Source organism: Nocardia sp. NPDC102475, assembly GCF_055584605.1.
On sequence record NZ_JBVJLS010000006.1, the window covers coordinates 1 to 55021 of the forward strand.

A 55021-nucleotide genomic window follows, 5' to 3' on the forward strand; every position below is an offset into this window, starting at 1 on the left:
CGCGGCGGATGTCTGAAAGCCACACCCGACACCCCTGGGCACCAGGACCCTACGACTGGCCCGAGTCACCCGAGAAAGAAGGTAGGGATGTCTGATGCGGCCCACGGGGTGAAATGCGCAACCGACCATCCACGAGCCGAAATCCCGGTCTCGGACGGGATATCTCGCAGCGCTTCGGTGATCATGTTCAGCATCGAGGTCTTGCCGCTTCCCCAGGGGCCTGCGAGACCGAACACCGCGCTCGGTCCGGTGCCTGCTCGCGCGATACGTTGCGCGATCCGGACCGCGAACACAGCCCGCGACAAGTGATCCTCGCTCATGGTTTCGATCGCCGCGTCGTTGCCGTTGTCAGGCCCTCTTCGCTCGTTGCTCATAGGCCGAAGATCGTACTGATCCAGGTCGAGTGGACGGCGCATGGTTGCCCGCGCGGCAGGCGCGGTCCGGCAACTTTGCCATTCGTCGGCAGGATAAAGAGTCGATCATTCGAGAATTGAACGAACACTGAAGGATTCGTGCGGCAGTCAGCGCTCGCGATGCGTCGGCCACTGTTGAGGCAGCTACCTGTCGGTCAGGAATCGATAATCTATTTCAGGCCAACGTATCTCGCAGTGCCGGTGTTCGTGCCGATGACGGTGATGGTCCGTCTACCGAGTCTCGGATCGCTCACGGACTCAGCATCGATGTCGATACGCCGCTCGTTCAAGACGTTCGTCCGCGTGACCCTCGTGAATCAATACGATTGTCGCGCAGCAGATTTCGTTGTCAACAGCACGTCAATCCTGGATTGACGTGCCGCCGACAATCCTGGTGCGCGAGCTATCCGCGCAATTACAGCACATCAATTCACTGTCTTACTCTCCACGACCGGCGTCCCAGACGATCTGCTGGAACTGATACGGCGACAACGGTTGTCGTACAGCTATGCCGGTTGCGGGTGTGCGTGGCCAGAAGCACACGCCCGGGTTCACCGGCTGAGAGAACATCAACATCACGGGAGGAATGCTCATGGATAACCATATCGACCGGCGGCCTGAGGGAGCGTCAGTACGGTTTCGTCCCGGCGACCGGGTGCGTGTCACGGCACCGGACCTGTACGGGACGGTTGTAGAGCTTGAGGCCGAACAGGTCGTCGTTAACATGGATAACGATTCGTTCGACCTCGGTTACCGGCCCGAGGAGCTTGAGATCAGCGAGTCCGCCCCTGGGGAGTTCACCGCCACGGTGACCGAGAACATGCGCGCGGCCATCGCCGCCGATGGGCGCCCGGTCCCGGAGATCGCCGCCGCAGCCGGGGTATCGGTGGACGGACTCACGTCTGTGCTAGCGGGCCGAACCGCGCCGTTCGTCCACGACGTGATCCTGCTGGCGATCACGCTCGGTGTCGCCGCGTCGGACTGGTTCCGCCGCGCTGAGGCGATCGTCGTCACGCACGACGAGATTGCGGACTACATGAAGTCGCTGCCTACCGATCCAGCCGGACTTCGTGATTGATGATTCTCCTGGTAAGAGCGCTGATAGTGGCCACCGGACGCGATGCAGTAGACGAACGTCCACCCATAGCTGGGCGAATGTCCCGAGTTGACGCTTGGGTGTGCGCGTTGGTCTCCGACGCGGTATCGGAGACCACCGGCCACAGATCGGTTGAAATCAGCCGGTCAAGCCGTGGTTTCAACCCGCCGAATGCCTACCGGCTTGATCCGAATATCTGGTCCATCGACCGTCGGAGTGTTCGGGTTGTGGAGCGTTAGGCTTGAATAGGGAAGGCGCAGGTCATCGGCCTGCACCTTCCCTATTGTGTGGCATTGCCCGAACACATTGCGGTGGTTGAGTGAGTGCTGTTCGTAGCCGGGCTGTCCGGGGGCTTCATGGCCCGGCGCTCCGGGCAGGTGGGAGGCAAACGCTCGCTCGTAGTCGCCGATTACAGCGCGTCGGAAGGGACGCAAGGAAGATCGGCCGGGCACGTCGCTAGTCCAGCCGAACGACGCAATCGTTCCGCTGATATTTGCCATGTCGACGGCACGCGGATCAGGTTCCGTCGACATGCCGGTCGCGGTGGTACCGGTGGTTCTCCCGCCGAGCCGATGCGAGGCGGCACGAACGACAAGTATTCGTCTGAACCGGTTCCGGTGGGCCGGGCCGCGTGGCGCTGCTGCGGCACGGCCGACTACGGGTGCCACGGTCTGCCACCCCGTTGTAGCAGTGCTTGGACTCTGGACCGAACGATCGGTTGCTGTCGTATCCCTCGAATGTCGACCGTCACGTAATTGTGCACGCTGTTGGTGTCGGCGAGGGCTTCCCAGGATCAAGCTTCTCCGCCAAGGTCTTGCGGGCCCGCAACAGTGTTCGTTTGCTTGGGCGGAATACGACGGTGCCGATCGCCATGATGACCCCGATCGCGATCGAGGCGACTCCGTATGAGGTTCGGTTTCCATGGGCGAGGATGAAGCCGAAGGCCAACGCGGTAAGTCCCAGGTACAGCGCGACCTGCGGCCAACTCGGGACAGCCGACCGCGCGTCCGATTGGGGAGTGATGATTGTGTCCGTCATGAGCAGTCCTTTCTGGATTGGGCTCATCGCGGACGTTCTACGCCAGCCGCCTCGCAAAGATCCCCGTTGCTGTCGTGAGCGAGAAATTTGTTGCGTGCGGGGATTGACGGGCCGATCGGCGCATATCACCTGAACGTGAGCAACGCACACATCCTGGACCGCAAACAGGCCGCTCGGAGGCCGCCTCGATGACCAACTCGGATCCGCGGCCCCGACCGACGCTGCGGCGAATCACTCCGATCCGTAGCTACCTTCCCCCGACTCCGATACATAGGGAAAGCACCGACTCGTCGTCCGGAACCGGCTACACGGTACCGCCGAAGCCAGGCTCCGAAGCCGAGGCGACCGACGCGCTGGAAGCTTATGAAGTGCGGGTACCTGACCCGGCAGACGCGCTACCGGACGGTGCTGACGTGCGTGAAGGCACGGTCTTGACCATGCGGCCCGCGGCCACCGATGTCGTGATCTATGAGTTGCTGCGTGAGGCTGGTTTCACCGGCGACATGTGGCAGGACTTCGCCGAAGGCTTGGCGGGCCGGGCCTTGCCGATCATCCGAGCCTGGATCGGCAACGGGGCCATCTTTTACCACACCGCCATGCTCGGAATACTTGTGCGCCCCAGCATTCAGCAGTTGCTGCTGCTCAAGGACCCCGGGTTGCGTGAAGAACTGGCCCGAATGACTGTGGCTACGGCGTTGAGCCGGCTTCAGGGCGGATGGCTGAAGGGCCAGGGATGGCGACCCAACCAGGGCACCCTAATGGCCACCTGGTTCATAGACGGCTGCAAGTACGCCTTCGTAAGCGAATTCAAGGAGTTCTGCCAGGATCATCGTTCTGCGCCAGGCACCGTGAGCCTCGACGACCCTGCTGTCGCGGAGGTGGTGCAGATGGCCGTCGCTGATGACCAGGCCAGCGAGAAGCGTCGCGACGAGCAGGCGGTGACGGAAGCACTTTCTCTCCTGGGCCTGGATTCGACCAGTCACGCGATCGTGCGCGGCAAGATCGCCGCCGAATCCGATAAGGAGATCGCTGTTCGGGTTGGGCTCACCCCGAAAGCGGTCGGGCAGCGCTGGTCCCGATTGATGGACGCGCACCCGCTACTCGATGTCTTGCGGCGAGGAAGGAGGTAGGTATGGACACCGACGAGACCCGCCGCGCCCTGATGCGGAAACTACTGGCCACCAGCAGCTTCGGTGAACTCGCCAATGAGACCACCGCCGCCCACACTTGCCCCGACCCGGTCGCTGACACACTTGCGCGCGCGCGCCGCGCCCTGGTGCGGGAGCTACTTGCCACCAGCAGCTTCAACGAGGCCACCGCCGCGCACACCCACCCCGAAACGGTACTACGGCACCCTGCAACGACTAAGGGGGTCTTCCGGTCCGATCCGGACTTGGTCCGTGCGTACGTCCGTACCGGCGGGCGTGCCAGTAGCACCCGGGAGCTGGATCTGGTCACCCTGGTCGTGGCCGCGGCGGAACTCACAGCGGCCGCCACGCCCGACGCCCGCCGTGTCACGTCCTTGTGCAGCAAAGAGGTCTCGATGTCGATCGCCGAGATCGCGGCCCTGCTGAACATGCCGCCCTCAGTGGCGAAGATCGTCGTGTCCGACCTGCTCGACAGCGGGCATCTGTCCATCCCGAAACCAGCTGAGGGGGTGCCAGTGGTCGCTCTGTCCGAAGAGGTACACAACGAAGCCCGCCACACTTTTGGAGCCTGACCACGTCATCGTCCGCACCGACGGGCACGTACTGGCCGCCGACGGCCTGGTCGTGGCCGCCGACGGCATCGACTCACCCGCCCGCATGAACCTGCCACCAGAGTCGCGAACACCACCCCACACGAAGAACGAAACACGACCGAACCCACAGCCGCACAACACGATCCGCACTCCCTACCGGATGGTCGAACCACCCCGAGTGTAGGACTCCAGCTCACTGCCCGCTCCGGCGCTCTTTCCAGTAACCACGAACCTGACTGCCTCGTTCACGTCATGTCGCAAGGCCGCAAATGCCGCTGCGACACGGCCCGGCCCGCTCTTCCGCATCGACGACAGTCGATGAGACCGAGCCGCGCGCGTTACTCGGCTGCCCAAGCAATATGCCGCGTACCGAGCGAACAACCCAGCTGACGCTTGGGGATCCGCGCGGTGGTCTCCGAAGCACCAGCGGAGCGGCACGCCGACAAATCGGCGGATTTCAGCAGGTCACGCCCTGGCTTCTACCTGCCGAACGCCTACCGGCGTGATCCGAATCTCTGGGCCATCGACCGTCAGTATGTTCGGGTTGTGGAGCGTTAGGCCCACTCACTGAAGAAGCCGCAGGTCGTCGACCTGCGGCTTCTTTGTTGTGTGGCATTGCACGAACACACCGCGGCGGTCGAGCGTTGGGTGCGGCCGAATTCTGTGCGGCTGTTCTGCCAATGCGAGGGTGTCGCCCGCCGCGTCGGCTTCGCGGGCGGGGCCCTGCGGTTGGTCTGCGTCGGATCTGTTCAGTCCCTTGGGGTCAGCAGGACCAGCGGAATTTCGCGAGTGGTGCGCCGCTGATAGGCGGCGTAGCCGTCATATCTCGCGGTCACTTTCGGCCATAGCTCGGCCCGTTCCTCCACGGTCGCGATCCGGGCGGTCATGCGTTGACGGGGGCTGCTGCGGAACGACACGTCGACCTCGGGCCGGTCTCGCAGATTCAGATACCACGCCGGATGGACCGGATCACCACCGCGGGACGCCACGACGACGATCGTGTCGCCGTCGATCAGCGGGGCGGTGAGCATCACCGTGTGCGGTCGTCCCGACTTCCGTCCGACCGTGGTCAGTTCCAGCGACGGCATACCACTGAAGGAGTTGCCCAACTTCCCGCCGCTGGCCCGGAGCAGGCTGCGGTGCGCGATGTTCATTACCTTCAGGGCCAGGTTGGGTGGCAAGAGGTCTCCTATGTCGAGGGTCGGCCGGTCGGCGAGTATGAATCGAGTACGTGCAGGCGGTGGCCGAACACAAGGTTCAAGGCAACCAGGCTGGTCGAGTCGCAGTATTGGATAAAAGCGACTGCCGGGACTCGGACGCTTCATCCCCGGTCGGGCGGAGCGAAGCATAGTCTATCGGCGAACACACTCCAATACCGCTGAACGAGCGGGCTACCCGCTGAGATCAACTGCGGCGCAGAACATCCGGAAGAGCCGCGTGCCGAGCGACAAACCAGCCGACGCTTGGGGAGCGCACGGTGGTCTCCGGCGTGCCAGCAGAGCGGCACGCCGACGAATTGGCGGATCACGCCATGGTTTTTGCCTGCCGAACGCCTACCGGCCGGCCTCAAAGAACGGCGCGGCGGCGGATGCGGCCGACGAGGCTGCTGCACGATCGGGTGGGCGCGGGCTAGATCGATGTAGTGGTGTCCGGTGCGGGTCGCGGGACGGAGGCAGGCGCTGAGTCGTTGCCCGCCTCAGCGCCTCGGCCTCATTCCGGCAAAAAGGGCTTCGAGCACGCGGTCGACGTGGTCGTGCGTCACCGGTTGTTGGGTGATCAGAAGCCGGAAGTACAGGGGGCCCGACAGGATCGCCATGGCCAGGTCCAGATCGAAGTCGGGTGCCAGCTGCCCTTGGTCACGGGCGGCCTTCAGCCGTGAGACGGTCTTGTCCGCCTGGGGGGTGATGAATCGGTCATTGAGTGCGGCGGCGACTGCGGGGTCGTGCTGGGCCTCACCTATCAGGGCTCGGTACAGCGGGCCCAACGGTGGCCGGCTCAGCAGATCGACGGCAGCGTGGATCTGTTCACGCAGGTCAGCAACGATATCGCCGGTGTCGGGGTAGTCGAGCACGGGCTCGTTTACCGACAGCACCGCGTCGAGGAACAGGGCGCCCTTGGACGGCCAGCGACGGTAGATCGTGTGCTTGCCGACGCCGGCGCGGGCTGCGACTGCCTCGATGCTGAGCTTGACGTAACCGATCTCCTGGGCCATGTCCAGCGTGGTCCGCATGATGGTCTCGGTCCGGTCGGCGGCTCCGGTGTTCCGGTTAGCAGTCATACCGTCACATTAGTAGAACGGCACGTGCCGTTTTGACAGAAGTCGCACCGTCCCACCAAACTGACCGCGCCATCCCTTTCGGCACGACACGTGCCGTTCCTGCCGATGGCGACCATGCACGCGCGCGGCCTGGACCGTTTCCGGTATCACGACCCGCAACCCGCGAAGGAGCCGACGTTGTCACCTGATCCGACCACCGTTCACCCACTGCCTGCGCACGACCGCGTGGTGTTCCTGAAACCGCTGATCACCTCATCGAAGATCATCGTGGGCGAGTACACCTACTACGACGACCCGGACGGCGCGACGAGCTTCGAGGACCGCAACGTGCTCTACGCCTACGGGCCGGAGCGTTTGACCATCGGCAGGTATTGCGCAATCGCCTCGGGAACCAGGTTCCTGATGGCCGGCGCCGCGCATCCGACGATGGGAGTGTCCACATTCCCGTTCACCATGTTCGGCGGCCGGTGGGCCGAGCAGACCCTGGACATCGTCACCGCCATGCCCAGCCGCGGTGACACGGTCGTCGGCAACGACGTCTGGTTCGGCTACCAGGCGATCGTCATGCCCGGTGTGCGGATCGGCGACGGCGCCATCATCGCGGCCGGCGCGATGGTCACCACCGACGTCCCGCCCTACACGATCGTCGGCGGCAACCCGGCCGAACCGATCCGGCGACGCTTCCACGAGGCCGACATCGAACGGCTCCGCCGCGCCGCCTGGTGGGACTGGCCCGCCGATCTGGTCACCGAACACGCCCGCACCATCATGGCGGGAACCCCCGCTGACATCGCATGCATCGCCGCCGATCATGGACTGGAGCAGACCGCATGACGCAAGTATCGATCGAGGAGTACGCGGTGGCCGACGGCGGCCCGTACGCGATCACTAAAGGCCCGGACGGCGCGCTGTGGTTCACCATGGTCCGCAGTGCCGGCTGGTGCCGGGCGGGGAACTGAGCTATCACCAGCTCGAGCCGGGCTGCGGGCCGACGATCATCGTGCCCGGGCCGGACGATGCGCTCTGGTTCACCGAGTACCGGTCCCACCGGATCGGCCGGATCACCACATGTGGTTCACCATGAACCAGGCCAACGCGATCGGGCGGATCGGCACCGACGGCACGGTCACCGTCCACCCGCTACCCACCCCGGCAGCCGCGCCGGTCGGGATCACCACAGGTCCCGACGGCGCCATCTGGTTCGCCGCAATCGCCGCCGGCCAGACCGGACGGATCACATCGGACGGCGCGATCACCGAGTTTCCGCTGCCCGACAGCGCCGGCCGACCGCACGCCATCACCCCCGGCGGCGACGGCGCCCTGTGGTTCACCGAATGGGCCGGCAACCGCATCGGCTCGATCACCCTGGACGGCGTCATCGACATCCACGATCTACCCACCCCCGGCGCGGAGCCACACGGCATCACGCTCGGCCCCGACGGCGCACTGTGGACAGCACTGGAAACCGGCGCACTCGCCCGCATCGCCGCCTGACCATCCCACCCGCCAGCACCACGGAGGAGAAACACATGACCGATCAGCAGATAAGCCGCACGATAGACGCGTCTTTCGAGATCATCGAATGGGACGAGATCGCCTACGAGGAACCGGACGAGGGGCCCAAGCTGACCAGAGTCAGGATCCGTAAGCGCTACCACGGCGCGATCGAAGGCTCGGGCGTGGTCGAGGTACTCACAGCCCAGGGAGATGCCGGGGCCGGTTATGTGGCCTCCGAGCGGATCGAGGGCACGCTCGACGGGCGTGCGGGCACCTTCGTCATCCAGCACGGCGGTCTGGCCGAAGGAGCCCAGCAGAGCAGCTTCGGGTCCATTGTCCCGAGTTCCGGCACGGGCGGGCTCGCGGGGATCTCGGGCCACGCGAAAGAAGCCCAGCAGGAGGTCCTCACGCTGGTCTACACGCTGTAAGAGACAACGTGTCATTTCCCACAGCCTGACGGCCGGCCGCGCTCAGCGTATGGCCATGCGTGGAGTCATGGAGTCGGAGAAGCTCGACCGGCCGGCCGGCAATACGAGGGGCGGCATGATGCCGGGAGCTACACGGACCGCATCCTGTGTCCGTCTGCCTACGACCGCAAACGCAACGGGCATCGATGCGCGGTGGCGTGGTCCAAGAATGCTCTTCGCGCGATTCCGGCCGCCTCGCGCGTCTGCGTGAGCTGGACGTGCCGCAGCCGGGTACCTCCGACTACGTCGATGATGACGGGGCAGCGACTTGATGGCTATGTGATATTCGGTGCCGACACTGTGTGTCCGAGCTCGAAAGGTGCTGACGCGGGCCAGGTGAGCCTGTGATGGAGATGTGGCCAAGATGCTGGAACCGACGGACAAGTTAGACGCCGAGTATCCGGTGAACGGACCAGAGACAAGCGTGTTCGACTGTGCCACTGCGGGATTGGCGGCATCGTGAGAATGCGCGTGCATCCAGCCACGCCGACGAACTCATCCTCGCCCACCACGCCACCGAAATCGACGACCGCGTCCGCTCCGTCGAACTCACCGCCGCGGCCATGCTCGAGCCGGCGAGGCACTAGCCTCTCACCGGAGCAGGTATCTGGCCGACGCGGTGGTCGTGCGTTTGCAGCTCTGGGTCAGGCCAGCCGTACACCCCGAAATGCTCACCGCGCTGGAGTAATTCGACTCCGGCGCGGGTGCTGAGGATGGTGTCGCCCGGCAGGTCCTCCAGGGGGAACCAGTCCAGCTCCGAGCAGAGGTCGGGTTCCCGGTTGTAGGGTTGGCCGGTCCAGCTGTCCGCGCTGAAGATGAACAGCACCCGGTACTGCCCCTTCGGTGCCTGGATGTGTATCGACGAGGTCATCCGAACCTCGTTGTGCCGGAGATGAACGCCGATCTCCTCCCTGGCTTCCCGGAGCACCGCCGAGACGACGTCCTCGCCTTCTTCGAGCTTGCCCCCAGGTGCGTTCCACTTCGAGTCCGCGAAACCGGTATTGCGTCGCCGAGCCAACAGCACGGCTCCGTCACGAATCAACAGGATCTGAACGCCGACAATGGTCCGGTAGGTCATCCGCTGCCTTCCGTATCCATGGTGGGAAGTCTGCATGTTGGGAATCCGTGGTCGGCCCGCGCCGGTGGCCCGAATTTGCCGCAAGGTTACCCCGACTTGTCGGCAATCGAGGCTCGGAATTCGAGGAATGTTCGATGGACCGAGCAGGCAAGGACTTTGCGGGACGGTTGAACAAGCTGTTCGAAACCGTGTATCCGCCGGGGGTAAGCCGCACACCAACGCCGAGGTCGCGGCAGCGCTGACAGCCGCGGGCATCCGATGTCGAAACCGTATATCCGGCAACTGCGTTCGGGAGACCTAACCGAACCCTTCCCGGAGACGGTGGCCGCGCCCGGCAAAGTTCTTCAAGGTCGAGCCGGACTACTTCTTCAACGACGAATACGCCGCCGAGATCGACCGCAAACTGGCGGTGCTGTCCCAGTTGCCGGGCTATACGCTGCGACGGCTGTCGAGTAGGTAGGTCGCAGCGCCGGCGCCATGTTCTCGCAGCGGTGCGATGGTGGCCACGATGACGATCCACCGACAACTCAGGCTCAGGATGACCTATAACTACGAAAACGAGTGGTGGTGCACGCGGATGCGCCGCACCTAGGAGAAGTAAGTTCGGGCGGACCTGCTGAGCTGCTTGCCGGCCGTAGGGCGAGCACGATGGGGCCCGGTCGCTCAGGTGGTCGGCGGTAAGGATCCTGCTACGGCGGTCGTCACCCGGATCAGCTCGTCGCACAGCTCGGTTTGGGATCGGTCCTCGGTCAACGAGGCCTCGAAGGTGAGCGTTTGGCCGCCGGCATCAGGAAGATTCGCTTCCAGGGGTACCTCGAAAGCCAAGACGCACCAGTTGTCGGAATTGTCCCAGTGCACCTGGACCGCGTGGCGATCGCCGATGGTCACTGGCTTCGGGCGCACGTAGGTGGAGCTCTCATAGACCGACCATTCGAACGGTGCATCCTGGTAGACCACCCGGAGTCGATACCATCCGCCGCGCCACATGCACATCGCACTGCCGGTCTGCTTGTCGCCGCGGAATTGCGATTTCACGTCGAGCCCTGCAACCGTCAGGCTTTCCTCCGGGATCTCGCAGGGATCCCACAGCCCATCGGAAGCCTTCGTAGTCGTGGGCGTGCTGGTGCTGCTGGTCAACGAAGGCTGAGTAAGCATTGTTGTCGGTAGTGCTGACGGAGCTTGTTGAGCAACAGCTTTCGCGATCGCTTCGGTACCGGTGCGCAAATCTGCTCGCAGTTCCAGAGAGTCGACGACAGGGAATGTCTCGGGGACTCCGGACCAGTCCTTGCCCCACGTCTCGACTGTCACGATCAGGTTGTCAATGCTGAATTTCACGCTGACCCGTGGCGGATCGCCCTTATTCTCCTTGACCCAGGTGATCGCGTTCTCGCCTATACCAGCGATGGGTGTAGGCCGCGGGCTGTCGGGGAGAGTCGATCCGGGGACATAATCCACGAGGTTTTTGGGGGTCTCGTCCGCCCTGATGGGATACAGGGACAGAAAGTACGAGATCGAAACGTTTCGCCACATCGGCGTCCGGTAAGGCTTGATGGGTTCACGCAGAACTGAGCCACCGAACTTCATCGCACAGGTCAGATGCTGACTCGTGTCCCCGACTCTGCGCTCGGCGTCCTGGAATTCGGGACTGGAGCTGTACGCCTCGCCCGCGAACGCCTTGGTTGCCTGCTCGGCAGGTTTCAACGCGTCGGAGCAGCGAGCGGGAAGCTCCGAGAATCCCGCTTTGTACTGTCGCACGGTGCCCCGCGAACAGCCGGCCACCCCGGCAACCAGGAGAAGGGCGAGCAACACAGGCACCGTGCGGCGGTGACGAATATCCATGAGCGAAGGCCCTCCCCGAAACTCGGCCGCCCCCTGTGCGACGCGATGTTTGAGTGTGTCCGGAGGGCGGGAACCTGTCAAACCGGTCGCGGTGCCCACTGGAGGTGGTTGTGGGCGATCGCCGCGCACAGCACCCACGCGGAGTTCGCGCCGAACCGTTCCGAGGGCATGTGCGTGAGTGGTCCGTCGATGAGGTCGGCGAACATGGTCTCGATCACGGCAAGGCGGCGGTGGGTGATGTCGGCTTCGGCGGTGGGCTCGGCCGAGTCGGTGAAGCGCAGGCGGTCGCGATCGCCTGCGCGACCATGCGTCCGGCGCCTTTCCCGGAACCGGTCTTGCCCGCGCGCAGTCGCATCCCGGCGATCACCGGTGCCGATTGCTCGGTGCTGATGGTTGTCGCTAACGGCGAAAGCCCTTTGCGCAGAATCTGTTTGCCCGCGGTTTTGTCATACGGCCAATGGGCTGACCCTGCGCCTCACCTGCTCGCACCTTGGGCCCACTCCGTAGGGATTCAAGTCGATGGAATGCGCTAAAGATGTTGCAGCACAACATCTTTCGCGTCAACTGGTGTCCGAAGGGGTATCGACCAGTACGCCAACCTTCTGCTACACCGAAAACTGCTGGTCATCGGCAAATAGCGGTGGCGTGACGGTTCTGGTTCGGTTGCTGCAGGTTCGTGCCCCTGGCGGGAATGCCGACAGATTGGAATTGTGACGACCTGCGGTTTCTTCGTGGTCAGCTGACCATAGAAGCTGCCTTCACGTTGTGATCGCCCCATGGGAGGATCCACGGCGAAGCGATCGCAGTCGTCGGTCTATTCCCCTGGGATGGTTCCAGGCGGCAGCACGCCCAATCCGTCAGGCGGGCAGCCTCTTCCTTCTTCTAGTGCTGCGTTCCTCAAAGGTGATAGATAAAACGACGGCGTAGGGTCCTTGGTTTCGGGGCGGGTCGACCCCATACCCATGGTCGTGCGCGGGCGTTGAGGGCGGCGGTGGCTTGGCGGGTGGCTTGGTCGATCTCTGTGTGGTCTGCGAAGGTCTGACCTGCGAAAGCTTCTCGCCGAAAGATCCGCCACCACGGCTCTTGCAGGTTGAGCCAGCACGCCCCGACCGGGATGAAGGCATGTTTGATCCGAGGGTGATCCTCGAGCCATTCTCGGGTGGATTTGCTGTTGTGACTGGAGAGGTTGTCGGTGATCACATAGATGTCACCGACTGGGTTTGCCTCTTCGATCAGCTCGAGGAAACTCTGATAATTCACACTGTTGCGTGAGCCGGCGGTGAGCGTGACCGCTTGGCCGTCGCGGACGCGGATCGATCCGTAGACCCAGATCTTGTCCGGACCTCGCGAGTATTCCAGGGGCGCCTTGACACGGTGCCCATCGACCGACCACCCCGGCGCGGGTCCGAAAGTACGGGGCGAGACCGGGCCCAGCTCGTCGGCGCAGACTACCGTGGCCCCGGCCGGTGGCTGCGTGTAGAGACCGACGATGTGGGTTCTTTTGGGACGAAGTACGGGTCCTTGCTCGTCGTCCACGACCGCGGCCGACGCCACCTGATCCCTTCTGCCACAAGTATTCTGCGCACCTGACTACGAGCCACGACAATGCCCTCGGCGCGCACGGCCGCGGTCAGCGAATCCAGCGTCCAGCTCGACGGTGCCCCCTTTTGTTCGGCTTCCAGAGCGCCGTCGGATCCCCGCGTCAACCGCCCCGGTGGCGTCGTGGCAACCAAAGCCACGATACGACTGCGCTCCGTCTCGGTCAGGCGAGGTCTACGCCCCGACCCCTGCCGATCGCCCAGCCCCTCCAGGCCGTGAGTGTTGAACCGGTGCAAGCGTTCACGCACCGTCTGCGGATGACAACCCAACTCACCCGCGATCACCGCGGTGGACTTCCCGTCCCAGCTCGCCGTGATCATCCGCGCCCGACGAATCCAATCACCCGGAGCATGCCGAGCACCAGCGAGCCTACGAATCTTCCGCTCCTCCAACACATCCCGCGCAGGTCGCGCGACCAGCACCTTCGGCAGAACTCACCCCATGACACCCGAATCAACAAGACCGACAACAAGATACATGATCATTGAGGAACGCAGCACTAGCACGACAGTTGTATTTCGTTGTGCTGCAGGATGGTTGATTCTGCGGTTCATACACTTTCGGCTTCCGAGTTGCCGACCACGGCGACCGTGCTGCGGCTGCTGGCCGAAAGCCCCATCGCGCACTTCGCCCGCCACGGCGTCAGCGATACCGATGATCCGTCGCGCAGCGAACTGCTGTTGCACGACCACGAAACAACGCCGCTGACCGTTGCCGGCCTCCAGCCGATCCATCTCGACCACGCCCGGCTCGCGTATCTGTCGGCCTGCCAAACCGCCACCACAAGTGCCGCTCTGCCCGACGAAGCGATTCACCTGACCTCGGCATTTCAAATGGCCGGCTACCCCCATGTCATCGGCACTCTCTGGTCGATCAACGACTACGTCGCCGTCGATGTCGCCACCCGGTTCTACGACGCACTCGGCAACACGCCCAGTGATCGCGTCGACAACGTCGGACGAGCCGCCCGCGCGCTACACCAGGCTATCCATAGCATGCGCGACAAGTTTCCGACAACACCATCCCTGTGGGCCGCCTACATCCACGTGGGAACGTAAACCTCAGTTTTCGAAACCACAACTGGGGGACTGCGCCACACCATATTCAGCAGTTTCCACCCTTCCCTCCGGCTCGCCAGCCCGGCACCGATCACGTTCGGCTTTCGCTTTCGCCCGCAGGTCGCAGTCGGCACGATAAAGAGACTCGCTGATGTTCGACAAAATCCGAAGCTGGTCGACTCCGCTCGTCGTGCTGGGCACGGCGCGTGAAGAAGCCGGATCGATTACCCGGAGTCGGCCCAGTGCTGTTAGTCGGATGGAGAGCACAGCCATGCGTCCGCTACCGAGGTCTTCCGTGGGTGTCTCTGGTGGGTATTCTCCCTTGGCGGAGCGCGGCCAGGATGGTGGTGTGGGCTACGCCGAGGTGTTGTCCAACGCGGGTGAGTGACCAGCCGAGCTGGTAGAGGTGGATGGCGGTCTGGACCTGGTCGGGGGACAGGCCGCGGCGTCGCATCGGCACATCGTGCCGGTGGAGGATGTTGCTGACCGTGCGTCGTTCGATGCGGAATCGGGCGGCGAGTTCATACACGCTGGATCCGGTCTGGTAGCGAGTGATCAGTTCCGCGACATGGTCGGCGTCGAGTTGCCGTGCCCGCCGCCGAGCGGGCCGTTCCGCAGGCGGCTGGGTGGTTGTCGCAATGTCGGGAAGCTTGTGGACCAGGGTTTCCAGAGCTTCTACCTGCGTTTTCGTGTTGTAGTAAGGTCCCCCAAGGTCCACTGAAATCCCAGGTCAGGATCGGTATTGCACCGGTCCTGACCTGTTTCATTTGGCCCAGCCCCACGGAAACCCCACGGTTTGGGTTTCATATTTGTTCGGCCCGGTACGGGCATCGGCCGATGTAGGTTCTGCTGCCTATTCGTGGGACTGGGGCGGGGTGGCGAGAGCGCTCAGGACGCCCTCGTACCATGCGTGTACGGCCAGCCAGATGTACGGGGGATGTCCGTCTGCGTCCTCCAGGTCCTTGGCTTTGTGGACGAGGTATTCGAGCATCGGGTTGTCGCGGTCTGGGAACGGGTACGGGTACGGGAAGGTGTAGTCCGGCTCGGTGATGCTGTCGGCTCTGTAGTCTCGGTATCCGTTGGCGATGATCCGGATCGACTGCCGGGTGACGTAGTCGGTTGGGATCCTCGCCGGTCGGTCTGGCTGCATAGGAAGTGGCCCCGGGGTCAATGAGTTGTGGTGTCGATTGCTCGGGCTAGTCTGACATGCCAATGGGTGGGGGTGAGTGCAAGCCGAGATGTCGGGGCAAGCCCCGACAACATGCTGTACCGCAACGACGGCAGCGTGGACGTGCTGGACTGGGCCTGGCCATGCAGCGGCGCCGTGTGGATCGACCTCGCCTCGGAACTATCTCGCAAATCCACGTCCCCGCGCGAGGGTGGAACAACTACCTGCTTGCTGGAGAAGTGACGCCTAGGGGGCCATATCGGCGAGGCCCGCGCCGAATTCGGCGGCTGGCGGGCACAGGTACTTGATACTGGCTCCGGCAACGACTTCCATCGTGTGGAAGTCGTCGGCACGGGTGTTGGGCAGTGCTGCGCTGCTGAGATCGCCACGTGCGCTGTAGATCTGGTTGCAGATCCGGTGTCCTTTGATCACGAGATCGGCATCGGAGATACCATCTCGGTCCACACCCGACACTTCGATGGAGCGCAGGAATCCGGGGACATCCTCGCTCTGTTCATCGATCTGACCCTGGACCCACGGATCCGGACGGGGCGCGGCATTCGCTGGCGCGGCACCGCCGAGGAGCGCAGCACCGATCCCGAGAACCGTCAGCATCGACGAGACCAGCAAGCGTGCCGACATCGGAACCCCCTGATGTGCGTTGCCTTTGAGCCGGTCGATAAGAGTACGCGCTATCACCTGTCGGTCAGACGATATGGGCACATCCGAAACACGAGATGTGTCGATGGCGCGAATCGCCGAGGAGGTCGGGATCACCGCAGGTGCGCTGTATCGACTTCCCGAATATTGCTGGCCTTCGGGGAAGTCCTGCCGTGTTTCTGGAGGCAGCGGGCAGGAAGTCGAGAAGGGGCGACGTCGGGCGTGATCATGCTGATGAATTTGGTTGTGGCGGTGATGATTTCATAGAGAGTCACAGGTCGCGGGGTATTCCGATGGCGCGTGGATCGCCTGCCGATGCTGTGACCGCTCGAATTGTATTCCTCCAGATGATCCTGCGGGGCACCCGGCCGTGGTGAGCGCAGCGACCTGGCGGTCGAGCAGCTAGCCCTGGGGCGAGACCCGCCCGTAGCCGACAAAGGCGCCACCGCCGCCGATCGGATCGAGCGCCTCACCGTCGAGGGCAAGCGGTTCTGCGAGGTCGAGAGCGCGGGTCGGGTTGTCGATGCCCCGGACTGTACGAGAAAGGTCTGACAGGACGTGTTGAACACCAACCGTTTTCGACACGCTTGTTGAACACCGCATCGGCGCGGTCGTCCTGGCGAATCGGTGCAACCAGACCGATGTTCAACAAACGATTCCATCGACGTACCAAGCTCGGGGTGTTGGCTCGAAAGAACTGCGCGCCAGTGTGATTGCGGGCAATCCATTCGCATTTGGCGAGGGTGTGGATCATGGCGGCGTCGATGTGCGGGTTGGCGTTGAAGCCGAAGGCCCGCAGCGACTTCTCGCGCGGGAATCCCGCGCCGCGGATACGGCGCTCGGAACGGCGACGCGCACGGTCGTCGCATTCGGCCATCAGCAACTCGGCCAGGAATCCGTGGTAGGTCATCTGCTCGCGGGATGCCAGATCGGCCATCTCGTCGAACTGAGCGCGGATGGTGGGCAGCCGCAACATCCTGCAAGCGGTGTCGACCGCAGCGTCGGCGGCTTGCTCGGTCAGTCCGCGGCGGCGGGGTGCGTCCATCGGGTCATCCTCTCGATCGTGGTGCCAGGCGCAGCAATTCGTCATAGGGCTGCACTGACGGCAGTGGTCGCGTGTCGGGCGGTAGTTGTGCGAGTCAGCACGCGGTCAGCGAGGCGACCGGCGACGCCGGGTCGGCATCGGAGATCGCAGCGTTGACGTCGGGTGCGGTATCGAACTCGGCGGCCTTGCACGCCTCCAGCGCGTCCGCGTCCGCGGTCAACGCCCCGGCCTGAAGGGCGGTGGCGAGTCCGGCAACAACGTGGTCGTGGCGCAGATGCCGGTGCAGCAACATAGGACACACCGGTCATGCCCTGCTCATCCAGCAACCGACGATAGATGCGCCCTGACTCGCATCACGATGGGGCTGGGCTGGGATCCAGTGAAGAAGAAGCGCGGTCTATTCGCAAGCCGCACATTCGAGGTCGACCTCGACGCGTGGGTTGCGATGTTCGCCGACGCACATTTGGTCGATGTCGCCTACTACGGGCAACTCACCTCCAAAGACGGCTCCATCCGCCACCAAGGCGACAACCTCACCGGAGAAGGCGAAGGCGACGACGAAATCATCCTCGTCGACCTTACCCGGGTCCCGGCGCACATCACGACGCAGCTGTTTATCGTCAGCTCCGATCAGGGACACACCTTCGAACAAGTCAGCAATGCTTTCTGCCGCCTGATCGACGCCACCACCGACACCGAGTTGGCCCGCTACACCTTGGCCGGTGGCATGCCGTTCACCGCTATCACCATGGCCAAGGTGTACCGCGTGGGTACCGACTGGAAACTCAGGCTCTCGGCGAAGGATTCCAAGCCAGACACCCCGGCGAAGCCGTGCCCCAACTCGGACGGTTCATCACCGCACACTGAACGATCCGCGGCAATCTACACACCGGCCGATCGTTATTCGGTCGCGATGCCGCCCCGATATTCCTTGCCGGTCGCGATGGCTGCTCTATTCCCGCGTGCCTGGAACGGTTCGACCTGCCTGTCAGCGCTTCTCAGCGTAGTCACAGCGGGTGATCTGTAGGGTCGCACGCCGTGACGGAGATGACGACATCCGAGGTTGGCAATACACGGCGGATGCTGAGCAAGGTGCCCGAAGTCACGGTGTGGTTCTGGGTCATCAAGATTCTGTGCACGACCGTGGGCGAAACGTTCGCTGACTGGATCAACAATTCGCTGGGCGTCGGCTTGAACGTGACGGCGCTGTTGTTCACTGTGGTGCTTGCCGCGGTGCTGGTCTGGCAGTTGCGCCTGGATCGCTATGTCCCGTTGGTGTACTGGCTGACCGTCGTCGTGCTCAGTGTGACCGGCACCCTGTACACCGACATCCTCACCGACAACCTCGCCGTTCCACTTGTGCTGAGCACCAGCGTGTTCGCCGCGGTCCTGGCGGTCGTGTTCTGCATCTGGTTCGCGCGGGAGCGGACGCTGTCGATCCATAGCATCGTCACGCGGCCACGCGAGTTGTTCTACTGGCTCGCCGTGCTGGTCACCTTCGCCCTGGGGACCGCGGCCGGGGACTGGACTCTGGCTGCGACCGGGTGGGGACCGGGTACCTCGGTGCTGCTGCCGGCCGGTCTGATCGTCGCCGTCGTCCTTGGCTGGCGGCTGGGCGCGAACGCGGTGCTGTCGTTCTGGCTCGCCTATATCCTGACCCGGCCGTTGGGGGCGAACCTGGGCGACTGGTTCGCCTCACCGAGCGCCGATCACGGTCTCGGTGTGGGTACCGCGGTGACCAGCGTCGTCTTCCTCGCTGCGATCCTCGCGACCGTCGTCTACCTCACCCGCACACGCAGCGACGTCATCGACGATCAGCAACCGCCGGAGACTCCCGAGACCGCCACCAGCCCGGCCCGCGAGCGCATCATGCTCGGCTACTACGCGGTTGTCGCGGTGCTGGCCGGGTTGCTGCTGGTCTGGGCGTCGGCCCAGCCGCACACCGCCGCCGCGAGCGAGGAGGACGCCGGGTCCGGGCCCATCACCGCGACCATGGCGCCAGGGCAGGTGACGGCCCATTTCCCGGCGAATGAGATCACCAAGTTCCGTACCATCGCACAGGAAACACTGGCGAAGGTGCAAGCCGGTCGGCAAAGCGAGGCGAGGGCCCGGATCAAGGACCTCGAAACGGCGTGGGACCAAGACCAGGACACCTTGCAGCCCTTGGACAAATCTGCATGGGGCGTCCTCGACAGCCAGATCGACAGTGCGTTGAAAGCGCTGCGTGCGAGCACACCGGACACGGCAACCGAGACCCGGACTCTCACAACGTTGCTCGCGACACTCGGGTGACCCGGCCCCACATCTACACCCTCGCTCCGGTGTACCGAACACTGCGCAGATCCCGCACCGACGTGTGAGGACGGTGCTGGGTTCAGATGCCGGAGCGCCAGTGCTCGCTACCTTCGAAACCTTGCCGATCGAGCAGCGAGCAGCCCCCGACCTTGACAGGAAAGCGTATGGCCATCACCTATCTGGAATCCGTTGTCGTCGGGGCGTTGCAGGGGGTGAGTGAGCCGTTCCCGGTCTCGAGCCTCGGGCACAGCATTCTGATGCCGGCCTGGGTCGGCGGGCAGTGGGCCAAGGATCTCGACATGTCCGCCAAGGACTCGCCGTACTTAGCGTTGCTGGTCGCTATGCACGTCGCTACCGCGCTGGCGCTGGTGATCTTCTTCTGGCGGGACTGGGTTCGCATCATCGGCGGGCTGTGGGAGGTGGTGCGCACGCGGCAGATCCGTACACCCGAAGCCAGATTGGGCGTGCTGCTGGTGCTGGCCACCATTCCTGTCGGCCTGGCCGGGCTGGTACTGGAGAAGGCGGTCCGCAACTACCTCGGCACACCCATACCGACCTCGGTGTTCCTGGCGCTCAACGGTTTAGTGCTGCTCTCGGCCGAACTGCTGCGTAATCGCGTGGAGAGCGAGCAGGTGCTGACCCCGACGGGACGCCCAGCGGACCTTTCCATGCAGGACACGGTCGTGCTGCCAATCATCGATCCCGACGGCGCCTCCGATGCGCAGCTGTCGCGGCTCAGCGTCAAGGATGCACTGATCATCGGATCCGCCCAGATCGCAGCGCTTTTCCCGGGTATCAGCCGCTCCGGCGCCACGATCGTCGCGGGTCTGTTCAAGGGCATGCGCCATGAGGACGCCGCGCGCTTCGCCTTCCTGCTGGCCACCCCGGTCATCCTCGCCGCTGGCGTGCTCAAGACACCGGAACTGTTCAAGCCGGAAAACCACGCCATCCTGGGCCCTGCGCTGGCGGGCTCGGTGGTGGCGGGCGTGCTGTCCTATATCTCGGTCAAGTTCCTCACCGCATACTTCGAGACCAAAACCCTGACGCCGTTCGCCGTCTACTGCCTGGTCGCGGGTATCGGCAGCGCGGCGTTCTTGACCCTGCGAGGCTGATCCCCTGCCACGGCCACCCATCCCAATGCCGATCGACTCATACGCCGCAGCCGATTCACTACCGAGGAATTTGAATCATCATGGGACTCAACACGATCAACGGGCTACCCGCCCACCCCTTACTCGTGCACGCCGTCATAGTGCTGGTGCCCCTCAGCGCACTGCTACTCGTTGTGACTGTCCTCTGGCCCGCCGCCCGGCGGCGCCTCGGTGGCATCACCCCGCTGGTAGCCTTCGTCGCCCTGGTAGCAGTGCCATTGACCACGAATTCCGGCGAGTGGCTGGAACACAACATCGCGCGCGGCCCATTGGTGCAGGCCCATGCACATCTCGGTGATCAACTTTTGATCTGGTCGATCGGCGTGTTCCTACTGTCCACCGCGTGGTGGATCATCCACAGCAAGGCGGCCCGCAACGTATTGACCTCCCGCGTCCGGCGCATCGACGCATTCTTCACCAACAGGACCGTCGCCATTGCCGTCGCAGTCCTCGCAATCGTGGTCGCGACCGGATCCTCGATCCAGGTCTATCGCATCGGCGACAGCGGTGCAAAAGCGGTGTGGCACAACCAAGCCGGCTCGAATGCGCCCGCGGACAATTAGCCTCGCGCCGCCGCGATAATGCCGCGACCTCCCGTGCCGTGCACGCCGAGGTGCGCCGAACGCGGAGCATTCAGCTTGTTGCGGGTCACGCGATGACCCCCTCATGTCCGGGGTTCAGCACTCATTGGCCGACCTACGAGCTGGTACACCATCTTGCTGGACTCAACCAGATCGGCCTGCGGCTGACACAACACGAACGACGTCAGTTCACGGCAGAGCTGCCGGTGCAGTACAGGCAGCGCGCGTCTTCGGCCAGGATGGGTGGTCAGCCAGCCCACGGTCGCGGGGTGCGCGGTGATTTGAATCCCGGTCACCTGGTCCGCCCGCGGACTGGACCGGGTTCTGGACACCGTCCGCGCCACCCCACCCGCACTCAGCGAGCTGCTCGCACAGGGCGCACGCGCAGGCGATGTCGCCGTCAAACCCCTCACCGCCTCCCGCGACGCCGCCCTCGAGACCGCCGAGCAGGTCACCCGCCGCGAAGGCGCCGACACCGCCGCCGACGCGTTGCGTTCGATTCGCACTGCCACCGGTGTCGTCGAACCCTGCGAGTTGCCCATCGACGATTACGACGAGCTGAACGTCAGCCAAGCCGTCGCCGCACTCAAAGAACTCACCGAACCCACCGACCTCCGAGCGATCGTCGCCTACGAGGAAGCGAACAAGAACCGGCACGGAGTCGTCTCAGCCGCCCAGACCCGGCTCGCGGCGATCGCCCAAGAAGTCGCCGGTCTCACCTAAGGCCACGACCGCACTCATCGGCCGGGAAGCACAATAGCCACTCACCGCAAGCCGGACACGATCAGCGCTCAGCGCGCGTCGAGGTCATCGCGATACCGACACCGCACCCGAGGAATACCGCGATCGTTGCCGCGAAACGCATTATCGACCAACTATTCGCGGCGAACACGATGCTGGTGAACCTAATCCCAGCAAGTAGTCCACGTGCCGGTGCTCGGTGTGTGGCGGCGGATCTCGGTCGCGTGTCGCGCACCGGCCGGTCCTGATACGTCCGGCCGCACCAGCCCAAAGCATTGTGGTTGCTCCGACGGGAACGATCGCGCCTCCCGCGCCGCTACCCGTCGACGTAGCCGCGGACAGCGACCGCCGCTGCGGGCCGCGATCGACACCTACTTATCCGAGAACAACCCGGTGAGCTGCCCCGCCTGGACCCGATACCGCGCGGGGGCTGGCCGACAATTCGGCCGAGGTGATCGGCGTTGTCCGGTCGGCGGGCGGTGGCGGTCAACACGCTTGTCGCAGCGACGCGGCCCGGCACGGTGTCCCCGTTATGCTTGCCAGTCAACTGCTATTTGGGACCTGCTTCAGTGATATCGGGTTGGTGCACATCTGCTTCGAGAACAGGATCCAGGTATGCGACGTCCGCTCATCGCCGCCGCAGCGGGTGCGGCTGTGGCAACCTTGGTAGTCCCGGCCTTGTGGGCCAGCACTGCCGAACCCGGCTACGCTCAGGCTCCCGGCGCTGATGTACCCGGTTCGGGAATTCATGTGACGGCGTCGGTCGACAATATCGGGGTGAACCCGCCCGGTGACCGGACTCCGAACTACCTGATGACGTTCTCGCATGCCGCGCAAGTGTCCGGGTTTTTCTCGGTCACCGCGGAGGGCGACCCGATCACATCAGGTCAGGCCGTCGCGGGGTTCCTCCTCGGCTGCGGGATCAGTGTGGCCGGCGGCGTCACCGTCGGAATCGCGCCCAATCAAGGGCTCAGCGTCAACATTGCCCCGTCACTCAGCCAGCCGAGCGCTATAGCCAGCCCCGCAAGCGTCACACTCGGCGCCACGCCGAGCGCGACCAGCATTCCCACCGTCGCAGCCGGCCCGCCTGGGGTCACAACCAGTCCTGCGAGCGTCGTACCCGGCGCCACGCCGAGCGCGACCAGCATTCCCACCGTCATAGCGAGCCCGCCTGGGGTCACAACCACTCCTGCGAGCGTCGCACTCGGCGTCACGCCTAACGTCACAGCCATTCCACCTAGCGTCACGGTTAGTCCGTCGAGTGCAATGATCAGCCCGCCCAGTTTCAGCCTCGGGCCCAGTTTCGGTGGTTTTCTGGGCCTGACGGAAGCCCTGACGGGGGACTTGGGGCCTGGCCAGGTGACCCCTGTGACCACGGCGACGGCCAACCTGGACGACAGGACTGCTTTCCCGTTCTACATCACGTTCGACAACGCCGCGGTGAACGTCTCCCAATGCGCCTCCCCGGTGGCGGCCGTCCCGTTCGTCACCATCTCGGTGTCCGGCGCCCACGGATTGGCGCAGACCACCGCCTACGGCACCCAGTTCACCTTCTGAAACAGGTTGGGCAGCATTGCATTCCCGGTCGATCTCGCGGTAGATCAGGCCACCTAACGCCGCTGCCGGGTCAGATACCGGGTGCGCAGCACCGTCCGCGCGATCGCCTCCACCTCCTCGGGCAACCGCTCACCGCCCCGGCCCTCGGACGACCGTCGCGGCAACAGATCCGACGCCGCACCCTCCTGGGCCCGCCACCGCTTGTGCACGTTCAGCCGCGACGGGGTCGATCCCGCAGTTGCGGATCGTCCTCCCATCGCAGCTTCGGTGGCGCGGTCTGGTCGCGTTCGCCGGGCACTGGCACTGTGGTCTGGCTGTGTACTGTCGCGGCATCGAGCGCGCTGTCGACCTCCCATGCCGCGGCTTGCTCGTCTTCGGCGAACGCCCGCATGACCGCCAATAGGAATGGCACACCGAGGATGTCTTCGAGTACCCACAGGATGCCGGCGCCGATCATCGGATCGGTCTCGCGGCTCGGACCCCGTACCCGTCGAGATTCGTGTAGTGCTCCGTGGCGATCGCCGGGGTGAGCCAGAGCATGCACGTGAAATCGCCGCCCTTGGCGAGACGGTGGCCTGCAGGCCGCCAATGCCATCAAGCGCACCATCGCGAACGCCCCGTATTCACCCAATCGGCAATACCGGCCGGGCACACCGGATCAACGAACGTGATGCCTGCTTCGGCGTTGTAAACGGCAGAAGTCGGCGTACACGGGGATTGCCGGCGGGTCGGTGAGGTTCTTTCGTCACGAGCCCGGGAGTAGGAGTCCGAACGTCGGATTCGGTGCGGCCTGCCGCAGGAGCAGCCGCCCGCCCTCGGTCTCGGCGAGTGAACGCGCCAGGCGCAGTCCGACACCGTGGGTGCCCTCGCCGTCGGCCGGGCGCGGGGAGAAGGCCGCATCCGGGTCGGTAAGTCCCGGTCCTCGGTCGGAGACCTCGATGAGCAGGTCGTCGGCGACGGCCTGGGCGGTCACGGTGGTGGGCCCGGCGCCGTGGACGAAGGCGTTGTCGACGAGTACCTCGACAATGTGGCGAATCGCGGTCGCGGAGGCCCGCACTCGGGGCAGGTCGGTGGCGCAGATGACCTGGAAGGTGCGTCCGCGCTCGGCGAAGGTCGGCTGCCAGTGCTCGCGTACCGCGTCCAGTAGTTCGGTCACAACCAGCACGGGTCGGTTCGCGGCGTCGGTGTCGCGGGCCAGGCTCAGCAGATCCTCGATGGTGGTTTCCAGCTGTTGCCCGCGGCTGAGCGCGGTCTCCGCGGCCTTCCGCAGATCCGCGCCGGGTCGCGACAACGCCGAATCCAGGCCCAACAGCAACGCCGTCAGCGGGGTGCGCAGCTGGTGCGACACCTGAGTACTGAAGGCGCGCTCGCGCTCGAGTTGGGTGTCCAGCCGCCGCGCGGTAGCCGCGAGCGCCTCGGCGAGCGTATCGGCTTCGCTGATCCGTGAACGGGTGGGTTTGATCGTGAAATCACCCTCGCCCAAGGCCCGGGCCGAGCCAGTCAGTCTTTCCAGGGGTACGGCGATCCGGCGGCCGTCGTGCCGGGCCAGAAGGGCGGCGAAACCGATCACGACCGCGCTCAGCAGCGTCATGACCAGCCAGGCGTTGCGGGTGCGGTCGGTGATCAGATCGTTCGGAATCGATACCCGTACGGTGGCCGCAACCGCCTGATCGGAGGGCACGGGCGCGGAGACCGCGAGATCCGGTCCTTCGACCTGGACGTGGGTGCGGCCGTCGGCGGCCTGAGCCGCCAGAGGCGAAGTGAGAGGACCTTTTTCGCGAATCAGGCGGCCGTCGACGGTGTAGATGCCGACGGTGCGGTCGGCGGGCAGGTTCGTCGGGAGGCGCACGGCGCTGTTGTCGGAGGCGATGGTGTCGGGCACCACCGCGGCGACCTGGACGGCGTCGCGCTGCAATTCGGTGACCGCGCCGGTGCGGTCCATTCGCTGCACGGCAACCGCCAGCGGGACGGCGAACAGCAGCACCGCCAGCGCGGTGATCGTGACGATCGACATCCGGATCCGCGACCGCAGCGAACGTCCGCGTCCGGCCGATGGCTCGGGTTTCGTCTCATGCCTCCTTCTGTCCGGTGTTATCGCGTGCACTGCCCTTGGGCCTACCTGGCATTGTCGCGCTGTTGGTGACGGCGGCGATACTGGTGGTGGCCACCTGGTCGTGATGGCCGCCCGTACGCCCGCCGTTGGAGGTGTTGCGGGAGCTGTGACCGGGCCGTTTTCGTGTGGGCCGCGCAGGTTCTTGGGACCGCTGCCTATTATCGGGGTGTGGGACCGGCACGGTTGCTGGTTGTCGAGGACGATCCGGACATCGGTATCGAACTTCGCGACGCACTGATCGGGCACGGCTACACCGTGGACTGGGCGCAGACCGCGGCGGCGGCCGAGTCTTGCGCCGCCCGGCATCGGCCTGATCTGATCCTGCTCGACCTGGGTCTCCCGGACCGTGACGGGATCGCGCTGTGCCGGGCGCTGCGGGTCATGCTGCCCGCCACGATCGTTGTGGTGCTGACCGCGCGCACGCAGGAATTCGAGGTAGTGGTCGCCCTCGACGCCGGTGCGGACGACTATCTCACCAAGCCGTTCCGGCTCACAGAGCTGTTCGCCCGCCTGCGCGCGCATCTGCGGCGTCAGTCGGCGGCCGTGGGTGTGCCGGTGCTGACCGTGGGAGCGTTGCGCGTAGATCCCCATGCCCGGCGTGCGTGGGTGGGCGAGACCGAATTGACCTTGCGGCCCAAGGAATTCGACCTACTGCACCTACTGGTCGAGCATGCCGGCCAGGTGGTCACCCGGGACATCCTGATGGCGAGGATCTGGGACGAGCACTGGGTCGGATCGACCAAGACGCTCGATGTGCATGTCTCAGCGTTGCGGCGCAAGCTGGCAGAGCACGGCGAGGATCCGCTCAGCATCACCACCGTGCGTCGCCGCGGTTATCGTTTCGAGCGCTGTTAGGGCACACGATCACGCTGCGCCAGCGGATCCCCGGTCATGGGTCGAGGGCGTGAAGGTAAGTGTGGGGTTTACTTTTCTTTGTCCAGCTGATAACCAGCCGGTTCGTAGTCTCGAGGGTGGGATGCGTGTGGGAGGGCGTATCCAGTGCCGGTAGGACAGTTGGTTCGTCAGCACCGGTCCATTCGAACAGCAGGGAGCAGCCTATGAGTTACGGACATGCACTGCGCGCCGAGATCCGAGGTACCGAGGTGACCCCGCTCATCGGAATCTTCGACATGTACTCTGCATCGCTGGCCGCGCAGCATTATGACGGAATGTTCGTCTCGGGTTTCGGATTCGCCGCCTCTCATTACGGCCTGCCCGACATCGGATTCATCGCCTGGCCGGACATGGTCGACTTCGTCCAGCGGCTGCGGGCGGCGTTCCCGCGTCACCATCTGCTGGTCGACATCGACGACGGCTACGGCGACCCCGAGCTCGCCTGCCAAGTTGTCGCGCTGCTGGAACACCTCGGCGCGTCCGGTGTCGTTCTCGAGGATCAGAAACGGCCTCGGCGCTGCGGTCACGTCGAAGGCAAGCAGATCCTGCCGCTGGACGAATACCTCGAGAAACTGACCATGGTCCTGAGCACCAGATCCGACCTCGTGGTCGTGGCGCGCACCGATGCCACCGAAGAGGCGGAGATCCGCTACCGGGCAGCCGCCCTCGCCGCGACCGACGCCGACGCGCTGCTGGTCGACGGCGTGCGTAGCGTCGAACAGATCCGCATGATCGGTCGAGCCATCGGCGACAAGCCGTTGCTGTTCAACCAGATCGCCGGCGGCCTGTCACCGCGGCTTTCGCTGACGGAGCTGGCAGATCTTGCAGTCGCCGCCGCGATCTACTCCACTCCGTGCCTGTTCGCTGCGCATACCGCAATCAACGACGCGCTATCGGAGTTGCGTGCCGCCGATGGCCGCCTGCCGCCCCCCGGCGCCACCACGACCGACGTCGCCACCGTGCTGGAATTGCTGGACCGCAACCTGGCTCGACGCCATGCCGACCGGGGTGCCGCAACTCGCCGCTGATCGAACCGGACACACGGATACGAGAAGAGCAGCAGCACCGGGTGGGCTGGTACTGGTGCCGTGCTGCAGCAGAACGCGATCCTCTTCGTCGGGTCGGCTATCTGTTGCATCACTGTCGTCGCTGAGGGCCCGACAGGTGAAAGGTTCTGCGACGCGCACACCACCAGTGCCGCACAGGAATCCGTGACGACACCGCCGAAAATGCCCGCGCCGAGGCCGTATTCCGGGGCGTAATCCTCAGCCGGGCAACGCAACACCATCGCTCCTACTCTTCCGGTGCCTCCTCGACCGGAAACAGGATGGGGCTGAGCAGATATCGCCCGCGGCCGGGGGCGGGTTCGTTGGTCATACGGGGCACGATCACCCGACGCAGTTCCAGGATGAGCTGTTCGAGCTCCTCATGGTCCAACCACAGCGCGTGCTGCCGGTAGCCCACGAGATCCCGTGCCGGATCGGCGTTCTCGTGGTCGAGATAGGAGCTGAACTCCGAGATCAGCACGGCCATTGCCGTGACGAAGATCCGGCGATGATCCTCGACCGTGGCCGTCGCGACCTCCTCGGCGCCGATCGCCGCCCGGTCCGCACGCAGCCGATAGTGCCGTTCGACCGCGCCGCGCACCCGCTGCTGTTGCGCGACCTCCAGGATTCCGGCCGCGGCCAGCGCCTCGACATGCCGGTACACCGTCGCCTTCGAAACCCCTGGCAGCCGGGCGCACAGCTCGGCCGTGGTGAGGATGCGACCACCGCGCAAGGCATGCACGATCCGCATCCGGGCGGGGTGTGCGACCAGTTCCAAAGCGTCCACTTCTCAATATTCTCACATCCTGCTACCGTTCTCACACAACGAGAAAGGTTGTGAGAGCGATGACCACACAGACCGACCCGGCAACCGTGGCGACGACCGTGGTGGCGATGCTGCGCGAAGGGCGTTTCGACGAACTCGCGGAGCTGTTCGCACCCGCGCTGGCGGCGGCGGTATCCGCTGACACCGTCCGGACCGGGTGGAGCAGCGAGACCGCGAAGACCGGCGAGATCCGCACCCTGGGCGAGGTGACCATCACGCCGCTCGACGACGAGCTGACCCGGGCGGTCGTGCCGGTGCAATGCGAGAGCGGTGGGCTCGAGGTACGGCTCGCGGTCGACGCGGCCGGCCGGCTGCACGGCCTGCGGCTCGCACCGCCGGCCGAATCGGACTGGACCCCACCGCGTTACGCCACGCCGCGACGGTTCACCGAACAGGAGATCACCCTGGAATGCGGACCGCTCACGGTCCCGGGCACGCTGACCATGCCCCGGGGTGGGCGCAGCCGACCGGGGGTGGTGCTGATCTCCTCCGGAGCCAACGATCGCGACGTTACCGTGGGGCCGAACAAGCCGTTCAAGGACCTCGCGTGGGGCCTGGCCAGCCGCGGTGTCGCGGTGGTGCGGTTCGACAAGGTGACCCATGTGCACACCCACATGGCGCACGAGCCCGGCTTCACCATGGTCCAGGAGTATCTGCCGAATGCGCTTGCCGCCGTGCGGCTGCTGCAGCAGCAACCGGGGGTGGATCCCGCCCGGGTCTACGTGGCGGGCAACAGCGGTGGCGGTAACGCCGCGGTCCGCGTCGCCGCGGCCGAACCCTCGATCGCGGGCGTGGTGATGCTGGCCGCGGACACGGTCCCACTGCCGCGCGCCGCAGCGCGCATATTCAGCTACATCGCCAGCATGGACCCTACCGCGGCTACGGCCGCGACCCTCGCCGCCGAGACGATCGCCCGGACCGAAGATCCGGCCCTTTCACCCGAAACCCCCAGCGCGGAACTGCTGTTCGGCTGGCCCGCCTCCTACTGGCTGGACCTGCGCGAGTTCGACCAGGTTGCCACCGCCGCGGCCCTGGACCGGCCGATCCTGGTGCTGCAAGGCAGTCGCGACTACCAGGTCACCGAGGCCGACGACCTAGCCGGGTGGCGGGCGGGACTGGCCGGAAAACCCGGCGTGACCATCCAGGTCTTCGCGGCCGACGACCACATGTTCTTCCCGGGCAGCGGCCCCTCGGGCCCTGCGGACTATCAAGCGCCGCACCATGTCGACCCGGCAGTGGTGGCCACCATCGCAGAATGGCTGGGCCCCGGCGCGGGCCGCGGTCCGATGTCCCGGCTGCTGGCTCGGCTCGGCAGGTGACCGTCATGACCAGCCCGACCTCCCGCAATGCGGCGGCGCAACTGAACTAGATCATCGCCGCATCCTCATCCGGAAATAAATTGCCGGACACCGAAATTCGGGACCATCTCGCCCCCTGGCTGCTGGACTCGGGCGGCGCCGCACGCTTCGCCGCCGCCCTGACCGCACTCGGCCCGCTCACCGTCGGCGAGATCCGCATCGACCAGCCCGAGCGCATCCAGGCACGCGTGCACGGCGCCGCCACAGAACTGCTGCTGACGCTGCACGTCTACAGCGCGCCGCTGTCCGAATACGCCGAGCTGATGATCAGCCAGAGCGACAACACCGCCACCGACCATCTGATCCACCGGCTCGGCCGCGACGCGGTGCAGGGCCAGCTCCGGCTGTTCGGTCATCGCGCACCCGAGGCGAATATCCCCTTCCTCACCACCCGGGCGTTCTTCCGTTTCAAGGCATCGCCCGATTCCGCTCTGGCGCAACGGTATCCGGACCTGCCCGCGCACAAGCGCCGGGCGCAGCTGGAATCCCTGGAACGACAACCGCTTCCCGACCTGCCGGAGATCTGGCCCGCACCGCGTGAGATCGACCGGATCGAGTGGTTCGCCTCCCCGATCGATATCTGCCACGCCTTCGCCGGCCTGCTCCGGCTCGACCAACCCGAGATCGGTCACGCGCTGTCCCGCAACCTGTTCCACGGTGAGCCCGTAGTCGGCCAGCTCGTACCGATGCGCGGACTGGAAGGCTCATCCGGAGTCCGCGTCACCATACCGTCAGCACCCAGGAGCGCGGATTCCCGAGCAATCTCAGCCTGGCGCGCGATATCGCTGCTCGGGCCTTCCGAGGCCGCCATATCTCAGATGGAGTTGGATGACGCCCTGCTGGGCGAGTAGGGACAGATAGCGCTGTGCGGTCGGGCGGCTGACGCCGACCATGGCCGCGACCTCGGTGGCGGACACATCCGGGTGGGCGTCGCGGACGGCGGCCTGGATCAAGGCCATCGTCGGGGCCGAATGTCGTTTGGGCAGGGAGGTATTGGGCGTGCGGAGCGCGGAATAGAGGGCGTCGACGTCGGCCTGGCTGGCCTCGCCGAGGTCTCGCATCCGCTGGTGCAGATCTCGGTATGCGATCAGCTGATCCCGTAATCTGGTGAAGCCGAACGGTTTCACCAGATAATGCACGGCGCCGAGCTGCATCGCGCCTCGAATGTTGTGCGCATCGCGTGCCGCGGTGATGGCGATGAAGTCCGGATGTTGCACGGCGGCGTCGGTGAGGGTGCGGACGAGGTCGAGCCCGTGCCCGTCGGGCAGGTACAGATCGAGCAGGACGAGGTCGGGTCGCAGGTCGGCCACCGTCCGAATCGCGTCGTGCACGTTGTGGGCCTGGCCGACCACGGTGAACCCGCTGACCCGGCCGACATAGGCGGCATGGATGCGGGCCACTCGGAAGTCGTCGTCGATGACCAGGGTGCGAATCATGGTGTGGCTCCCCACGTCGTTGCGGGTTCGCGCTCGGGCAGGACGACCGTGAAGGCGGGGCCCGGCCCCTCGGTGACGGTGATCTCGCCGCCCAATCGGCTGACCTGTTGGCGCACGATGGCCAGGCCGAGCCCACGGCCGCCGCCGGTGCGAGCGGTCTTCGTGGTGAAGCCGGCCTTGAAGATCGATGCGTCGGTGGGCACTCCTGGGCCGGTGTCGCTGACGCGGATGGTGAGCTGGCCGTTGTCGCGTCGCAACCGGATGGTGACGTGGGCCGACTCCGGATCGAGCGGCGCGGCCGCATCGATCGCGTTGTCGATGAGGTTGCCGAGGATGGTCACTACGGCATTGGCGTCGGCGAGCAGACCTGGCAGCTGGGAGTCCTCGGTGAGCAAGAGGGTGACCCCGCGTTCGGCTGCCACCGATGCCTTGGCCACGATCAGTGCGGCGACCACGCGGTTGTCGATGATGGCGCTGACCGATTCGGCGAAATCGTCTGCCACCCCCGAAACGTCGGTGAGGTAGGCGAGCGCCTCGTCGGTGTCGCCGAGTTCGAGCAGGCCGGCCACGGTGTGCAGCCGGTTGGAGAACTCGTGTTGCTGCGCCCGTAGCGCGTCGGTGAGACCTCTGGTACTGGTCAGTTCGCGCAGCAGCCCCTCGCTCTCGGTGCGGTCGCGCAGGGTGGCCACCGCGCCGAGAGCTCGGCCGCGCAGGTCGACCGCGAGCCGGTTGACGACCAAGCTGTGTTCGTCGGTCAACACCACCTGGTCCGGCCCTTCGATCGCGCCGGAGAGCACGTCGCGCAGCCTGCCCTCGGGCAGCAATTGCTCGAGCCGTTGCCCGATTACGGCGCCATGCACGTCCAGCAGCCCGCGGGCCTCGTCGTTGATCAGTGTGATTCGGCCGCCGCGGTCGAAGGTGACCACGCCCTCGCGCACACCGTGGAGCATGGCTTCACGTTCCTGCAGCAGGGCGGCGATCTCGTGGAGTTCCAGGCCGAAGGTCGTCTGCTTGAGGCGGTGGGCCAGCAGCAGTGCCATGAACGCGCCAAGGGCCAGTGCGAGTGCGGTGTAGAGGCCGACAGCGGGCAGGTCCTGGGCGAACTGGGTATCGACCTGTTCCTCGAGGATGCCGGCGGACACCTCGCCGATGATCGTGCCGCCCGGGCCGCGAATCGGGGCCTTGCCGTTGGCCGAGCGACCGAGGCTGCCCTTGTCCAGGCCGGTGTGCGCGTTGCCGTCGAGGGCGATGACCGGCTCCTCGACCACGTGGCCGATCAATGCGGGATTCGGGTGTGTGAGCCGGGTGCCGTCACCGGTGATGACCACGACGTAGCGCAGGTTATCGGTGCTTCGGCGGACCTGTTCGGTCAGCTCCTGGACCGCGCCCGAGGAATCCTGGCCTGCCGCGACGGCTTTGCCGACCTCGGGCATCCCCGCCACGGCCTCGGCGATGGACAGTGCGCGTTGCTCGTATTGGCGGTCCAGCACGTCCCTGGTGTGTTGCCGGTACAGCAGAAAGCCGATTGCCACTGTGATGATCAGGATTGTCACCTGGCCCACCAGGATTCGGGTGGACAGCTTCGCGCCGCGTGTCACTCGTAACTCTTCTTCATTGATTGCTGTCGCGGGGGGTTCAAGTGTGCAACACGCGGGCGTCGATGAGAAGGGGGGTGGCGTGCACAGAAGGCTCACAATGCCGAGTTAGGCCCGCTAGCCGCACAACCCTCGCATACGTTCCCACGCGGTCCGCAACTACCTACGCTCCTGTGAACCACGTCACATCCAGGCAGTGCAGGCGGACCAATGATCACTTCTCGAGCCACCGGGGCCATAGAACTCCGGGCGGTCACCAAACGATTCCGCACCCCCGACGGGGGTGCGTACACGGCCCTGAGAGACCTTGACCTGACCGTCGCCGCCGGCGAATTCTGCGCGGTCGTCGGACCCACTGGCTGTGGTAAGTCCACCACGCTGACCCTGGTATCCGGCCTCGAGCGGGCATCCGAAGGCGAGGTCCTCATCGACGGAGAGCCGGTGCATGGCATCAACCCCGGCATCGGCTTCATGTTCCAGCACGACGCGGTGCTGCCGTGGAAGACGGTACTCGGCAATGTCACCGCGGGGCCGCTGTTCCGGGGCCAGCGCAAGGCCGACGCGTTGGCCGGCGGACGAGACTGGCTGCGCCGGGTCGGTCTGTCCGGATTCGAGAACCACCATCCGCACCAACTCTCCGGCGGCATGCGCAAGCGGGTCGCGCTGGCCCAGAGCCTGATCAACGAACCGCGAATCCTGTTGATGGACGAGCCTTTCGGCGCGTTGGACGTGCAGACCCGATCGATCATGTCCGACGAACTGCTCGGTTTGTGGGAGCAGACCCGCCCCTCGGTTGTGTTCGTCACTCACGACCTGGAGGAGGCAATTGCCTTGGCGGACAAGGTGGTTGTGCTGACCGCGGGCCCCGGCACGATCAAGGCCACCTTCGCGGTGGATCTGCCGCGGCCACGCACGGTCCAGGAAATCCGGTTCGAACCCAGGTTCGTCGAGCTGTACCAGCAGATCTGGGAGTCGCTGCGCGACGAGGTCCAGCTCGCCTACGCCCGCACCTCGAGCCTTACCGAATGATCGGGAGAAGATCGATGTCTGACACCGTAATAGCCAGTGCGACAATGAATTCAGGCACTACTGCGGCCGGGCAGGCCCGCCGAGCGGCCCGACGTCGTAGCATCCTCGTCCACGGCATCCAGTTGGGATTGTTCGTCCTGATCTTCGGCGGCTGGGAACTGGCCAGCCGCCGGGGCCTGATCGATAGCTTCTTCTTCGGCAGCCCGACCGGCATCCTCGACCAGCTCAGGCAATGGGCCAGCGACGGCACCGACGCGGGTTCGCTGTGGGAGCAGATCGGTGTGACATTGCAGGAGGCGCTGCTGGGCTTCGCTATCGGCGTCGTGCTCGGTATCGTATGCGGGGTCGCACTGGGCCGGATCCAGTTGCTCGCCGAGGTCTTCGCGCCATACATCAAGGCGCTCAACGCGATTCCGCGCATCGTGCTCGGATCGGTGTTCGTCGTTGTGCTCGGGCTCGGGCTGTCGTCCAAGGTGGCGCTGGCGGTGGTACTGGTCTTCTTCGTGGTGTTCTTCAACGCCTTCCAGGGCACCCGTGAGGTGGACCGAAACTTCATCGCCAACGCCCGCATTCTCGGCGCCAGCCCCACCCAGATCACCTGGCAGGTGGTGCTGCCATCGGCGCTCACCTGGATCATCGCGAGCCTGCACAGCTGTTTCGGATTCGCCTTGATCGGCGCGATCGTCGGGGAGTTCCTCGGCGCCCAGAAGGGGCTCGGGCTGCTGGTCCGCCAGGCGCAGGGCAACTTCAACATCGACGGCGTGTTCGCCGCGATGGTGATCATGGCCGTCCTCGCGCTCGTCGCGGAGGCCGCGATCACCCGCCTGGAGCGACGTCTGCTGGCCTGGCGCCCCCCGCAGCTATCCGAGATGGAACTGGCCGCCTGACGTCGTCGTCCACCCGAATTCCCGCTAACCGCAACCGAGGAAGAACTATGTCCATCAAAACCGTCACGATCGGCGCGACCGTCGCGCTGCTCGCCCTCACCATCACCGCCTGCGGTGGTTCCTCCCACTCGACCCACAACGCCGACGGCACCGACAACGTCAAACTCATGGTCGGCGGCATGAACAAGCAGATCTATCTGCCCGCCATCCTCGCCCAGCAACTCGACCTCTACGCCAAGAACGGCCTGCACGTCGAACTGTCCGACGAACCGGCCGGGGTGGACGCGGAAACACAAATGCTGGCCGGAAACGTCGACGGCGTCGTCGGTTTCTACGATCACACCGTGGACCTGCAGGGCAAGGGCAAGGCCACCCAGTCGGTCGTGCAGTTCGCTCGGGTGCCCGGCGAGGTCGAGATGGTCTCCACCCAAGCGCCCGATGTCCACACCTTCGCCGACTTCAAGGGCAAGAACCTCGGCGTGACCGGCCTCGGCTCGTCGACCAACTTCCTCACCAAATACCTGGCCGGGCGCGCCGGGATATCCCCGGACGAGGTCACATCGGTCGCGGTCGAGGCAGGCTCCACCTTCATCGCGGCCTTGGAGCAGAACAAGATTCAGGGCGGCATGACCACCGAGCCTACGATCACCGCGCTGCTCAAAAAGGGGGACGCCAAGGTCCTGATCGACATGCGCACCGAAGAAGGCGCGCGTGCCGCACTCGGAGGCACCTACCCGGCCGCCTGCCTGTACATGACCACTCGCTGGATCGACAGCCACAAGCCGGTGGCCCAAAAGCTCGCCAACGCCTACGTGCAGACCCTGCAATGGATCAGCACACACAGTGCCGCGGAGATCGCGGACAAGTTGCCCGCCGACTACACCAGCAATACCAACATCACCAAGGACGACTACATCAAGGCACTCGACGCGGGCAAAGCGATGTTCACCGCCGACGGCGTGATGCCCGCGGATGGCCCGCAGACCGTACTCAACGTGCTGAACTCCTTCGACCCCACCGTGAAGGGCAAGCAGATCGACCTCAGCAAGACCTTCACCACGGAGTTCGCCACCAACGCTCACTGACCCCAACATCGTGCGTGCTTTCGGTGTCCGGCACCGAAAGCACGCACATCAGGACTGCGAGGACGCAGGGTCTGGCTGGACGGCACTGACTGGTGGGTTCGCGGGTTGCCCCTTTTTCCTCGATGCGGCCGTAGCGCCACGTGAGGGTTGCGATGGCCCAGGTGACGAGGAGCAGGCCGAGGATGTCGGTGCGGGGTTGGTGGGTTCACGGTGGGGTGACGGGTAGGTCGATTATGACTTTCGTGCCGGTGGGTGTGTTCTGGTCGATGTGTACGGTGCCGTGGTGGGCGGTGATGATTTCGGCGACGATGGCGAGGCCGAGGCCGAATCCGCCGGTGTCGCGGCCGCGGTCGTGTTGGGGTCGGTAGAAGCGGTCGAAGACGCGTTGGCGGTCCTGGGGGGCGATGCCGGGGCCGTCGTCGGTGATTTCGATGTGGGCGTGGTCGGCGTGCTGGTGTAGCTGGATGTTGATGGTGGTGGTGGCGTAGCGGGTGGCGTTGTCGAGCAGGTTGCGGATGGCGCGGGCGAGTTGGTTGGGGTCGCCGGTGGTTCGTACGGGTTCGGTGGTGGTGTTGATGGTGAGTGTGTTGGTAGGGATGCGGTTTGTTTCGGTGGTGATGAGGTCGTCGAGGTCGACCTCGACGCGGTGGTGGGGGAGGGCGTTTTCGTCGGCGCGGGCCAGCAGTAGCAGGTCGTCGATGAGGTGGCGCATGCGGTGGGCTTCGGGGAGCAGGGTGTCATCGACGAGGTCGGTGGTGAGGGTGCTGGGGTGGTTGCGGCCGAGTTCGAGGGCGGCGGTGATGGTGGTCAGTGGGCTGCGTAGTTCGTGGGAGGCGTCGCTGATGAAGCGTCGTTGGGTGTTGTGCCCTGCTTCGATGCGGGTGAGCATGTCGTTCATCGTGCGGGCGAGGGCGGCGATTTCGTCGTTCTGTTCGGGGACGGGTACGCGGTCGGCGAGGTCGGCGCTGGTGATCGCGGCGACGCGGGTGCGGATTCGTTCGACCGAGCGCAGTGATCGTCCGATGAGGGTGTAGGTCGCGGTGGCGGCGAGGGCGACGATGAACGGTGTCGCGAGGGCGACCAAGGCGGCGACGAGTTTGATGGTTTCTTCGATTTCTTCCTGGTTGGTCGCGATCGCGATGGTGTAGCGGCCACCGAGCCCGTCGACGGTGGCGGCGGTGATCCGGGTTTCGGCGGCGTGGCCGGTCGCGGGCAGGTCGTGGGCGACGGTGCCGGGGGTGGGCCGGATTGTGGTGATCGGGTCGGCTGGGCTGGTGATGGAGCTCTGCACGACCTGTCCGGTCTGGTCGATGATCTGGACGATGGCGATGCGCGAGTCGGTGGCCAGGACGCTGCGGTCGAGTTCGGCGGGGGTGTCGAGGGCGAGTTGGCTGGTCAGAGCAGTGATTCTGTCGGTGGCGGCGTCGTTGGAGGCGTTCACCAGGGAGCGGTACAGCACGTAGGTCAGCGACAGGGTGGCGACGCCGAGTGCGGCGGTGACCACGACCGCGACGATGAGTGCGGAGCGCACACGCAGCCCCCAGCGGCGCGGTTGGGTGACGGCGCGGATCGCTGGCGACAGGGCATTCACTGCGGTGCCTCCTTGGCGGATGGCTCACCGGGCGGGTGTCGGTGAGCTGGGTGAGGGAATTGGGTTGGCGAATTAATCAGCCTGGCTGACCGCTCGGTTATCGACGCCGTCGATTCGCCGGTGTGTCGTTGACGGGGTTGCCGCTGATCACAGGTCATGGAGCACGGACAGTGGTCGGCGGCGGGCAAGGCGGATGGTAGCCGTCGATGCGAGCAGGACCGCGCCAACAATCGTGGCAGCAACGGCGAGCAGGTAGGGCCATGGCACGGTGGGCGAGGCCGGTGGCGGGTCGAATACGCCGTTGAGTTCGCTGACCAGTACGTGTGTCTGGATAGTGCCGATGACCGTGCCCGCGGACAGTCCCGCGCACAGCAGCAGTGCTGCTTCGGTGGTGACGAACGCGCGTAGGTGCCGGGGCCGTGCTCCGAGCGCGGCGGCGAGGGCGAAGGTGCGCAGCCGCTGGCCCAGTTCCAGCCCGAAGACCAGCGCGCCCGCGGCGGCGGCGAGTCCGACACCGAAGATGAGTTCGAGACGGGTCAGCCCGCCCAGGTCCACGGCGGTGAGGCTGGAGCCGATGGTGGCGCGGGCGGTGGTGATGTCGGTGACGGTCGCGGTGTCTCCCAGCACGTTTCGTAGGCGGTCGGCGACGACGGCGGGGTCGTGGCCCGCGGTGTCGATGAGGAAGGTGCGCGCCGCGCCGATCCCGGTCTGGGAGGTGAGGTAGGTGGTGTTGGCGACGAAGAAGCTGTCGCGGGGCGCGGTGGGAAATTCGGCGGCGATCCCGCTGTAGCGGAACGAGACTGTGCGTGGGCCAGCGGTGGTGTCGTTGAACCGCAGGCGGATCGGGTCGCCGAGTTGGAGTTGGTAGTCGCGCACGGTTTCCGCGCTGACCAGCAGGGCGTCGGGATGGGTCGCGAGTTGACCTATCGCGGTGGCGGTGCTGCTGCCGGGAAAGTAGGTGTCCTGCAGGGCGGCTGCGGAGGCGATGGTGGTGGGGTCGACGCTGTAGAGGTCTTGCAGTTCGGTGCCGATGTAGGCGAAACGGTGCTGGATCGGGGACACCGCGTGAACGCCGGGAACGCGAGTGATCAACTGTTCGGTCACGGGATGGGCTGTGCTGGTGGGTGATTCGGTGACGGTGACGTCGGCGCCGTTGGTCAGGCGGGCGTCGACCTCGGCTTGGGTGCGGTAGGTTGCGTTGAAACTCGCGGTGGAGATGGCGAAGGCGAACGCAAGACCCACGAGGACGATTGCCCTGGCCAGGCCGCAGCGTTGCCGCGCAAGGGAATTCGCGACGATACCGGCCAGGTTGCCCGCGACCGGCCGGATCAGGGCGGCGACCATGCGGTGTCCGCGATGCAGTACGAATTCTGTTGTCCGCCAGCACAGTAACGCGGAGCCGACCCACAGCAGCGCAGGGGCGGAGAACGCCCAATACGACACCGAGATCGCGGCGACGCCCTCCGGCGCCAGCACCAGTTGGTAGCCGCCGCGGGCGGTGGTCCAGTACACCGCTGCCGCGGCGGCGAGCAGGACGATGTCCAGACCCCAGCGCTGCCAGCGTTGCTCCGACAGGTGTGGCAGTGCGGAACGCGCCCGTGAGGCGGGGGTGTGCGATTCGCGCCAGAGGGGACCGATCACGGCGGCTGCCGCGATCCCGAGCCCGGTGATCGCCGCCGAGCCGATCCACAGCCATGCGCTGGTAGTCGTGGTGCCGAAACGGCTGGAACCGAATAACCGTGCGCTGATCAACGCGGCAGCACCGACCCCGGCCACCGAGCCGAGGGCGCCGACGAGGCACGCTTGGACCGCAGCGAGGCGGACAAGGCGCGCGGTCGTGGCGCCGCGGGCGCGCAGCAGGGCATGTTCGCGGCGGCGGCGATCCCGATCGGCGCTGACGACCGCGGCGGTCAGCAGCGCCGCCAGTGCGGCGGCGGGTAATCCCAGAAACAGGAACAGGATCCGCGCGTAAGCGGCGTCGGCGCGCGCCGTGTCCAACGTGGTAGCGAGATTGTTCGCGATGCGGGCGTCGCCGGGAGTTTGTGCCTCGAGATGGTGTGCCCGGCCGGTGATCTCGGCGAACGCGGACTGCGGGTCGCTGGGCAGCCGGGTGTGGTCGACGGCGATGTGGATCTGGGTGTCGACGAGGTCGGGTCGAGTATCGGACAGCTGATCGAAGATGTTGTGCCACAACGTCATATCGAGCAGGACTACATTGTCCGGTGGTGTGTTGGGTTGCGCGGCGGCGGGTGCTGCGATGGTTTGGAACAGGGTGTCGGCGGCGGTGAGGTCGATGATGCCGTCGACGGTGACCGGCATAGCGGGCAGTCCCGCGCGCTCGATCATCAGGGTCGCGCCGGGAGCGATCCCCAGGTTCGCGGCGGTTTGCTGGGCGAGGAGTACGCCGTGGTCGGCCCCGATCAGCGGGCGGCACACACCCGGAAATCGGCCGAAGTAGTCGTCCGGGACACCCAGGACCATTCCCGGTCCGGTCGCGCGGTTCGCGGCCGCTGTAGTCGTGGCGAAGCCGTCGCTGTGGGCGTACCCCACGGGAATGGCTGCACGAATCCCGTTGCTGGCGCGGGCGGTGTCGAGGATCGGATCGACGGATGTGTTCGATCCCAACTGCAGCTGCCAATCCACGGCCACCCCCTCGACCACTCGGGCGGTCATCGTTGCTTGCGCTCCGGTAAGGAAAGTCGCGAGCGAGGCCACCAACGCGACCGCCACCGCGACTCCAGTGGTGGTGGCTGCGAGAGCTCCTGTGCGGCGGCGCAGTAAACCGGCGATCCAGATGACGGCGAACATTCTCAGCTCGGTTCGCCGGTGTCCAGGTGGCCGTCGCGCATGATCCAACGCGTCGTGAACCGCTGCGCGACAGCCGGATCATGCGTGGTGACCACTACCGCGGCGCCGAGGGTGTTCGCCGTGTCCAGCAGCACCGACAACATCGAGTCGGCCGTGGGATGGTCGAGTCGGGCGGTGGGTTCATCGGCCAAGATCAGCGGTGGGCGCGCGGCGAGCACCCGGGCGACCGCGACACGCTGGGCCTGCCCCTGCGAGATCTCGTCGGGCAGTTTCGCCGCCAGCTCCCCGATATCGAGCTGCTCCAACGCAGCCTCGGCCCGCCGCATCGCCTCGGTGGGGGCGGTTGCGCGTACCAGCAGGGGAAACGCCACGTTTTCGCGGATGTCAAGCGATGGCAGCAAACTCGGAGCCTGGAACACGACACCCACACTGGCGACACGGTCGCCGGGCATCGGTGCCAAGGCGGGCCAACAGACACTGCCCGATGTCGGGATGTCCAGTCCCGCAAGCAGATGCAGCAGGGTGGTCTTGCCCGATCCCGATCGACCGGTGATCGCGATCCGCGCCGCGACCGGAATCCGGCAGCTGGCCTCGCGAACAGCGGTCACCATCAACGGACCGCGACCGTAGCCGCGGCTGGCCAGTCGGCATTCGACCACCGTGTCGGAGTCCGCCACCGACGTCTCGATGGCGCTCATGTAAGCCGTCCATCATCGAGGTGCACGACACGGTCGGCGACCGAGGCCACCGCGGGACTGTGGCTCGCGACGAGGACGGCGCTGCCCTGGGCCGCGGCGGCGGCGAGGATCCGCAACACCTCGGCCTCGGTGGAGCTGTCGAGTTCACCGGTGGGTTCGTCGGCCAACAGGACCAGCGGATGGTTCACCATCGCGACCGCTACCGCGGCCCGGGTCAATTCACCGCCGGAGAGCTGCCCCGGCAATGCCTGGGCGCGATCGGCCAAACCCAACTCCCTCAGCTCGTGGGTGGTGTCTGTGCGGCCGTGGTTACGCGCCAAAGTCGCGGCCAAGCGCAGGTTTTGGGCGACGGTGAGGTGATCGAACAGATTGCCCGAGGCGAAGATCATGCCGATCCGGCGGGCCCGCAGCCGCGACCGCACGGGTTCGGGTTGATGGCTGAGCCGGCGGCCGTCGAGGTAGATCGCGCCACCATCGGGGTCGTCCATCCCGGCGCAACAGTTCAACAGTGTGGACTTGCCCGACCCGGACGGACCGGTGACAGCCACGAACTCACCCGCAGCCACCGTCAGCGAAACCCCTTGCAGGGCAAGGGTTTCTTCGTCGTCGGATCGGTAAAACCGATACAGTGACCGGGCGTCGAGCGCGGGTACGGTGGTCATCGCCAGTACAGCGAGTCGCTCACCTGACGCCATGGGTCGACATTGTCGGCGCCGTGGGGGCCCGACAGTGTCAGCACGACCTCGTGACCGGCGTGCCAGAACTCGTAGCGTTCGACGTCCTCGGTGACGGCCTTACCGGTGATCGGGCTGGGCGGCGAGCTCTGGTGATAGGTGAGCAGAACCGCTGACCCGCCATGGCGTTGAACCTGGGTCACGGTGCCGGGGGCGTAGTCCGGGGTCGAGCCTGCGATGGCGGGCAATTCCTCAGCTCGGGCACTGTCCACCGACGGTGCACTGTCCCGCGACACGATCTCGATCCGAACGCTGTTGAACTTATCGGTGAACACAGTGCTCGCGTCGCTGTCACGGCGCGCCCATCCCTGCGGCACCGACACCGTGAACACCGCACCGGGTGGAGTGAACGGCACGAACACCTGATCGTCGGGGATGTCCCCGGCAGAATTGACATCGCTCGAGGACCTCGACGGAGCACCATCCGGACCTCCGCAACCAGCGATCGACAACACCGCGACACCCAGCACCACAGCCGGCAAGACCGTCGCAGCACGGACGGCAATGCTCGCTGTCGTTATCCGGCGCTGGGACGCATTCGACGCCGTCATCACCGACATGGCGTCGCGATGCGCGGACCGTTCTCGCACGTCTTGTTCTGGTGGTGCGTGAGGTGTCGGTCGGTAGGACAGATGGGGCGCTAGCGCCGCGCCGATCAGGACGATCGTGCTGCCGAGCAGCACACCGCCAACGACATCGGTGAGCCAATGCACCCCCAGATACAGGCGGGTCACCGCGACCAACGCGACCACAACCGCCGACAAGCATGCCGCCACCAATCCCCGCGACACGGTGGGTCGTCCACCGAGAAACACCACCAGCACCGCCCCGGCCAGTGCGGTAGTTCCGGTCACATGACCGGACGGGAAGGAAAAGTCGGTCTCGCTCACCAACTGAACGACAGCTGGGGGACGTGCTCGCCCCACCACGACCTTGGTGAGCGTGCTCACCCCGAAGCTCACCGCGACAACACCCAACACCAGCATCGACGGCACAACGCTGCGATGACGCCACCCGAGAACACCCGCGAGCAGCACACCGATCACGGCGAGACCGACCGGACTGCCCGCAGTCGTCACCGCCAAGGCGACAGTGGTGACCGCCGGGAAACGATGGGTGGTGAACCAGTCCAGCGTCGCGGCGTCGGCGCCGGTCAACCACCCCGAACTCGACACCTGCACACTCAATTCCACGAACATCACCGCGACCGCGAGTACCCGCGTCACCCGCCACAGATCCGGTCGTGTGGTGTCGGGTCGCAACCTCGGGGACACCAGCGATGCCACGATGATTGCCGCACCGGTCACACCTGTCGCGACCGCGACCTCGGCGGTCGATGCCTCGGTGGTCACCTCGGTGACCACCGAGTCGAGCAAGTCGAGTACTGCGGACATGACTTCAGTCTGGGCGCATCCTGCTGTGGAAACGCTGAGACGAGGACTGAGCACAGCAACCGGTGCGTTGTAATAGAAACCCCGAGTTCGAAAGGAACGGTGACGGTGCGCGTACTGGTGGTCGATGACGAAGTCCGCCTCGCCGAAACACTGCGCCGTGGCCTGTCCGCCGAGGGTTTCGTCGTCGAAGTCGCCCACGACGGCAACGAAGGACTCGAACTCGCCACCACCGGCGGCTTCGACGTCCTGGTCCTCGACATCATGCTGCCCGGCAAACACGGCTACCAGATCGTGCGCGAGCTACGCCAACAACAGATCTGGACCCCGGTGTTGATGCTCTCAGCCAAGGATGGCGAATACGACCAGGCCGACGCCTTCGACCTCGGCGCCGATGATTACCTCACCAAACCCTTTTCCTTCGTCATCTTGATCGCTCGTCTGCGGGCCCTGGTCCGGCGCGGCGCCCCGGCACGACCGGTCGTGTTGACCGCGGGCAGCCTCGCGCTGGACTCGGCGCGGCGGCGCGTCACCCGCGCCGAGGAGATCCTCTCCCTGACTCCCCGAGAATTCGGAGTGTTGGAGTTCCTGATGCGTCACAAGGGCGACGTCGTCACCAAATCCGACATCCTGCGCTCGGTGTGGGACGCCAACTACGACGGCTCCGACAATGTCGTCGAGGTGTATGTCGGATATCTGCGCCGCAAAATAGATCAGCCCTTCGGGTCGGCCAGCATCGAAACGATCCGCGGCGTCGGCTACCGACTGCTCGATACCCACTGAACCCCCCTGCGGCGAACCGGCCCCGCCTGCGGTAACCGGGGTTGCGCGTCAGCGGTCTCAGCGTGTTCTCAGCGGGCGCAAGGCAGCGTAGGGCCTGCCGGCCGCGACTTCGGCACCGAGCAGGTGGCGGCCACTGACGGGAGGTTATCGATGACGTTGATTGCCGAGGACGTGCTGTGGTTGCTGCTCGATGACGATTCAGGCGAGCTGCTCGTCGACCGGATCGGTGTCTCGCGTGTGCTCGCCGGGGCGTTGCTGCTCGAGCTGACACAACCGACACCCGCCGCACCACACCCGCCGTTACGCCTCACCGGTCCCAGGGAATCGGTGAAGCCGGGGCGGCTGGTGCTCGGTGATCCACAGCTGAACACCGACCGGTTCGACGATCAGGTTCTCACCGACACGGTCGCACTGCTGTGTCGGCGACCGCTCACCCTCACCCGGGCGATCACCCAACTCGAACGCGGTCTGACCAAGACCATCCTGGAACGGCTGTGCGCCGACGGCCGGGTCCGCCGGGACCGCGCGCGTCTACTCGGGATCATCCCGGCGGCGTGCTGGCCGACTGTGGATCGCGCCCGAAAGAATCATCTGCGTGGCCCACTGCGGCGCACGCTGCTCGACGCACACGACCCCGACCCGCGCACAGCCGCGCACATCGCCCTGCTGCACACCGTCAACGGACTCGCCCCGCAACTGCCCGGTTGGCGGCCCAGCGTGATCGACCACGCCGCCCAACAGATCAGCCACCGATACTTCGGCCCCACCCGGACAGCGGAGGCGGTCCGGGCCGCCGTCTGCGGCGCGCACGCCACCTCCTACACCGGCAACTACCTGATCCCGTGAGAAACCCAGCAGGCGCCGGCAAGTGCCCGCGCCGTGACCCTCGACCGTCATCGGAAAGAAGTGTCGTCGAATGCAACACCTGATCCTCACCTACGGGCTGGGCGCGATCTTCGTGCTCATGGTCGCCGAGTCCGCATGCATACCCATCCCCTCGGAAGTAACGATGCTACTCGGCGGCGCCCTGGCCGGAGGCGCCGTCGCCGGACCACACCCGAACCTGGCCGCGGTCATCGCGGCGGGCACCCTCGGCAACGTCGCCGGCAGCTACCTGGCGTGGCTTGCCGGACGCTACGGCGGCCGCCCCGCCCTGCACCGCTGGGGCCGATACGTGTGGTTACGTGCCGAAGAGATCGACCGCGCCCAGGACTGGTTCGTCCGCCGCGGTGGCGCCTCGGTGTTCTGGGCGCGGCTACTGCCCGGAATCCGCACCTTCATCTCCCTGCCCGCCGGCATCGCCGCCATGCCCGCGGCCCGCTTCGGCCTATACACCCTCGCAGGCTGCCTGCCCTGGACCGCGGCCCTGGCAATCGCCGGATACGCCGTCGGCACCAACTGGCACAGCCTCGAAGACCGGCTGCGCGGACCCAGCTACCTCATCGCCATCACGGCCACGATCGCCATCGGCGCGACCGTCGTCATCGCGGTGCGGCGCCGCCGCCGAGCATCGGCCACCCACGTCGCCCCATGACCGAATTCGTCAATCGCCGTTACCTCGGTTCGCCGCGCCCGCCGCCGGACGATCCGCGGCATGGCTCGCGCTGACCATTGACACCGGTCTCACCGCCGTGGTGCCGATGCTGCCCGTCAGCGGAGTCGTCCCGCTCGTAGGGATCGCTGTGGTGCCGATCGCGAAGTCGAAGTTCAGCCTGGGCTTCAGCGATCGTGACGCCCGTCTGGAAGTCATCCGCTCGAGCGCCACCGACATCCTGCTACCCGATCTAGGCCATGGCTCCCAAATCGCGGGTTTAGTCGTACCGGTCACGGACGAGGCGACGGGTTCCTCAAAAGGTTGGCACCCGTGTCGCAGTGTCTGCCGAACTACGGATGGCGTCGAGCAGGCGGTGCATGTGGACCCCGTCATCGAAGGTCGGGACCGTCGTGGTGCCGGTTCGGATGTCCTGTGCCAGCGCTGCATACAGTCTCGCGACGTTGCCGACTTCGGTGCCGAGCGTCATGTCCGCCAGCGGATCCTCGCCCTGCAGCGGCTGCCAGGAGCCCTCGCCGCGGGAACCCAGCAGGCGCAGTTCACTCAACGAAATGCCGCCCGCCCCGTTGGCGCCGGAAACGATCGCCATATCCCCCGCGGTGCCTGAGATCTCTATCCGGGTGTGACCGTTGGTCACCTTGGAGTCATGGATGTGAGCCGACACCACGACTCCCTGCGCCGTGACGGCGTCGAGCAGCAGATGGTTCGGAGTGGTGACACTGATTGCCGTGCCGGTTCCCTCGATCACGGCATGCGGATGGCGGATGGCGAGTCGGGCCGACAGGTCGGTTAAACCGCCGATCAGGTACTCGACCGCGTCGAGCGTCTGCCCCGCCGACAATCTCCACGATGCCCGCACCATTGCGCTGGTCGAGGGTGTAGGCCGCCCAAGCCGGTACCCGTGTGCCCGCACCCAGCTGACGTGCGGAGTACACGGTCACCGAAACAACGTCCCCCACATAACCTTCCGCGAGCAACTGGCGGGCGCGGGCGATCGCCGGCGAGTTTTGAAAGCCGTTACAACCGACTGCGATTCACGCGTTATCGAGCACGGGAATCCGTTCGCTGTCGGTGCGACTGCGCCGGAAACTCCTGTGGCTGTAGACAATCCCGGCGATCAGGATGGCGAGCAATACCGCGGAGGTACCGTAGGTGCCGAACCCGAGTCCGCCCTTGCTGTGTGGTTTCCACAGAAAGTCACCCATTGTGGCGCCCAGCGGGCGGGTCAGCACGAACGCCATCCAGAACAACAGCACCCCCGAGACATTGGTGAAGTAGTGCGCGACCAGGATCGCGGCCATGACGGCGGCGATCAGCGCGGCGCTGCCCCAATAGCCGAGTCCGGAGCTGTCGGACAGATAGTCACCCAACGAGGTGCCCAGCGTGTTGGACAGCAGGATCGCCGCCCAATACAGCAGTTCGCCGCGGAAGTTGCGGATGTTGGCGACGTCGTAGGTCTGCCCGCTGAATTTCCAGACGAGGAACACGATCGCCAGCCCGGTGATCAGGATCGCGGCCCCGACACCATAGCCGAGCCCACCGTCGGTCGAGGTATCCGAGCCCGGACCCCGGTTCAGCAGATCAGAGATCGTGGTGCCCGCGGTGCTGGTGGCCGCGATCACCGTCCAATACAGGGCCGGATGAAAACGGCGGGCCCGCAGCTGAGTGACCAAGCTCACCGCGAAGATCGCGAGAAACAGTACCGACGCGGCGGCATAGCCGAGCTGCAAAGTTTGCGCGAGCAGATCGCCACCGGTCTCACCCAGCGTCGTCGCGGCGATCTTGAGCACCCAGAACATGACGGTGACCTGCGGAAGCTTGTAATCAGTGCGCTGCGGCGCCGAATCCATGAGCGACCTTCCTAAACGGTGACAAGCAGACCCGGAAAGTCTTCCCGTCAGCCACTGAGAACACGCTGAGAACGCGTGTAACGCCCGACGCGCACTCGGTTGATAGGCAACGAAGAGCGGTGGTGGTCGTCGCGGTGTTGTGTTGCGTTGGGAACTGTCATCGGTCGGGCCCAGCCAGGCGAGCGCGTTATCGCGTCGCTGCGCGACATGATGCCTTGGACGATCTCGACGACAACATCGGCGGCGCGCTGCCAGGCCGACGACCGTTGATGTCGTCACAAGGTCGATGTCTCCTGCACGCCGCGAGATCGACCGGCATCGGTAGCCAGCACACCGATGAGCGCGACGATGGCGACCGTTGTGCCGAGGGTAACCCATCCGGTGCCGAGAGCGAGGCCGTCGGCTCGCGACGACGCCAACCAGTCGGTGATCGACGCGCCGAGCGGCCGAGTCACGACGTACGCGGACCAGAACGCGGTGACCGTCCCCAGCCCGGCCCACCGATGGGCGATCGCCGGAACCGCGATGGCGACAGCGAACAGCACCGCCGAGGGCAAGTAGCCGAGATGCAGCTGCTCGGCCGTCAGGTCACCAGCGACGGTGCCGAGCGCAAAAGTTGCCATCACGGTCGCCCAATAGAACCCTTCCCGGCGGCGCGTGGTGATGCTGTGCACCGAGAGCGTCTTCTCGCTGGCGTACCAGAGCGCGAAGATCCCGGCGAGGATGACCGCGAACACCACCGTGGATGCCAGCAGCGGGATGCCGAAGACGAAGTCGGTGATATCGGCGACCATGGTGCCGAAGATGCTCACCATCACCACCGCCGACCAGTAGATCCAGATGACGTAGCGGCTGCTGCGGAATTGGGCGACCAGGCTCACGACCAGCGCCAGCGCGGCCACACCCACCGCGAGCTCGGGAACGAAATGCGTGACCAGGAAGTCGGAGAACGTCTCCCCCATCCCGGTGGTCAGGATCTTGATCACCCAGAAGAGCACGGTAATCTCCGGCACCTTGGCGGACATAGATCGAACTGGCGCGGCGGCGACACTCGCCTGGTTTGTCATGCGCGACACCATGTCAGCCGACCGCTGAGAGCCCGCTGAGAACGTGACCCACGCCACCCGCGCCACCGAGAAATGCCGAAATCCATTGCGGCTCAACAGCGGTTATTGACCTTCCAGTGCTGGTTCCGGCACGACCTCCGATAGTGCGACGGCGCTTCCGGTAGCTGTATGCGATGCCGGTATCAGGCCCCGCCAGCGGGGCCGTGGTACAGGACATCCCCTGGGCTTGTGCCGTGGTTCATGTCAGCAGGGGGCCACGACCGCCTACGCACCGCTCGCGAGTCCCTTCGCTGCCTTCGACTTTGGACAGTTGAGTGATGCGACTGGCGCTTCATCACGGAGGCAGCGCGGTGGTGTCGCGGGACTCCGGCCCGGATCAGACGAGGTCTCAGCGATGCGCCTCTACCAGTCGGCTACTCGGTACGGCTCGAAGCCGTGTCCGGTTTCGCGGCCGCGGCCGACCGCTGCCTCGGCATTTGTGCGGAATCTGTGCGCGAACCTGTCCAGGTCTGAATATGAATGTCGTTACTGACAAGAGAGTGGGGTGTCAGACAGTGAAGATCGCCTTCGTCGGCAAGGGGGGGCCTTCGCTCGGCGAGGGCAGTGCTGTCCTGGGCGTATGGGCGGTACAGCGCCGCGCACGCGAGGCCATTGGTGGCGGTGAGGGCGACGGCGACGATCAGCAGGGCGCCGCCGAGTCCGATCCGGTCGCCGAGTACGCCGGTCAGCAGCGAGTAGATCGCGTAGGCGAGTCCGTCAGCTGCCGACACCGACACCGCGAAGGCCAGCGGGCGCAGTGGCTGCGGCACTACAGTCATCACCAACGGCCGGTTGATGACTGGGTAGTGGCCTTGCAGAAATCCGACGACGGCGAAAAGGGTCACATAGACGCCGATGGACGGCCACGGAATCGCGATTGCGACGAAGGTGACTGCGGCGAAGGCAATTTGACTCGCCTGCAGCATGACGATCCGGCCGCTGCGCGGGCGGATGCGATGCACCATGTCGGTGACCCGGCCGCCGATAAGCGTGCCCGCGATGTAGCCGAGCGCGAAAGGCAGGGCGATCAGAGCAGCAGTGGCGGTGTCGAACCCGCGATCCTGCACGAGGAACACCGTGCCGAAGCTCATAAGGACGTTTTGTCCGGAGCACAGTCGCTGGATCACGATATAGCGAAAGGTCTTGATACCGAACAGCTCTCGCAGCGAAGCGCCGAGTGCGCGGGCCTTGTCGCCCAGCGCTTCCGGTTCATGTACTCGTGGCGTGTTCATCGCGATGCCGTCGTCCGCCGTGGCGGGATCGCTCGCTGCCTCCGGTTCGTCGAGGAACGCGAGGATCAGCACACCCACCAGTACACAGATGCCGCCTGCGAGGAAAAACCCGTAGCGCCAACCATTTTCGAATCCGGACAGCCGTCCGAACAATGGTGCCGCGATGCCGGTCGCCAGCGTGGTTCCCGCGTAGAAGGCGCCGGTGGCGCGACCGCGGCGGCTGTCGTCGTAGAGGTCGCCGACGATGCCAAGCGCGATCGGGCCCGCACCGGCGAATCCGGCCGCGGCGATCGTGGTCAACACGATCAGCTGCCCGAAGTTGACCGACAGGCCCGCCGCCATCGCCCACAGGCCCCAGAAACCCGCGCACGCTGCCAGCACGATTTTGCGTCGGCCGTGTCCTGTTCACCGAGTTCGCGCATTACCAGCCGCTGGATGAGTTCCATGCCGCAGACGTGCCTACGTTGATCGTGCACGGCGACCACGACACGGCAGTGTCGTATGACGTCGCTGCCCAGGCCGCGGGATCACGATCACACACCACGCTGCATACGATTGCCGGGGCAGACCACGGGTTCGACTCCCGGTCACGCGAAGACCAAGCGATCAGCACGACCGTCGACTGGCTGCTCGAACAGTCGATGTCGTGACGGGGGTGAAGCTTTCGCAGCTGTATGCGCCGATCCGCCTCGGCGAATCCGTCACCGTCGGGGAACCTGCCGACAGGGCAAATGATTTCGCGAGTACATGGGTAACTCCATGTACTCGCAACGAACTAGGGTGCGATGGGTGTCGTTGTCAAAAGTTGACAGCGTTGGGTGTCGTTGGTTCAGAGAGCCTCTGAGCTGCGGATACATTGAAATTCAGCCCAGTTCTGGCACTGACATCGATTACTAGCGTTGGCGTGCGTGGGTTTCGTTGGTTGACGTCAGCCATTAAATGGCGGGTTTGATGACAAGCCACGACGGCTGGCCAGCAACCATGCCGGACATGAGCGACCGGACGAGAGTGCAGTTTTGCCATCGCATGGGCATCGATCCCCTGCAGTTGGCCCTGTCGTAGGTTCGTGCCCTGGGCAGGGCACCCAAAACATGGGCAACTGGAAAACGCCTGGTCGTCGTGGAGGTGTGCCCGGTCTGAGCGCTGCCGATCGCGCAGTGTCCGTTGGCAACCAGGGGCCGCCGACAAATCCGGGCGGTGGACGAGGCCGTGGCCATTCTGCGGTAGTATGCATTTCGTTGGGTAATAGCCAACGATATGCATAGTTCCGGAGGTGGTGCTGGTGGCCGAGCGTCGCAGTACACCGCTGCCCAGTGAGCTCTGGCGGGCACCGCTTCGAACTGTGCGGCCCCAGGACGTGGCCGACATCTACGCCCAACCGCGGCCCGAGATCGCGCGGCTCGTCGATCGGGGAGTGCTGCACCGCGTCGCTCACGGCTACTACATCATCGTCCCACCGGACTATGTCGGCCGGACCTGGCTGCCCGGTCTCGAGGCGGCGGCCGCGGGTATCGCGTCATCGATTTACGGGGCGGATCAGATCGTCGTCATGGGCATCAGCGCGGCCCGCCTGCTGGGAGCCATACCTCGTGCATTGGCTACTGCGGTTGTCGCGGTTCCGAGTCAGCATCGGCCCATCGCGCTGACCGACCGTTCGGGACGGGTTCGATTCGTCCGCCGAGATACCGACGCTCTCGACGCCGAGCGTATCGAAACTTCACTGGGTCCAGCGCTGGTCACTACTCCGGAACAGACGGTGCTCGATCTTGCCCGGCGCCCCGAACTGGGCAATGCCGAGGCCGAGGTTCGTTCGGCGATCGAGACGCTCTACCGCCGGTGTGATTCGGCGAGACTCGCACAGCTCGCTACTGATCAGCGTCTGGGTGTGGCGCTTCGACGTGCGGAAAGTTGGGGCGGAGTATGAGTATCGACGAACGTGACAGTGTCGCAATTCAATTCGGAGTTTCTGCGGAGCAGGTCGAGCGCGACTATCTGATCTCCCATCTGCTGGCGGCAGTCAGCCGAGGGTTCGGTGACCGGTTGCACTTCATCGGCGGAACTGCTCTTGCCCGTACGCATCTGGTGAATGGCAGGCTCAGTGAAGACATCGATCTGGTTGCGTTGGATAACCGAACGGTACTGGCAGCCGAACTCGACGCAGCTTTGCCGCGATCCGTCGCGCGGAGCTACGGTCGGCTGGAATGGGCGCCGTCGCTGAGCGATGTCTCGGACATGGGAGTGGCCAACCTTCGCTCCGCGTCCGGTGTATCCGTCAAGATCCAGTTGCTGTCGGCACGCGGGCGAACGATGTGGCCTGCCGAACTCCGCAATCTCGAGCAGCGTTACAGCGACGTGCCGTCGGCCGAGCTGTTCGTTCCCACTTTGTCGGCCTTTGCTGCAGGGAAGACGGTGACATGGCACGACCGGCGCGCATCACGCGACCTCTGGGACCTTTGGGCACTGACCGGCATCGGTGCGATCGACAGTGCTGCGGGAGCGTTGTACAGGAAATACGGTCCGACAAACCGGTTCCCCAGCCCGCAATTGTTCGATCGTGCACCGGGCGAAGACGACTGGAACACACAATTGGCCGGGCAGACTCGGCTGGTGATTACGGCTCAGACTGCGCTGGCCGCGGTTCGAGACGCCTGGGCGCGAGTTGTGGAATGACCGGTGCGGTCGACCAGCATCGGGAATAAGACTCCTGCGTCGGGGAGATGGATCCATAGCCTGCAGTCATGGGGCCTACGTCGGTAGTGACACCCCCAACCTGTCGGCCAAGTATTACGAGTGACCCCGGTGGCGTGGTCCGGTGTCCAGCAAGCACCGTCCCATCCAGGTCAGAGGCCCTTTCGTGTCCCGCTCATGTCGACGTGTCCGGCCGGTATCTGCCCCGTCGCGGCACGCTGGCGGCACACTGAAAACCACTCTGACTGCGCTCAGAGCCGACAGAGGACGATCGGTTCCGGCACCGCGGGCCGGGTGCGAGATCACCACAAGCAAGCAGATCGACAGCCAGCGGTGGCCGGGTGCCATCGACCCCGCGACGAGCTGGTCGGCCGATTCTGGCCCCGCCGAGTCGACTGCCGGTGAGGCCTCCGGAGTAGGAGGCGGGCTCGGTCCGCCTACACGGTGCAGAGGGGGCGGATGTCGGCTGCGCCGCCCGGGGTCGGTGAGGTCAGCAGTAGGCACGGGCTGTAACCGCGGGCGGCCACAACTGTCTGGATCTCATGCCATCGTGCTGCATCGACGGCCGGTGATCGTGACAGCACGAATCCGGACAAACGCAGCGGATCCCCGACGAGTGCCCAGGAGTAGTCGTCGGCCATATAGGCGACGATGTAGTTGGTGGGACCGTCGGGGGAGTTCTGAGAGGGCACCTGGGGAAAACTGACGTGCAACTGGGCCTGGCCGGCCGGGTCGGTGATCCGGGCGTTGCCGATGATGCGGTTCGTGGCGCCGGTCCAGGTGGTGCAGCTGTTTTCGACTCGAATGTTGCTCGGGTCGATCAGTTGGTAGTTCGCGACGGTGTCGCGGGCGCAGTCGAGATTGTACGGTTGCGGAACGGCGGCGACCTGGTTCCAATCTCCGAGGTAGCGCTGCACATCCAGGGACGCGATCGGGGACAACGGCTGCCAGCCCATGTCACCGGGCGCGGCGGATGCGGTCGTTGTGGTGGATGCCAGGGCTCCGGCGAGCACCGCGACCGCGGCAATGGCGCGGACGGTCTTGCGAAGCCCTTGTACGGAACCGGTTCTGGAGGAATCTGCTCTCATCTGATAGCTCCGCGGAGTTGTTACGGCTCATGGTCGGAGGGATCCGCACGGTTCAAGGAACAGGCCCATCCTATCTACGATCGAGGCAAAAACGATGCATGTCGGATCGGGATGGTGGATCCCTCAGGTATCGAATGAGACAGCGCGGGTATCCGCGCGACGAGCCGCTAAGGCGGCAGTCGTCCATACCGGTCTGTACGTCGCGAACAGGGAGAACGGTGATCGGACATGCGGTGTGTAGTTTTCGGAGCCACCGGATACATCGGTGGGCGACTGGTGCCCGAATTGGTGCAAGCCGGTCACCAGGTCCGGGTAGTGGCCCGGACGCCGGTCAAGCTGGCGGAGGTCCCGTGGCGGGACCTGGTCGAGGTGGTGCGCGGAAATGTCACCAATGACGATGATGTGCAAGCTGCGGTGGTCGGTCAAGAGGTCGTCTACTATCTGGTGCACTCGCTGACCCGACGCGACTTCGCTGTTATCGACCGGCGCGCCGCGCGGACCGTCGGGGCGGCGGCTCGGGCGGCTGGCGTGCGGCGCATCGTCTACCTCGGGGGCATCATCCCGGAACAGACCCTGCTGTCACGCCACCTTGCTTCCCGCGCCGAGGTCGGGGCAATCCTCAGGGAATCCGGCGTACCTACCGTGGAATTGCGCGCGGCGGTGATCATCGGGTCCGGATCGGCCAGTTTCGAGATGCTGCGCTACCTATCCGAGCGGCTGCCCGCGATGGTCGCCCCACGATGGGTGCACAACCGGATCCAGCCCATCGCCGTGCGTGATGTTCTCTACTACCTGGTGCGATCCGCCGAGCTGCCCTCCGACGTCAACCGTTCGTTCGACATCGGCGGTCCGGATGTCCTCACCTATTTGACGATGATACGAAAGTATGCGGCGGTGGCTGGTCTGCCGCGTCGGATGGTGCTGCCCGTTCCGGTGCTCACGCCGTGGTTATCGGCCCAATGGGTCAATGTGGTCACTCCGGTGCCACGCGCGCTGGCGGTGCCGCTGATCGAATCACTCGTGCACGAGGTGGTGTGCCACGACCACGACATCGGCGCCTACATCCCTGAGCCCGACAACGGTCCGACCAGCTACGAGAGCGCTGTCGAGCTCGCTTTGGCCCGAATCCGCAATGCGGAGGTCCCAACTCGGTGGTCGGATGCGAGCACTACAGGCGCGCCGTCGGACCCGCTGCCGAGTGACCCGGAATGGTCCGGGGGATCGCTCTACGAAGATTTCCGCGAACAGCGAACCCATGCCGACCCCGACACGATGTGGGCGGTCATCGAATCGATCGGCGGCGAGAACGGGTGGTACTCGTTTCCGCTGGCATGGTCGCTGCGCGGCTGGATCGATCGCGTCAGTGGCGGGGTCGGGCTGCGCCGCGGCCGCAAGGATCCACACCGCCTGCATCCGGGCGAGGCCCTCGACTGGTGGCGCGTCGAATTCATCGACCGTCCGCGATTGCTGCGGCTCCGTGCCGAAATGCGGGTGCCGGGACTGGCCTGGCTCGAGCTCGGGGTCGAACCCGAACCTGGTGGTGGAGCCTGCTACCGGCAACGAGCCGTCTTCCAGCCACACGGACTGGCCGGGCATTTCTACTGGAAGGCGCTCACCCCATTTCACGATGTTGTGTTCGGCGGCATGGTCCGCAACATCATCGGAACCGCCGAACGCGCGCCGGCCTCCGGCACGCCCACGGTCGGAGCCGATCCCCCCGGACATCAAGGTGGTGCGCAGTGAATCACCGGGCCCAGGTCGTGGAACTGGTAGCGGCGGTCGGTCTGGTGGAACTGCTCGACGGCGAATGCATCGCTATCGAATCGTTCACCACTAGCGTTGGCGTGCGTGGGTTTCGTTGGTTGACGTCAGCCATTAAATGGCGGGTTTGATGGCAAGCCGCGACGGCTGGCCGGCAACCATGCCGGA

At 65.4% G+C, this 55021-nt stretch carries 57 protein-coding genes and 5 pseudogenes; 31 read left to right on the forward strand and 31 right to left on the reverse strand.

Annotation, left to right across the window (positions count from 1 at the left end; genetic code table 11):
* Nucleotides 1–65 precede the first annotated feature (65 nt).
* Nucleotides 66–374 carry a P-loop NTPase fold protein gene (locus ACZ60G_RS12635; protein WP_465809897.1) on the reverse strand — a complete coding sequence of 103 codons (309 nt, stop codon included), beginning with the start codon at nt 372–374 and terminating at the stop codon, nt 66–68.
* 631 nt (nt 375–1005) lie between these two features.
* Between ACZ60G_RS12635 and ACZ60G_RS12640 the strand changes: the two genes are divergently transcribed.
* Entirely contained in the window at nt 1006–1491 is a 486-nt protein-coding gene (locus ACZ60G_RS12640; RefSeq protein WP_465809899.1) for a hypothetical protein, read from the forward strand.
* A gap of 164 nt (nt 1492–1655) precedes the next feature.
* Here ACZ60G_RS12640 and ACZ60G_RS12645 read toward each other — a convergent pair whose 3' ends face one another.
* Together ACZ60G_RS12645 and ACZ60G_RS12650 are read right to left on the reverse strand one after the other, a co-directional pair.
* Complete coding sequence (locus tag ACZ60G_RS12645; RefSeq protein WP_465809900.1) at nt 1656–2042, reverse strand: hypothetical protein; 387 nt, start codon at nt 2040–2042, stop codon at nt 1656–1658.
* A gap of 214 nt (nt 2043–2256) precedes the next feature.
* Nucleotides 2257–2547, reverse strand: coding sequence for a hypothetical protein (locus ACZ60G_RS12650; protein ID WP_465809902.1), 291 nt, complete (start codon nt 2545–2547; stop codon nt 2257–2259).
* A gap of 188 nt (nt 2548–2735) precedes the next feature.
* On the opposite strand from ACZ60G_RS12650, the gene ACZ60G_RS12655 reads away from it, so the two are divergent.
* Nucleotides 2736–3677, forward strand: a complete 942-nt coding sequence (locus ACZ60G_RS12655; RefSeq protein ID WP_465809904.1) for a hypothetical protein — start codon at nt 2736–2738, stop codon at nt 3675–3677.
* A 2-nt stretch (nt 3678–3679) separates the two neighbouring features.
* Complete coding sequence (locus tag ACZ60G_RS12660; protein WP_465809906.1) at nt 3680–4267, forward strand: DUF742 domain-containing protein; 588 nt, start codon at nt 3680–3682, stop codon at nt 4265–4267.
* A 770-nt stretch (nt 4268–5037) separates the two neighbouring features.
* On the opposite strand, the gene ACZ60G_RS12665 is transcribed toward ACZ60G_RS12660, so the two are convergent.
* Both ACZ60G_RS12665 and ACZ60G_RS12670 read right to left on the reverse strand, forming a co-directional pair.
* Nucleotides 5038–5469: a nitroreductase/quinone reductase family protein gene (locus tag ACZ60G_RS12665; protein WP_465809908.1), complete on the reverse strand. Its 432-nt coding sequence runs from the start codon at nt 5467–5469 to the stop codon at nt 5038–5040.
* Between the two features lie 515 nt (nt 5470–5984).
* The gene (locus ACZ60G_RS12670) at nt 5985–6566 is read right to left on the reverse strand and encodes a TetR/AcrR family transcriptional regulator (protein WP_465809909.1); all 582 of its coding nucleotides are present in this window, start codon (nt 6564–6566) and stop codon (nt 5985–5987) included.
* Nucleotides 6567–6671: 105 nt separating this feature from the next.
* On the opposite strand from ACZ60G_RS12670, the gene ACZ60G_RS12675 reads away from it, so the two are divergent.
* The 6 genes from ACZ60G_RS12675 to ACZ60G_RS12700 all read left to right on the forward strand — a co-directional run bounded on the left by ACZ60G_RS12675 (nt 6672) and on the right by ACZ60G_RS12700 (nt 9117).
* Nucleotides 6672–7400, forward strand: coding sequence for a CatB-related O-acetyltransferase (locus ACZ60G_RS12675; RefSeq protein ID WP_465809911.1), 729 nt, complete (start codon nt 6672–6674; stop codon nt 7398–7400).
* Entirely contained in the window at nt 7397–7525 is a 129-nt protein-coding gene (locus tag ACZ60G_RS12680; protein ID WP_465809913.1) for a hypothetical protein, read from the forward strand. Before ACZ60G_RS12675 ends, ACZ60G_RS12680 begins: the two co-directional genes overlap by 4 nt.
* On the forward strand, nt 7507–7650 hold the full coding sequence (locus tag ACZ60G_RS12685; protein WP_465809915.1) for a hypothetical protein: 144 nt from the start codon (nt 7507–7509) through the stop codon (nt 7648–7650). Before ACZ60G_RS12680 ends, ACZ60G_RS12685 begins: the two co-directional genes overlap by 19 nt.
* Nucleotides 7635–8060, forward strand: a complete 426-nt coding sequence (locus ACZ60G_RS12690; RefSeq protein WP_465809917.1) for a Vgb family protein — start codon at nt 7635–7637, stop codon at nt 8058–8060. Before ACZ60G_RS12685 ends, ACZ60G_RS12690 begins: the two co-directional genes overlap by 16 nt.
* Before the next feature lie 35 nt (nt 8061–8095).
* Nucleotides 8096–8491: a DUF3224 domain-containing protein gene (locus ACZ60G_RS12695; protein ID WP_465809919.1), complete on the forward strand. Its 396-nt coding sequence runs from the start codon at nt 8096–8098 to the stop codon at nt 8489–8491.
* 473 nt (nt 8492–8964) lie between these two features.
* Complete coding sequence (locus ACZ60G_RS12700) at nt 8965–9117, forward strand: hypothetical protein (RefSeq protein ID WP_465809921.1); 153 nt, start codon at nt 8965–8967, stop codon at nt 9115–9117.
* On the opposite strand, the gene ACZ60G_RS12705 is transcribed toward ACZ60G_RS12700, so the two are convergent.
* A complete protein-coding gene (locus ACZ60G_RS12705; RefSeq protein WP_465809923.1) occupies nt 9114–9644 on the reverse strand; it encodes an NUDIX hydrolase in 531 nt (176 codons plus the stop codon). The two genes, ACZ60G_RS12700 and ACZ60G_RS12705, sit on opposite strands and share 4 nt — an antisense overlap.
* A 98-nt stretch (nt 9645–9742) precedes the next feature.
* On the opposite strand from ACZ60G_RS12705, the pseudogene ACZ60G_RS12710 reads away from it, so the two are divergent.
* Nucleotides 9743–10065 (forward strand): annotated as a pseudogene (locus ACZ60G_RS12710) (transcriptional regulator); the annotation flags it as partial.
* Between the two features lie 206 nt (nt 10066–10271).
* Here the strand turns inward: ACZ60G_RS12710 and ACZ60G_RS12715 are convergent.
* The 4 genes and pseudogenes from ACZ60G_RS12715 to ACZ60G_RS12730 form a co-directional block, all read right to left on the reverse strand.
* Nucleotides 10272–11447 carry a DUF3558 family protein gene (locus tag ACZ60G_RS12715; protein WP_465809925.1) on the reverse strand — a complete coding sequence of 392 codons (1176 nt, stop codon included), beginning with the start codon at nt 11445–11447 and terminating at the stop codon, nt 10272–10274.
* A gap of 92 nt (nt 11448–11539) precedes the next feature.
* Nucleotides 11540–11910: pseudogene (locus ACZ60G_RS12720) on the reverse strand (hypothetical protein); the annotation flags it as partial.
* 434 nt (nt 11911–12344) lie between these two features.
* The gene (locus ACZ60G_RS12725; protein ID WP_465809927.1) at nt 12345–13001 is read right to left on the reverse strand and encodes an IS630 family transposase; all 657 of its coding nucleotides are present in this window, start codon (nt 12999–13001) and stop codon (nt 12345–12347) included.
* On the reverse strand, nt 12896–13468 hold the full coding sequence (locus tag ACZ60G_RS12730) for a helix-turn-helix domain-containing protein (RefSeq protein WP_465809929.1): 573 nt from the start codon (nt 13466–13468) through the stop codon (nt 12896–12898). The genes ACZ60G_RS12725 and ACZ60G_RS12730 overlap by 106 nt, the downstream gene beginning before the upstream one ends.
* A 111-nt stretch (nt 13469–13579) precedes the next feature.
* On the opposite strand from ACZ60G_RS12730, the gene ACZ60G_RS12735 reads away from it, so the two are divergent.
* The gene (locus tag ACZ60G_RS12735; RefSeq protein ID WP_465809931.1) at nt 13580–14104 is read left to right on the forward strand and encodes a CHAT domain-containing protein; all 525 of its coding nucleotides are present in this window, start codon (nt 13580–13582) and stop codon (nt 14102–14104) included.
* A 280-nt stretch (nt 14105–14384) separates the two neighbouring features.
* On the opposite strand, the gene ACZ60G_RS12740 is transcribed toward ACZ60G_RS12735, so the two are convergent.
* The 5 genes and pseudogenes from ACZ60G_RS12740 to ACZ60G_RS12760 form a co-directional block, all read right to left on the reverse strand.
* Entirely contained in the window at nt 14385–14822 is a 438-nt protein-coding gene (locus ACZ60G_RS12740) for a helix-turn-helix domain-containing protein (RefSeq protein ID WP_465809933.1), read from the reverse strand.
* Between the two features lie 135 nt (nt 14823–14957).
* The gene (locus tag ACZ60G_RS12745) at nt 14958–15254 is read right to left on the reverse strand and encodes a hypothetical protein (protein WP_465809934.1); all 297 of its coding nucleotides are present in this window, start codon (nt 15252–15254) and stop codon (nt 14958–14960) included.
* A 264-nt stretch (nt 15255–15518) separates the two neighbouring features.
* On the reverse strand, nt 15519–15914 hold the full coding sequence (locus tag ACZ60G_RS12750) for a DUF732 domain-containing protein (RefSeq protein WP_465809935.1): 396 nt from the start codon (nt 15912–15914) through the stop codon (nt 15519–15521).
* 733 nt (nt 15915–16647) lie between these two features.
* A pseudogene (locus ACZ60G_RS12755) lies at nt 16648–16977 on the reverse strand (ATP-binding protein); the annotation flags it as partial.
* 94 nt (nt 16978–17071) lie between these two features.
* A complete protein-coding gene (locus tag ACZ60G_RS12760; protein ID WP_465809937.1) occupies nt 17072–17269 on the reverse strand; it encodes a hypothetical protein in 198 nt (65 codons plus the stop codon).
* A gap of 48 nt (nt 17270–17317) precedes the next feature.
* Here ACZ60G_RS12760 and ACZ60G_RS12765 point away from each other — a divergent pair.
* From ACZ60G_RS12765 to ACZ60G_RS12790, 6 genes and pseudogenes are all read left to right on the forward strand, one after another.
* A pseudogene (locus tag ACZ60G_RS12765) lies at nt 17318–17844 on the forward strand (TerD family protein); the annotation flags it as partial.
* A gap of 180 nt (nt 17845–18024) precedes the next feature.
* Nucleotides 18025–19269: a COG4705 family protein gene (locus ACZ60G_RS12770; protein WP_465810541.1), complete on the forward strand. Its 1245-nt coding sequence runs from the start codon at nt 18025–18027 to the stop codon at nt 19267–19269.
* Between the two features lie 167 nt (nt 19270–19436).
* Nucleotides 19437–20384, forward strand: a complete 948-nt coding sequence (locus ACZ60G_RS12775; RefSeq protein ID WP_465809939.1) for an undecaprenyl-diphosphate phosphatase — start codon at nt 19437–19439, stop codon at nt 20382–20384.
* An 80-nt stretch (nt 20385–20464) separates the two neighbouring features.
* Nucleotides 20465–20986 carry a DUF2231 domain-containing protein gene (locus tag ACZ60G_RS12780; RefSeq protein WP_465809941.1) on the forward strand — a complete coding sequence of 174 codons (522 nt, stop codon included), beginning with the start codon at nt 20465–20467 and terminating at the stop codon, nt 20984–20986.
* A 303-nt stretch (nt 20987–21289) separates the two neighbouring features.
* Nucleotides 21290–21727: pseudogene (locus tag ACZ60G_RS12785) on the forward strand (ferritin-like domain-containing protein); the annotation flags it as partial.
* Between the two features lie 633 nt (nt 21728–22360).
* Nucleotides 22361–23302, forward strand: coding sequence for an MspA family porin (locus ACZ60G_RS12790; RefSeq protein ID WP_465809942.1), 942 nt, complete (start codon nt 22361–22363; stop codon nt 23300–23302).
* A gap of 53 nt (nt 23303–23355) precedes the next feature.
* Here ACZ60G_RS12790 and ACZ60G_RS12795 read toward each other — a convergent pair whose 3' ends face one another.
* From ACZ60G_RS12795 to ACZ60G_RS12805, 3 genes are all read right to left on the reverse strand, one after another.
* Complete coding sequence (locus ACZ60G_RS12795) at nt 23356–23559, reverse strand: hypothetical protein (protein WP_465809944.1); 204 nt, start codon at nt 23557–23559, stop codon at nt 23356–23358.
* Nucleotides 23514–23759 (reverse strand): hypothetical protein, encoded by a 246-nt coding sequence (locus ACZ60G_RS12800; protein ID WP_465809946.1) that lies wholly within the window; start codon nt 23757–23759, stop codon nt 23514–23516. Before ACZ60G_RS12800 ends, ACZ60G_RS12795 begins: the two co-directional genes overlap by 46 nt.
* Nucleotides 23760–24047: 288 nt before the next feature.
* Complete coding sequence (locus ACZ60G_RS12805) at nt 24048–25316, reverse strand: sensor histidine kinase (protein WP_465809948.1); 1269 nt, start codon at nt 25314–25316, stop codon at nt 24048–24050.
* A 267-nt stretch (nt 25317–25583) separates the two neighbouring features.
* On the opposite strand from ACZ60G_RS12805, the gene ACZ60G_RS12810 reads away from it, so the two are divergent.
* Together ACZ60G_RS12810 and ACZ60G_RS12815 are read left to right on the forward strand one after the other, a co-directional pair.
* Nucleotides 25584–26270: a response regulator transcription factor gene (locus ACZ60G_RS12810; protein ID WP_465809949.1), complete on the forward strand. Its 687-nt coding sequence runs from the start codon at nt 25584–25586 to the stop codon at nt 26268–26270.
* Nucleotides 26271–26473: 203 nt separating this feature from the next.
* Nucleotides 26474–27337: an isocitrate lyase/PEP mutase family protein gene (locus tag ACZ60G_RS12815; protein ID WP_465809951.1), complete on the forward strand. Its 864-nt coding sequence runs from the start codon at nt 26474–26476 to the stop codon at nt 27335–27337.
* Nucleotides 27338–27602: 265 nt separating this feature from the next.
* Here the strand turns inward: ACZ60G_RS12815 and ACZ60G_RS12820 are convergent, their stop codons facing one another.
* Entirely contained in the window at nt 27603–28142 is a 540-nt protein-coding gene (locus tag ACZ60G_RS12820) for a helix-turn-helix domain-containing protein (RefSeq protein WP_465809953.1), read from the reverse strand.
* Between the two features lie 59 nt (nt 28143–28201).
* Here ACZ60G_RS12820 and ACZ60G_RS12825 point away from each other — a divergent pair, with 59 nt between their 5' ends.
* The gene (locus tag ACZ60G_RS12825; RefSeq protein ID WP_465809955.1) at nt 28202–29500 is read left to right on the forward strand and encodes an alpha/beta hydrolase; all 1299 of its coding nucleotides are present in this window, start codon (nt 28202–28204) and stop codon (nt 29498–29500) included.
* A gap of 80 nt (nt 29501–29580) precedes the next feature.
* Nucleotides 29581–30390, forward strand: a complete 810-nt coding sequence (locus ACZ60G_RS12830) for a serine hydrolase (RefSeq protein ID WP_465809957.1) — start codon at nt 29581–29583, stop codon at nt 30388–30390.
* Here ACZ60G_RS12830 and ACZ60G_RS12835 read toward each other — a convergent pair.
* The gene (locus ACZ60G_RS12835) at nt 30304–30975 is read right to left on the reverse strand and encodes a response regulator (RefSeq protein WP_465809959.1); all 672 of its coding nucleotides are present in this window, start codon (nt 30973–30975) and stop codon (nt 30304–30306) included. The two genes, ACZ60G_RS12830 and ACZ60G_RS12835, sit on opposite strands and share 87 nt — an antisense overlap.
* A complete protein-coding gene (locus tag ACZ60G_RS12840) occupies nt 30972–32573 on the reverse strand; it encodes an ATP-binding protein (protein WP_465809961.1) in 1602 nt (533 codons plus the stop codon). The genes ACZ60G_RS12835 and ACZ60G_RS12840 overlap by 4 nt, the downstream gene beginning before the upstream one ends.
* Nucleotides 32574–32780: 207 nt before the next feature.
* Here ACZ60G_RS12840 and ACZ60G_RS12845 point away from each other — a divergent pair, with 207 nt between their 5' ends.
* From ACZ60G_RS12845 to ACZ60G_RS12855, 3 genes are read left to right on the forward strand one after another with little or no spacing between them, the layout of a single operon-like run.
* Nucleotides 32781–33599, forward strand: a complete 819-nt coding sequence (locus ACZ60G_RS12845) for an ABC transporter ATP-binding protein (RefSeq protein ID WP_465809962.1) — start codon at nt 32781–32783, stop codon at nt 33597–33599.
* Between the two features lie 14 nt (nt 33600–33613).
* A complete protein-coding gene (locus ACZ60G_RS12850) occupies nt 33614–34486 on the forward strand; it encodes an ABC transporter permease (RefSeq protein ID WP_465809964.1) in 873 nt (290 codons plus the stop codon).
* A 47-nt stretch (nt 34487–34533) separates the two neighbouring features.
* A complete protein-coding gene (locus tag ACZ60G_RS12855) occupies nt 34534–35571 on the forward strand; it encodes an ABC transporter substrate-binding protein (RefSeq protein WP_465809966.1) in 1038 nt (345 codons plus the stop codon).
* A 205-nt stretch (nt 35572–35776) separates the two neighbouring features.
* Here ACZ60G_RS12855 and ACZ60G_RS12860 read toward each other — a convergent pair whose 3' ends face one another.
* From ACZ60G_RS12860 to ACZ60G_RS12880, 5 genes are all read right to left on the reverse strand, one after another.
* On the reverse strand, nt 35777–37162 hold the full coding sequence (locus ACZ60G_RS12860; protein ID WP_465809968.1) for a sensor histidine kinase: 1386 nt from the start codon (nt 37160–37162) through the stop codon (nt 35777–35779).
* A 147-nt stretch (nt 37163–37309) separates the two neighbouring features.
* Nucleotides 37310–39970 carry an FtsX-like permease family protein gene (locus tag ACZ60G_RS12865; protein WP_465809970.1) on the reverse strand — a complete coding sequence of 887 codons (2661 nt, stop codon included), beginning with the start codon at nt 39968–39970 and terminating at the stop codon, nt 37310–37312.
* A 2-nt stretch (nt 39971–39972) separates the two neighbouring features.
* Nucleotides 39973–40668, reverse strand: coding sequence for an ABC transporter ATP-binding protein (locus tag ACZ60G_RS12870; RefSeq protein WP_465809972.1), 696 nt, complete (start codon nt 40666–40668; stop codon nt 39973–39975).
* Entirely contained in the window at nt 40665–41330 is a 666-nt protein-coding gene (locus ACZ60G_RS12875; RefSeq protein ID WP_465809974.1) for an ABC transporter ATP-binding protein, read from the reverse strand. The genes ACZ60G_RS12870 and ACZ60G_RS12875 overlap by 4 nt, the downstream gene beginning before the upstream one ends.
* Entirely contained in the window at nt 41327–42796 is a 1470-nt protein-coding gene (locus ACZ60G_RS12880; protein ID WP_465809976.1) for a phosphatase PAP2 family protein, read from the reverse strand. Before ACZ60G_RS12880 ends, ACZ60G_RS12875 begins: the two co-directional genes overlap by 4 nt.
* A 105-nt stretch (nt 42797–42901) precedes the next feature.
* On the opposite strand from ACZ60G_RS12880, the gene ACZ60G_RS12885 reads away from it, so the two are divergent.
* The 3 genes from ACZ60G_RS12885 to ACZ60G_RS12895 all read left to right on the forward strand — a co-directional run bounded on the left by ACZ60G_RS12885 (nt 42902) and on the right by ACZ60G_RS12895 (nt 45110).
* Entirely contained in the window at nt 42902–43576 is a 675-nt protein-coding gene (locus tag ACZ60G_RS12885) for a response regulator transcription factor (RefSeq protein WP_465810543.1), read from the forward strand.
* A 150-nt stretch (nt 43577–43726) separates the two neighbouring features.
* Nucleotides 43727–44422, forward strand: a complete 696-nt coding sequence (locus ACZ60G_RS12890) for a GOLPH3/VPS74 family protein (protein WP_465809978.1) — start codon at nt 43727–43729, stop codon at nt 44420–44422.
* A gap of 70 nt (nt 44423–44492) precedes the next feature.
* Nucleotides 44493–45110: a DedA family protein gene (locus tag ACZ60G_RS12895; protein ID WP_465809980.1), complete on the forward strand. Its 618-nt coding sequence runs from the start codon at nt 44493–44495 to the stop codon at nt 45108–45110.
* A 313-nt stretch (nt 45111–45423) separates the two neighbouring features.
* Here the strand turns inward: ACZ60G_RS12895 and ACZ60G_RS12900 are convergent, their stop codons facing one another.
* The 4 genes from ACZ60G_RS12900 to ACZ60G_RS12915 all read right to left on the reverse strand — a co-directional run bounded on the left by ACZ60G_RS12900 (nt 45424) and on the right by ACZ60G_RS12915 (nt 49697).
* Nucleotides 45424–45990, reverse strand: a complete 567-nt coding sequence (locus ACZ60G_RS12900; RefSeq protein ID WP_465809981.1) for a hypothetical protein — start codon at nt 45988–45990, stop codon at nt 45424–45426.
* A 172-nt stretch (nt 45991–46162) separates the two neighbouring features.
* Nucleotides 46163–46978, reverse strand: coding sequence for a COG4705 family protein (locus ACZ60G_RS12905; RefSeq protein WP_465809983.1), 816 nt, complete (start codon nt 46976–46978; stop codon nt 46163–46165).
* Nucleotides 46979–47253: 275 nt separating this feature from the next.
* Complete coding sequence (locus ACZ60G_RS12910) at nt 47254–48045, reverse strand: COG4705 family protein (protein ID WP_465809985.1); 792 nt, start codon at nt 48043–48045, stop codon at nt 47254–47256.
* A 413-nt stretch (nt 48046–48458) separates the two neighbouring features.
* Nucleotides 48459–49697 (reverse strand): MFS transporter, encoded by a 1239-nt coding sequence (locus ACZ60G_RS12915; protein WP_465809987.1) that lies wholly within the window; start codon nt 49695–49697, stop codon nt 48459–48461.
* Between the two features lie 20 nt (nt 49698–49717).
* On the opposite strand from ACZ60G_RS12915, the gene ACZ60G_RS12920 reads away from it, so the two are divergent.
* The 3 genes from ACZ60G_RS12920 (at nt 49718) to ACZ60G_RS12930 (ending at nt 51986) form a co-directional block, all read left to right on the forward strand.
* A complete protein-coding gene (locus ACZ60G_RS12920) occupies nt 49718–49966 on the forward strand; it encodes an alpha/beta fold hydrolase (RefSeq protein WP_465810545.1) in 249 nt (82 codons plus the stop codon).
* A 632-nt stretch (nt 49967–50598) separates the two neighbouring features.
* Nucleotides 50599–51240 carry a type IV toxin-antitoxin system AbiEi family antitoxin domain-containing protein gene (locus ACZ60G_RS12925; RefSeq protein WP_465809989.1) on the forward strand — a complete coding sequence of 214 codons (642 nt, stop codon included), beginning with the start codon at nt 50599–50601 and terminating at the stop codon, nt 51238–51240.
* A 116-nt stretch (nt 51241–51356) separates the two neighbouring features.
* Entirely contained in the window at nt 51357–51986 is a 630-nt protein-coding gene (locus tag ACZ60G_RS12930) for a nucleotidyl transferase AbiEii/AbiGii toxin family protein (protein WP_465809991.1), read from the forward strand.
* A gap of 455 nt (nt 51987–52441) precedes the next feature.
* Here the strand turns inward: ACZ60G_RS12930 and ACZ60G_RS12935 are convergent, their stop codons facing one another.
* Entirely contained in the window at nt 52442–53092 is a 651-nt protein-coding gene (locus ACZ60G_RS12935; RefSeq protein ID WP_465809993.1) for a lipocalin family protein, read from the reverse strand.
* A 228-nt stretch (nt 53093–53320) separates the two neighbouring features.
* Between ACZ60G_RS12935 and ACZ60G_RS12940 the strand changes: the two genes are divergently transcribed.
* Nucleotides 53321–54835 (forward strand): SDR family oxidoreductase, encoded by a 1515-nt coding sequence (locus ACZ60G_RS12940; RefSeq protein WP_465809995.1) that lies wholly within the window; start codon nt 53321–53323, stop codon nt 54833–54835.
* Nucleotides 54836–55021 lie beyond the last annotated feature (186 nt).

Bases quoted from the DNA above. Each gene is read 5' to 3' on its own strand.
- ACZ60G_RS12635 (WP_465809897.1), bottom strand. From the start codon at position 374: ATGAGCAACGAGCGAAGAGGGCCTGACAACGGCAACGACGCGGCGATC.
- ACZ60G_RS12640 (WP_465809899.1), top strand. From the start codon at position 1,006: ATGGATAACCATATCGACCGGCGGCCTGAGGGAGCGTCAGTACGGTTT.
- ACZ60G_RS12645 (WP_465809900.1), bottom strand. From the start codon at position 2,042: ATGTCGACGGAACCTGATCCGCGTGCCGTCGACATGGCAAATATCAGC.
- ACZ60G_RS12650 (WP_465809902.1), bottom strand. From the start codon at position 2,547: ATGACGGACACAATCATCACTCCCCAATCGGACGCGCGGTCGGCTGTC.
- ACZ60G_RS12655 (WP_465809904.1), top strand. From the start codon at position 2,736: ATGACCAACTCGGATCCGCGGCCCCGACCGACGCTGCGGCGAATCACT.
- ACZ60G_RS12660 (WP_465809906.1), top strand. From the start codon at position 3,680: ATGGACACCGACGAGACCCGCCGCGCCCTGATGCGGAAACTACTGGCC.
- ACZ60G_RS12670 (WP_465809909.1), bottom strand. From the start codon at position 6,566: ATGACTGCTAACCGGAACACCGGAGCCGCCGACCGGACCGAGACCATC.
- ACZ60G_RS12675 (WP_465809911.1), top strand. From the start codon at position 6,672: ATGGCGACCATGCACGCGCGCGGCCTGGACCGTTTCCGGTATCACGAC.
- ACZ60G_RS12680 (WP_465809913.1), top strand. From the start codon at position 7,397: ATGACGCAAGTATCGATCGAGGAGTACGCGGTGGCCGACGGCGGCCCG.
- ACZ60G_RS12690 (WP_465809917.1), top strand. From the start codon at position 7,635: ATGTGGTTCACCATGAACCAGGCCAACGCGATCGGGCGGATCGGCACC.
- ACZ60G_RS12695 (WP_465809919.1), top strand. From the start codon at position 8,096: ATGACCGATCAGCAGATAAGCCGCACGATAGACGCGTCTTTCGAGATC.
- ACZ60G_RS12705 (WP_465809923.1), bottom strand. From the start codon at position 9,644: ATGCAGACTTCCCACCATGGATACGGAAGGCAGCGGATGACCTACCGG.
- ACZ60G_RS12715 (WP_465809925.1), bottom strand. From the start codon at position 11,447: ATGGATATTCGTCACCGCCGCACGGTGCCTGTGTTGCTCGCCCTTCTC.
- ACZ60G_RS12735 (WP_465809931.1), top strand. From the start codon at position 13,580: ATGGTTGATTCTGCGGTTCATACACTTTCGGCTTCCGAGTTGCCGACC.
- ACZ60G_RS12745 (WP_465809934.1), bottom strand. From the start codon at position 15,254: ATGCAGCCAGACCGACCGGCGAGGATCCCAACCGACTACGTCACCCGG.
- ACZ60G_RS12750 (WP_465809935.1), bottom strand. From the start codon at position 15,914: ATGTCGGCACGCTTGCTGGTCTCGTCGATGCTGACGGTTCTCGGGATC.
- ACZ60G_RS12760 (WP_465809937.1), bottom strand. From the start codon at position 17,269: ATGTTGCTGCACCGGCATCTGCGCCACGACCACGTTGTTGCCGGACTC.
- ACZ60G_RS12770 (WP_465810541.1), top strand. From the start codon at position 18,025: ATGACGACATCCGAGGTTGGCAATACACGGCGGATGCTGAGCAAGGTG.
- ACZ60G_RS12775 (WP_465809939.1), top strand. From the start codon at position 19,437: ATGGCCATCACCTATCTGGAATCCGTTGTCGTCGGGGCGTTGCAGGGG.
- ACZ60G_RS12780 (WP_465809941.1), top strand. From the start codon at position 20,465: ATGGGACTCAACACGATCAACGGGCTACCCGCCCACCCCTTACTCGTG.
- ACZ60G_RS12790 (WP_465809942.1), top strand. From the start codon at position 22,361: ATGCGACGTCCGCTCATCGCCGCCGCAGCGGGTGCGGCTGTGGCAACC.
- ACZ60G_RS12795 (WP_465809944.1), bottom strand. From the start codon at position 23,559: ATGGGAGGACGATCCGCAACTGCGGGATCGACCCCGTCGCGGCTGAAC.
- ACZ60G_RS12800 (WP_465809946.1), bottom strand. From the start codon at position 23,759: ATGATCGGCGCCGGCATCCTGTGGGTACTCGAAGACATCCTCGGTGTG.
- ACZ60G_RS12805 (WP_465809948.1), bottom strand. From the start codon at position 25,316: ATGTCGATCGTCACGATCACCGCGCTGGCGGTGCTGCTGTTCGCCGTC.
- ACZ60G_RS12815 (WP_465809951.1), top strand. From the start codon at position 26,474: ATGAGTTACGGACATGCACTGCGCGCCGAGATCCGAGGTACCGAGGTG.
- ACZ60G_RS12825 (WP_465809955.1), top strand. From the start codon at position 28,202: ATGACCACACAGACCGACCCGGCAACCGTGGCGACGACCGTGGTGGCG.
- ACZ60G_RS12835 (WP_465809959.1), bottom strand. From the start codon at position 30,975: ATGATTCGCACCCTGGTCATCGACGACGACTTCCGAGTGGCCCGCATC.
- ACZ60G_RS12845 (WP_465809962.1), top strand. From the start codon at position 32,781: ATGATCACTTCTCGAGCCACCGGGGCCATAGAACTCCGGGCGGTCACC.
- ACZ60G_RS12850 (WP_465809964.1), top strand. From the start codon at position 33,614: ATGTCTGACACCGTAATAGCCAGTGCGACAATGAATTCAGGCACTACT.
- ACZ60G_RS12855 (WP_465809966.1), top strand. From the start codon at position 34,534: ATGTCCATCAAAACCGTCACGATCGGCGCGACCGTCGCGCTGCTCGCC.
- ACZ60G_RS12865 (WP_465809970.1), bottom strand. From the start codon at position 39,970: ATGTTCGCCGTCATCTGGATCGCCGGTTTACTGCGCCGCCGCACAGGA.
- ACZ60G_RS12870 (WP_465809972.1), bottom strand. From the start codon at position 40,668: ATGAGCGCCATCGAGACGTCGGTGGCGGACTCCGACACGGTGGTCGAA.
- ACZ60G_RS12875 (WP_465809974.1), bottom strand. From the start codon at position 41,330: ATGACCACCGTACCCGCGCTCGACGCCCGGTCACTGTATCGGTTTTAC.
- ACZ60G_RS12880 (WP_465809976.1), bottom strand. From the start codon at position 42,796: ATGTCCGCAGTACTCGACTTGCTCGACTCGGTGGTCACCGAGGTGACC.
- ACZ60G_RS12890 (WP_465809978.1), top strand. From the start codon at position 43,727: ATGACGTTGATTGCCGAGGACGTGCTGTGGTTGCTGCTCGATGACGAT.
- ACZ60G_RS12895 (WP_465809980.1), top strand. From the start codon at position 44,493: ATGCAACACCTGATCCTCACCTACGGGCTGGGCGCGATCTTCGTGCTC.
- ACZ60G_RS12900 (WP_465809981.1), bottom strand. From the start codon at position 45,990: ATGGTGCGGGCATCGTGGAGATTGTCGGCGGGGCAGACGCTCGACGCG.
- ACZ60G_RS12905 (WP_465809983.1), bottom strand. From the start codon at position 46,978: ATGGATTCGGCGCCGCAGCGCACTGATTACAAGCTTCCGCAGGTCACC.
- ACZ60G_RS12910 (WP_465809985.1), bottom strand. From the start codon at position 48,045: ATGACAAACCAGGCGAGTGTCGCCGCCGCGCCAGTTCGATCTATGTCC.
- ACZ60G_RS12935 (WP_465809993.1), bottom strand. From the start codon at position 53,092: ATGAGAGCAGATTCCTCCAGAACCGGTTCCGTACAAGGGCTTCGCAAG.
- ACZ60G_RS12940 (WP_465809995.1), top strand. From the start codon at position 53,321: ATGCGGTGTGTAGTTTTCGGAGCCACCGGATACATCGGTGGGCGACTG.